The organism is Rhizobium aethiopicum, from assembly GCF_900094625.1.
GTDB classification, from domain to species: domain Bacteria; phylum Pseudomonadota; class Alphaproteobacteria; order Rhizobiales; family Rhizobiaceae; genus Rhizobium; species Rhizobium aethiopicum.
The window spans coordinates 54,144-108,870 of sequence record NZ_FMAJ01000013.1; the positions used below are offsets into that span (position 1 = coordinate 54,144).

Annotated in this window: 57 protein-coding genes and 2 pseudogenes (2 of these 59 only partly in view); 34 read left to right on the forward strand and 25 right to left on the reverse strand. The window is 61.7% G+C overall.

The annotated features are described in order from the left end of the window. On the forward strand, positions 1-621 hold the 3' portion of the coding sequence (locus GA0061105_RS23765; RefSeq protein ID WP_064692196.1) for a LysR substrate-binding domain-containing protein. It extends 276 nt beyond the left edge of the window; 621 of the gene's 897 nt are visible here — the last part of the coding sequence; its start codon lies beyond the left edge, outside the window; it ends in the stop codon at positions 619-621. Between the two features lie 3 nt (positions 622-624). Here GA0061105_RS23765 and GA0061105_RS23770 read toward each other — a convergent pair whose 3' ends face one another. Further along, on the reverse strand, positions 625-1,290 hold the full coding sequence (locus GA0061105_RS23770; protein ID WP_092753422.1) for a glutathione S-transferase family protein: 666 nt from the start codon (positions 1,288-1,290) through the stop codon (positions 625-627). 244 nt (positions 1,291-1,534) lie between these two features. Here GA0061105_RS23770 and GA0061105_RS23775 point away from each other — a divergent pair, with 244 nt between their 5' ends. Further along, positions 1,535-1,774, forward strand: a complete 240-nt coding sequence (locus tag GA0061105_RS23775; RefSeq protein ID WP_064692664.1) for a hypothetical protein — start codon at positions 1,535-1,537, stop codon at positions 1,772-1,774. A 54-nt stretch (positions 1,775-1,828) separates the two neighbouring features. Next, positions 1,829-2,293, forward strand: a complete 465-nt coding sequence (locus GA0061105_RS23780; RefSeq protein ID WP_092753282.1) for a YbhB/YbcL family Raf kinase inhibitor-like protein — start codon at positions 1,829-1,831, stop codon at positions 2,291-2,293. An 18-nt stretch (positions 2,294-2,311) separates the two neighbouring features. Here the strand turns inward: GA0061105_RS23780 and GA0061105_RS23785 are convergent, their stop codons facing one another. Next, complete coding sequence (locus GA0061105_RS23785) at positions 2,312-3,679, reverse strand: TIGR03808 family TAT-translocated repetitive protein (protein WP_092753284.1); 1,368 nt, start codon at positions 3,677-3,679, stop codon at positions 2,312-2,314. Positions 3,680-3,929: 250 nt separating this feature from the next. Here GA0061105_RS23785 and GA0061105_RS23790 point away from each other — a divergent pair, with 250 nt between their 5' ends. Next, the gene (locus GA0061105_RS23790; RefSeq protein ID WP_092753286.1) at positions 3,930-6,227 is read left to right on the forward strand and encodes a sensor domain-containing protein; all 2,298 of its coding nucleotides are present in this window, start codon (positions 3,930-3,932) and stop codon (positions 6,225-6,227) included. A gap of 36 nt (positions 6,228-6,263) precedes the next feature. On the opposite strand, the gene GA0061105_RS23795 is transcribed toward GA0061105_RS23790, so the two are convergent. Further along, complete coding sequence (locus GA0061105_RS23795) at positions 6,264-6,986, reverse strand: LuxR family transcriptional regulator (protein ID WP_092753288.1); 723 nt, start codon at positions 6,984-6,986, stop codon at positions 6,264-6,266. Positions 6,987-7,474: 488 nt separating this feature from the next. Between GA0061105_RS23795 and GA0061105_RS23800 the strand changes: the two genes are divergently transcribed. Continuing rightward, complete coding sequence (locus tag GA0061105_RS23800; RefSeq protein ID WP_092753290.1) at positions 7,475-9,265, forward strand: methyl-accepting chemotaxis protein; 1,791 nt, start codon at positions 7,475-7,477, stop codon at positions 9,263-9,265. A gap of 15 nt (positions 9,266-9,280) precedes the next feature. Here the strand turns inward: GA0061105_RS23800 and GA0061105_RS23805 are convergent. Continuing rightward, a pseudogene (locus tag GA0061105_RS23805) lies at positions 9,281-10,101 on the reverse strand (glycerophosphodiester phosphodiesterase family protein). A 118-nt stretch (positions 10,102-10,219) separates the two neighbouring features. Here GA0061105_RS23805 and GA0061105_RS23810 point away from each other — a divergent pair. From GA0061105_RS23810 to GA0061105_RS23860, 12 genes and pseudogenes are all read left to right on the forward strand, one after another. Then, positions 10,220-11,023, forward strand: coding sequence for an alpha/beta fold hydrolase (locus GA0061105_RS23810; protein WP_064692203.1), 804 nt, complete (start codon positions 10,220-10,222; stop codon positions 11,021-11,023). Between the two features lie 51 nt (positions 11,024-11,074). Then, a complete protein-coding gene (locus GA0061105_RS23815) occupies positions 11,075-12,085 on the forward strand; it encodes a ligase-associated DNA damage response exonuclease (protein ID WP_092753292.1) in 1,011 nt (336 codons plus the stop codon). 201 nt (positions 12,086-12,286) lie between these two features. Continuing rightward, positions 12,287-13,912, forward strand: coding sequence for a cisplatin damage response ATP-dependent DNA ligase (locus GA0061105_RS23820; RefSeq protein WP_092753294.1), 1,626 nt, complete (start codon positions 12,287-12,289; stop codon positions 13,910-13,912). A gap of 119 nt (positions 13,913-14,031) precedes the next feature. Further along, positions 14,032-14,955 (forward strand): alpha/beta hydrolase family protein, encoded by a 924-nt coding sequence (locus GA0061105_RS23825; protein ID WP_092753296.1) that lies wholly within the window; start codon positions 14,032-14,034, stop codon positions 14,953-14,955. An 81-nt stretch (positions 14,956-15,036) separates the two neighbouring features. Next, positions 15,037-15,262: pseudogene (locus GA0061105_RS33930) on the forward strand (nucleotidyl transferase AbiEii/AbiGii toxin family protein); the annotation flags it as partial. A gap of 102 nt (positions 15,263-15,364) precedes the next feature. After that, positions 15,365-16,171 (forward strand): L,D-transpeptidase, encoded by an 807-nt coding sequence (locus tag GA0061105_RS23835; RefSeq protein WP_064692208.1) that lies wholly within the window; start codon positions 15,365-15,367, stop codon positions 16,169-16,171. A 140-nt stretch (positions 16,172-16,311) separates the two neighbouring features. Further along, a complete protein-coding gene (locus GA0061105_RS23840; protein WP_092753297.1) occupies positions 16,312-17,046 on the forward strand; it encodes a L,D-transpeptidase family protein in 735 nt (244 codons plus the stop codon). A 249-nt stretch (positions 17,047-17,295) separates the two neighbouring features. Beyond that, entirely contained in the window at positions 17,296-17,505 is a 210-nt protein-coding gene (locus GA0061105_RS23845) for a cold-shock protein (protein WP_064692210.1), read from the forward strand. 215 nt (positions 17,506-17,720) lie between these two features. Then, complete coding sequence (locus GA0061105_RS23850; RefSeq protein ID WP_092753299.1) at positions 17,721-18,005, forward strand: cold-shock protein; 285 nt, start codon at positions 17,721-17,723, stop codon at positions 18,003-18,005. A gap of 57 nt (positions 18,006-18,062) precedes the next feature. After that, positions 18,063-18,299 (forward strand): 30S ribosomal protein S21, encoded by a 237-nt coding sequence (rpsU, locus tag GA0061105_RS23855; protein WP_009996690.1) that lies wholly within the window; start codon positions 18,063-18,065, stop codon positions 18,297-18,299. A gap of 31 nt (positions 18,300-18,330) precedes the next feature. Continuing rightward, positions 18,331-18,465 (forward strand): hypothetical protein, encoded by a 135-nt coding sequence (locus GA0061105_RS33785; protein ID WP_280949950.1) that lies wholly within the window; start codon positions 18,331-18,333, stop codon positions 18,463-18,465. A gap of 12 nt (positions 18,466-18,477) precedes the next feature. Then, complete coding sequence (locus GA0061105_RS23860; protein WP_064692212.1) at positions 18,478-18,714, forward strand: hypothetical protein; 237 nt, start codon at positions 18,478-18,480, stop codon at positions 18,712-18,714. A 38-nt stretch (positions 18,715-18,752) separates the two neighbouring features. On the opposite strand, the gene GA0061105_RS23865 is transcribed toward GA0061105_RS23860, so the two are convergent. Next, positions 18,753-19,241, reverse strand: a complete 489-nt coding sequence (locus tag GA0061105_RS23865) for a MarR family winged helix-turn-helix transcriptional regulator (protein WP_092753301.1) — start codon at positions 19,239-19,241, stop codon at positions 18,753-18,755. 125 nt (positions 19,242-19,366) lie between these two features. On the opposite strand from GA0061105_RS23865, the gene GA0061105_RS23870 reads away from it, so the two are divergent. Further along, the gene (locus GA0061105_RS23870; RefSeq protein WP_092753303.1) at positions 19,367-19,789 is read left to right on the forward strand and encodes an organic hydroperoxide resistance protein; all 423 of its coding nucleotides are present in this window, start codon (positions 19,367-19,369) and stop codon (positions 19,787-19,789) included. A 165-nt stretch (positions 19,790-19,954) separates the two neighbouring features. Here GA0061105_RS23870 and GA0061105_RS23875 read toward each other — a convergent pair whose 3' ends face one another. Then, a complete protein-coding gene (locus GA0061105_RS23875) occupies positions 19,955-20,476 on the reverse strand; it encodes a MarR family winged helix-turn-helix transcriptional regulator (protein WP_092753424.1) in 522 nt (173 codons plus the stop codon). Between the two features lie 86 nt (positions 20,477-20,562). On the opposite strand from GA0061105_RS23875, the gene GA0061105_RS23880 reads away from it, so the two are divergent. The 3 genes from GA0061105_RS23880 to GA0061105_RS23890 are packed head-to-tail and all read left to right on the forward strand — an operon-like array spanning position 20,563 to position 22,634. Continuing rightward, the gene (locus GA0061105_RS23880; RefSeq protein WP_092753305.1) at positions 20,563-21,291 is read left to right on the forward strand and encodes a DUF899 domain-containing protein; all 729 of its coding nucleotides are present in this window, start codon (positions 20,563-20,565) and stop codon (positions 21,289-21,291) included. A gap of 44 nt (positions 21,292-21,335) precedes the next feature. After that, positions 21,336-21,803 (forward strand): DUF1579 domain-containing protein, encoded by a 468-nt coding sequence (locus GA0061105_RS23885; protein WP_064692216.1) that lies wholly within the window; start codon positions 21,336-21,338, stop codon positions 21,801-21,803. A gap of 51 nt (positions 21,804-21,854) precedes the next feature. Then, positions 21,855-22,634 carry a VOC family protein gene (locus tag GA0061105_RS23890; RefSeq protein WP_092753307.1) on the forward strand — a complete coding sequence of 260 codons (780 nt, stop codon included), beginning with the start codon at positions 21,855-21,857 and terminating at the stop codon, positions 22,632-22,634. A gap of 240 nt (positions 22,635-22,874) precedes the next feature. On the opposite strand, the gene GA0061105_RS23895 is transcribed toward GA0061105_RS23890, so the two are convergent. The 3 genes from GA0061105_RS23895 to GA0061105_RS23915 all read right to left on the reverse strand — a co-directional run bounded on the left by GA0061105_RS23895 (position 22,875) and on the right by GA0061105_RS23915 (position 28,338). Continuing rightward, the gene (locus GA0061105_RS23895; protein WP_092753309.1) at positions 22,875-24,395 is read right to left on the reverse strand and encodes an ABC-F family ATP-binding cassette domain-containing protein; all 1,521 of its coding nucleotides are present in this window, start codon (positions 24,393-24,395) and stop codon (positions 22,875-22,877) included. Positions 24,396-24,813: 418 nt separating this feature from the next. Further along, positions 24,814-26,412, reverse strand: coding sequence for an ABC-F family ATP-binding cassette domain-containing protein (locus GA0061105_RS23905; RefSeq protein ID WP_092753311.1), 1,599 nt, complete (start codon positions 26,410-26,412; stop codon positions 24,814-24,816). Positions 26,413-26,778: 366 nt separating this feature from the next. Continuing rightward, positions 26,779-28,338 (reverse strand): helicase HerA-like C-terminal domain-containing protein, encoded by a 1,560-nt coding sequence (locus GA0061105_RS23915; protein ID WP_092753315.1) that lies wholly within the window; start codon positions 28,336-28,338, stop codon positions 26,779-26,781. Positions 28,339-28,539: 201 nt separating this feature from the next. On the opposite strand from GA0061105_RS23915, the gene GA0061105_RS23920 reads away from it, so the two are divergent. The 3 genes from GA0061105_RS23920 (at position 28,540) to GA0061105_RS23930 (ending at position 29,908) form a co-directional block, all read left to right on the forward strand. Then, on the forward strand, positions 28,540-28,935 hold the full coding sequence (locus tag GA0061105_RS23920; protein ID WP_092753317.1) for a DUF937 domain-containing protein: 396 nt from the start codon (positions 28,540-28,542) through the stop codon (positions 28,933-28,935). 80 nt (positions 28,936-29,015) lie between these two features. After that, positions 29,016-29,471: an NUDIX domain-containing protein gene (locus tag GA0061105_RS23925; RefSeq protein ID WP_092753319.1), complete on the forward strand. Its 456-nt coding sequence runs from the start codon at positions 29,016-29,018 to the stop codon at positions 29,469-29,471. Between the two features lie 119 nt (positions 29,472-29,590). Then, positions 29,591-29,908 carry a hypothetical protein gene (locus GA0061105_RS23930; protein WP_064692223.1) on the forward strand — a complete coding sequence of 106 codons (318 nt, stop codon included), beginning with the start codon at positions 29,591-29,593 and terminating at the stop codon, positions 29,906-29,908. A 12-nt stretch (positions 29,909-29,920) separates the two neighbouring features. On the opposite strand, the gene zwf is transcribed toward GA0061105_RS23930, so the two are convergent. Both zwf and GA0061105_RS23940 read right to left on the reverse strand, forming a co-directional pair. Continuing rightward, positions 29,921-31,438 carry a glucose-6-phosphate dehydrogenase gene (zwf, locus tag GA0061105_RS23935; RefSeq protein WP_092753321.1) on the reverse strand — a complete coding sequence of 506 codons (1,518 nt, stop codon included), beginning with the start codon at positions 31,436-31,438 and terminating at the stop codon, positions 29,921-29,923. 174 nt (positions 31,439-31,612) lie between these two features. Further along, positions 31,613-32,491 (reverse strand): LysR substrate-binding domain-containing protein, encoded by an 879-nt coding sequence (locus GA0061105_RS23940; protein WP_092753323.1) that lies wholly within the window; start codon positions 32,489-32,491, stop codon positions 31,613-31,615. Positions 32,492-32,665: 174 nt separating this feature from the next. On the opposite strand from GA0061105_RS23940, the gene speB reads away from it, so the two are divergent. From speB to GA0061105_RS23970, 6 genes are all read left to right on the forward strand, one after another. Continuing rightward, on the forward strand, positions 32,666-33,724 hold the full coding sequence (gene speB, locus GA0061105_RS23945) for an agmatinase (RefSeq protein WP_092753325.1): 1,059 nt from the start codon (positions 32,666-32,668) through the stop codon (positions 33,722-33,724). Positions 33,725-33,828: 104 nt separating this feature from the next. After that, positions 33,829-34,911: an ABC transporter substrate-binding protein gene (locus GA0061105_RS23950; RefSeq protein ID WP_092753327.1), complete on the forward strand. Its 1,083-nt coding sequence runs from the start codon at positions 33,829-33,831 to the stop codon at positions 34,909-34,911. A gap of 61 nt (positions 34,912-34,972) precedes the next feature. Then, positions 34,973-36,007 carry an ABC transporter ATP-binding protein gene (locus tag GA0061105_RS23955; protein WP_092753329.1) on the forward strand — a complete coding sequence of 345 codons (1,035 nt, stop codon included), beginning with the start codon at positions 34,973-34,975 and terminating at the stop codon, positions 36,005-36,007. Continuing rightward, complete coding sequence (locus GA0061105_RS23960; protein ID WP_092753331.1) at positions 36,004-36,861, forward strand: ABC transporter permease; 858 nt, start codon at positions 36,004-36,006, stop codon at positions 36,859-36,861. The genes GA0061105_RS23955 and GA0061105_RS23960 overlap by 4 nt, the downstream gene beginning before the upstream one ends. Then, positions 36,858-37,655: an ABC transporter permease gene (locus tag GA0061105_RS23965; protein ID WP_092753333.1), complete on the forward strand. Its 798-nt coding sequence runs from the start codon at positions 36,858-36,860 to the stop codon at positions 37,653-37,655. Before GA0061105_RS23960 ends, GA0061105_RS23965 begins: the two co-directional genes overlap by 4 nt. A gap of 224 nt (positions 37,656-37,879) precedes the next feature. Then, positions 37,880-38,899, forward strand: coding sequence for an Ldh family oxidoreductase (locus GA0061105_RS23970; RefSeq protein ID WP_425348780.1), 1,020 nt, complete (start codon positions 37,880-37,882; stop codon positions 38,897-38,899). A gap of 131 nt (positions 38,900-39,030) precedes the next feature. Here GA0061105_RS23970 and tam read toward each other — a convergent pair whose 3' ends face one another. The 4 genes from tam to GA0061105_RS23995 form a co-directional block, all read right to left on the reverse strand. After that, positions 39,031-39,801: a trans-aconitate 2-methyltransferase gene (gene tam, locus GA0061105_RS23975; RefSeq protein ID WP_092753337.1), complete on the reverse strand. Its 771-nt coding sequence runs from the start codon at positions 39,799-39,801 to the stop codon at positions 39,031-39,033. Between the two features lie 95 nt (positions 39,802-39,896). Next, positions 39,897-41,177 (reverse strand): hemolysin family protein, encoded by a 1,281-nt coding sequence (locus GA0061105_RS23980; RefSeq protein WP_092753339.1) that lies wholly within the window; start codon positions 41,175-41,177, stop codon positions 39,897-39,899. Positions 41,178-41,591: 414 nt separating this feature from the next. Beyond that, positions 41,592-42,056, reverse strand: a complete 465-nt coding sequence (locus GA0061105_RS23985) for a cupin domain-containing protein (protein WP_092753341.1) — start codon at positions 42,054-42,056, stop codon at positions 41,592-41,594. Between the two features lie 274 nt (positions 42,057-42,330). Then, positions 42,331-42,510 (reverse strand): hypothetical protein, encoded by a 180-nt coding sequence (locus GA0061105_RS23995; protein ID WP_092753344.1) that lies wholly within the window; start codon positions 42,508-42,510, stop codon positions 42,331-42,333. A gap of 258 nt (positions 42,511-42,768) precedes the next feature. On the opposite strand from GA0061105_RS23995, the gene GA0061105_RS34095 reads away from it, so the two are divergent. Both GA0061105_RS34095 and GA0061105_RS24005 read left to right on the forward strand, forming a co-directional pair. Then, positions 42,769-42,906, forward strand: a complete 138-nt coding sequence (locus tag GA0061105_RS34095; protein ID WP_425348781.1) for a YjiS-like domain-containing protein — start codon at positions 42,769-42,771, stop codon at positions 42,904-42,906. A gap of 215 nt (positions 42,907-43,121) precedes the next feature. Then, positions 43,122-43,469: a YciI family protein gene (locus tag GA0061105_RS24005; protein ID WP_064692235.1), complete on the forward strand. Its 348-nt coding sequence runs from the start codon at positions 43,122-43,124 to the stop codon at positions 43,467-43,469. A 78-nt stretch (positions 43,470-43,547) separates the two neighbouring features. Here the strand turns inward: GA0061105_RS24005 and GA0061105_RS24010 are convergent, their stop codons facing one another. The 9 genes from GA0061105_RS24010 to GA0061105_RS24050 all read right to left on the reverse strand — a co-directional run bounded on the left by GA0061105_RS24010 (position 43,548) and on the right by GA0061105_RS24050 (position 51,491). Next, entirely contained in the window at positions 43,548-44,276 is a 729-nt protein-coding gene (locus tag GA0061105_RS24010) for an SDR family oxidoreductase (protein ID WP_064692236.1), read from the reverse strand. A 23-nt stretch (positions 44,277-44,299) separates the two neighbouring features. Continuing rightward, the gene (locus GA0061105_RS24015) at positions 44,300-45,028 is read right to left on the reverse strand and encodes an SDR family oxidoreductase (RefSeq protein WP_092753348.1); all 729 of its coding nucleotides are present in this window, start codon (positions 45,026-45,028) and stop codon (positions 44,300-44,302) included. Positions 45,029-45,053: 25 nt separating this feature from the next. Next, positions 45,054-46,124 carry an ABC transporter ATP-binding protein gene (locus GA0061105_RS24020; RefSeq protein WP_092753350.1) on the reverse strand — a complete coding sequence of 357 codons (1,071 nt, stop codon included), beginning with the start codon at positions 46,122-46,124 and terminating at the stop codon, positions 45,054-45,056. 66 nt (positions 46,125-46,190) lie between these two features. After that, on the reverse strand, positions 46,191-46,961 hold the full coding sequence (locus GA0061105_RS24025) for an SDR family NAD(P)-dependent oxidoreductase (protein WP_092753352.1): 771 nt from the start codon (positions 46,959-46,961) through the stop codon (positions 46,191-46,193). 1 nt (position 46,962) lies between these two features. After that, on the reverse strand, positions 46,963-48,003 hold the full coding sequence (locus tag GA0061105_RS24030) for an NAD(P)-dependent alcohol dehydrogenase (protein WP_092753354.1): 1,041 nt from the start codon (positions 48,001-48,003) through the stop codon (positions 46,963-46,965). A gap of 4 nt (positions 48,004-48,007) precedes the next feature. Then, on the reverse strand, positions 48,008-48,211 hold the full coding sequence (locus GA0061105_RS24035; protein WP_207241065.1) for a DUF2160 family membrane protein: 204 nt from the start codon (positions 48,209-48,211) through the stop codon (positions 48,008-48,010). Positions 48,212-48,216: 5 nt separating this feature from the next. Then, entirely contained in the window at positions 48,217-49,050 is an 834-nt protein-coding gene (locus GA0061105_RS24040; protein WP_064692241.1) for a carbohydrate ABC transporter permease, read from the reverse strand. After that, positions 49,047-49,925: a carbohydrate ABC transporter permease gene (locus GA0061105_RS24045; protein ID WP_064692242.1), complete on the reverse strand. Its 879-nt coding sequence runs from the start codon at positions 49,923-49,925 to the stop codon at positions 49,047-49,049. The genes GA0061105_RS24040 and GA0061105_RS24045 overlap by 4 nt, the downstream gene beginning before the upstream one ends. A 135-nt stretch (positions 49,926-50,060) precedes the next feature. After that, on the reverse strand, positions 50,061-51,491 hold the full coding sequence (locus GA0061105_RS24050) for an extracellular solute-binding protein (RefSeq protein WP_064692243.1): 1,431 nt from the start codon (positions 51,489-51,491) through the stop codon (positions 50,061-50,063). Positions 51,492-51,735: 244 nt separating this feature from the next. Between GA0061105_RS24050 and GA0061105_RS24055 the strand changes: the two genes are divergently transcribed. Continuing rightward, positions 51,736-52,689, forward strand: coding sequence for an AraC family transcriptional regulator (locus tag GA0061105_RS24055; RefSeq protein WP_092753356.1), 954 nt, complete (start codon positions 51,736-51,738; stop codon positions 52,687-52,689). A gap of 118 nt (positions 52,690-52,807) precedes the next feature. Here GA0061105_RS24055 and GA0061105_RS24060 read toward each other — a convergent pair whose 3' ends face one another. Continuing rightward, entirely contained in the window at positions 52,808-53,851 is a 1,044-nt protein-coding gene (locus tag GA0061105_RS24060; RefSeq protein WP_092753358.1) for a zinc-dependent alcohol dehydrogenase family protein, read from the reverse strand. 242 nt (positions 53,852-54,093) lie between these two features. Between GA0061105_RS24060 and GA0061105_RS24065 the strand changes: the two genes are divergently transcribed. Next, on the forward strand, positions 54,094-54,727 hold the 5' portion of the coding sequence (locus GA0061105_RS24065; RefSeq protein WP_092753360.1) for a branched-chain amino acid aminotransferase. 254 nt of this gene lie beyond the right edge of the window; 634 of the gene's 888 nt are visible here — the first part of the coding sequence; the start codon lies at positions 54,094-54,096; its stop codon lies off the right edge, out of view.

Consider the following 54,727-nt stretch of genomic DNA (forward strand, 5'->3'; position numbering starts at 1 on the left):
GATACGATCCTGACCATCTCGGTGGCGCCGGTCTTTGCCGCCCGCTGGCTTGTCTGCCGCCTCGATCGCTTCGCTGAGCGTCATCCCGAGATCAAGCTGCGGCTCGATGCAACGACCAATCTCGTCAATCCCGCCCTCGGCGACGTCGATATCGGCATCCGCGTCGGGAATGGCCGATGGCCCGACGTGAAGGCTGAACTGCTGCTGGAACAGGAGGTCTTCCCTGTCTGCTCGCCGGAGATGGCGGCGAAATTGCGTGCACCCGTCGATATCCTGGCGCTGCCAGCGGTCATCGACGGCCGCGCCATGTTCAGCTGGGAGGTCTGGATGCGCGAGGCAGGCCTGTCAGGCGCATCGCCTTCGACGCGCCACGTCTTCAACGATGCCTCGCTCTGCCTCGATGCCGCAATCGCCGGCCAGGGCGTCATGCTCGCCTGGCAGACGCTTGCCCACTTCGCGCTTGCCGAAGGCCGGCTGGTGGCCCCCTTTGGCATTCGCGCCAAGACCGGCTTCGGCCATTATTTCATCACTGCCGATGGTGCGCGCGAGCCGAAGAAGGTCAAGGATTTCAAGGCGTGGATCCGCGAGGAAATGGCCGGCACGCTGGCGCTTTTCCAGTAGGTGTCAAACCTCGATCGGCTCCTTCGCGCGTGCCGCCTGCATTGCCTTGTAGGCCGGGCGAGCCTGGCAGCGTTCGATCCAGGCCTTGATGTTCGGATGCGCGTCGAAAAGGTCCGTCTCGGTCTGGGCATAGCGCAGCACCTCGGCGATGTTGAGATCGGCGACAGTGAAGCGGTCGCCGACGATCCACTGCCGGCCGGCGAGCTGGCTTTCGAGGGCGGCAAACGGCCGGCGCAGTCCGTAGCAGGCGGCGGCGATTGTCTGCTTGCCGTCCTCGCTGTTCTCAAGTCCGTTATCATAGGTCAGCACGATCCGCACCGAATGCGGCTCGACCTGCGAGGCCGCCCATACCGTCCACATCGTCAGCAATCCGTCTTCTTCGACGGTATTGCCGGAAAGTGGGCCGCCATGCTTGCGCGCGAGGTAAAGATTGATGGCCAGCGACTCGTGCATGACGAGCTCGCCGTCGCGGATACTGGGGATCTGCGCCATCGGGTTGAGGGCGGCGAAATCAGCCGAATGCGTGTTGAGCGGCGCTTCTTCGGCGAGCGGGTTTGCCAGCCGCCTTGCCTGCAGCACCGGCACGGAGCGGAATTCGAGCCCGAGCTCCTCCGCCATCCAGTAGACGCGTGAGGCGCGCGATCGGTAGACTCCATAGATTGTCAGCATGCCCATTCCCCTTGATGTGTCGGAAAGACCGTAATCCCCGGCTCTTTCCCGGAAAAGTCCTCGCCGCTGATGGGACGATGAAAGCTTTTGATGCGGCTAGGACCTCTCCTGATGAGTTCGAGCACAATTGCCCGGGCCGGGGAACAATGAGAGGGCCGGCGGGTTGGACCCTGAGATCGGCGTCGTCGAGGCGCCCGAAGCCATGGGCCGCGTCCGTAGCGCGCGCCGGGCAAAGGAGGAACTCATGACAGGCAAGAAGACGCATGAACAGCAACTTCGCGTCATCGAGAAACGCGAGAAAACCGCAAATGCCGGCGAGGATTTCGACGCCAAGGCAGATCTGCAACGCAATGCGCAGGCGAGGGAAGCCCATCGAAAAGGCGATGATCTGAAGCCCAACCCGGACACTGGCAACGACGATCGGGCGATCGTGCGCGGCCGCAATCAGGAGAGCGAGCATAAAAAGGGAAGTGGTCGTCCCTGACGATGGAGGACCGCCCGACCGGAAAGGAGTTCCCCGACCAGAAAGGAGAACGTTGTGACTTTGACATTGATCAGCAAGGCTTTTGCCGAGGATCAGCCGATCCCGAAGAAATATGCACGGGCGGGCGAAAATCTCTTTCCGCCGCTTGCCTGGAGCGGCGCCCCCGACCACACCCGGAGCTTTGCTCTGGTGGTCGAGGATCCAGACGCGCCGCACGGCACGTTTCGCCACTGCGGCATTGCCAATATCCCGGCTGAGTGGAGTGCACTTGCCGAAAGCGTCGACACGGCGCCGGAGCAGGCGCCCCGCTTCTACAAGAACGACTTCGGCAATGCCCGTTACGATGGCCCGCAACCGCCGCGGGGCGACCGCCCGCATCACTACATTTTCCGCCTCGCAGCTCTCGACGTGCCGAAGCTTTCTGTCCCGGATGCAGCCGGTATCAGCGCGATGTGGGCGGAGGCAAAGAAACACGCATTGGCGGAAGCGACGGTCACCGGCACCTATCAGACGCAATGACCACAGGCAGACCGCCTGTCAGGACATACGGTTTCGCTCGATAGTGAGCTGCGCATAGGGGGAGCCGCCGCCGGCCAACTCGCTTGAGACTTGTTTGTCCCATTCGAAGCCGAGGACGGCGCCTTTCTCCGTGTCCTGGAAGACATTGTCGGTGATGACGGCGGTACCGGCGCCCTCGGCGACCGAGACGGCGCATCCCACAGGCGCCCCGCGCACCACATTGCCGCTGACGACGACATTTCTGAGATAGGCGCCCCAGCCGATCTGCAGGCCCCAGCGCGGCGCGCCCTCGATCACATTGCCCGACACCAGCGTATCGGCCTCCGCCGCAATGCCGATGCCGAAGCCGACCTCGTGCTGATATGGGCCGCGCAGCGTCAGATTGCGCACGACATTGCCGGTGACGCTCGCCAGCCTGCCGCCTTCGTCGAAATTGGCGATCGAGATGCCGTTTGCAGCCCCGTCGATCATATTGGCGGATACGACGGCGCCTTCGAAGCCGAATTCGACATAAATCGCCGTCTCGCCCGAGCGCCGGCATTGATTGCTGCTGATCTGGATATCCGAGGCCGAATTGGCGCGGATGGCGGTAAAGGCGCAATCGGAAATGTGGTTATTGACAACCATCACGCCGTCGGCGCGAAAGACATTGATGCCGTTGCCGTTCTGGCCGGTGCCGCCGTCATTGGCGCGGATGTTGGAGATCCGGTTGCCGGAAAGGATCGTGCCGTCCTCCGCCTTCTTCCAGCGATGCACGAGGATGCCGCCATTGCCGCAATCCGAGACCGTATTTGCAAGGATCGAAAGATTGGCGGAATCGACGGCGTAAAGCCCGGATTGGGCGGCGCCAGAAATGCGGCTGCGTTCGATCCGGCCACCGCAGCGCTCCAGCTGCAGGCCGTGCTTGCGGCTGCCGCCGATCTCGCAATTGTCGATCAGCACCTCGTCGACGCCGGTAAATTGCACCAGCCCGCCGGCATAGTCGCCGAGCCAGCGGTTGCCGCCGTCGATGACGAGATTGGAAAGCTCGATGCGCCGGGCGCTCTCGGCCGCAAACAGATGGCCTTCGCCGGTATAGACAATGCGCGAGGCGCCGGGCACGCCCGTGATGCGGGTATTGTCGGGCAGGGTGAGATTGGACACCTTGTAGATGCCGGGCGGCAGGAAGACCGGTACGTTCTCGGCGGCCGCCTGTTTGATCATCTGCTGCAGGTTGCGGGTCTTGCGGTCGCCGCTTTCGGGAATGGCGCGATATTCCACCGCGTCGATCGCACCGCGCAGATCGGGTTGGGTGGCAGCCGTCAGCGGCGAGGCGAGCGCGCGCGAGGCTGCGCCTGCAGCCGCCGAGGCGGCGAGAAAGCGAAGCATGTCGCGGCGAAGGGGCATTGCGGGCTCTCCTGTCATGCCGCGGCTGTAGCAGGAAACATGCCAGCACGCCTGTCTCCTTTTGGCGCAGGCCTCTCAGCGCCGCGTGGAATTGTCGTTGCGGCAGAGGCCGATGGCAGGATCTCGCCGCTTATTTTGTCGTGTTGTTCATCCTTTCATTTAAGTAAGCCGAAGGAAATGCGGACTACTTTGAAGGGAAATTAATGACTGTTGCGGGACCGGCCTTCAGCCGCCGCGGGAGAATGGCGTCATGCACGAACCGAGTGCCAGGCGATGGGAATCGGCCGATTCCCTGACGGCCGAAACGCGGCGTTTCGTTGCCGCGACCGAGGCGATGATGGCGTCGACCGCCCATCACCTCTCGGATGGCGTCGAGGACCTGCGCCTGAAGGCAATCATCCACGAACTTCCGGATTTTCTTTACGTCAAGGATCGTGACAGCCGCTTCGTCTTCGCCAATGCCGTTACCGCCGGCAGCCTCGGCTTCGGGAGCGCCGACGAGATCACCGGTAAGCGCGATTTCGACCTGTTCGATTTCGAGACGGCGCGCCGCCATTTCGATATCGAGCAGCAGATCATGGCGAGCGGCGAGGCCCGCATCGACATGGAGGAAACGGTCGTCCTTCCCGGCGCCGCCAAGCCGATATGCCGGCTGACCTCGAAGATGCCGCTGCGCAACGATCGCGGCGAGATCGTCGGCCTGATCGGCGTTTCCCGCGATATCACCGAACGCAAGCTCCAGGAGGATCTACATCGCGGCCAGGCGAAACTGCTCGAAATGATCGCCCGCAACGAGCCGCTGCCGATGATCCTCGAGGCGTTGGTGCTGATGATCGAGGCGCAGCTGACGGGTATCGACGGCTCGATTCTCCTGCTCGACGGCGACGGCACCAGGCTCTATCACGGAGCCGCTCCGAACCTTCCCGGCGGCTACAGCCGGCTGATCGATGGCGTCACGATCGGCGCCAAGGTCGGCTCCTGCGGCACCGCCGCCTGGCGCGGCCACCCGGTGATCGTCGAGGACGTGATGAACGATCCGCTGTGGGAGGATTTCCGCGCGCTGATTGCCCCTTTCGGCTTTCGCTCCTGCTGGTCGACGCCGATCGCCACCTCCGAGAATAATGTGCTCGGCACCTTCGCGCTCTATTCCAGAGAGGTGCGCCGTCCCACCGAGCATGAAATGAAGCTGGTGGCGCTTGCCACGCACATCGCCGGCATCGCCATCGAACGCAAGCGCGTCGATGACCGCATCCATTTCATGGCCCATCATGACGATCTCACCGGCCTGCCGAACCGCGCCTTTCTGAAGGAAAGGCTGGCGCGCATCCTCGACCGAGCCCGGCGCAACAACCGCAAGGTCACCATCGCCTATATCGATCTCGACAATTTCAAGGACATCAATGACGGCCGCGGCCACGCCGCCGGCGACGAGGTGCTGAAGGAGATCGCCACCCGCATGGTCAACAGCATCCGCGCCTCGGATATGGTGGTGCGGCTCGGCGGCGACGAATTCCTCGTGGTGCTCGTCCACCAGTCGAGCCATGATGCCGGCATCACTCGCCGCCTTCGCGAGCTGCAGAAGGCGATCAATCGGCCGATGCGCAGTGAGAGCGGCGACATCGCCGTCACCTCGAGCATCGGCGTCGCCGCCTTTCCTTTCGACGGGGCCACCTCGGAAGAGCTGCTCGCCAATGCCGACCGCGCCATGTACCGCGCCAAGCAACTCGGCCGCAACACGCTGCAGCATCACGATGGCGACGGCGCGCCGGTCGGCATGCCCCGCGGCGAGCAGGAGGAGCTCCACCAGGCGATCACCGGCGATCAGCTGTTCCTGGAATATCAGCCGCAGGTCGATGTCGCCACCGGCCGTATCACCGGCATCGAGGCGCTGGTGCGCTGGCATCATCCGACAAAGGGCAGGGTGCCGCCGGTCCATTTCATTCCACTTGCCGAAGAGACCGGCCTCATCGTTCCCCTCGGACTCTGGGTGCTGAACGAAGCCTGCCGCCAGGCGCGCAACTGGCAGGATATGGGCCTGACGCCGCTGTCGATCGCCGTCAACGTTTCGGCCAAGCAGTTCGCCGATCCGGATTTTGCCAGCCATGTGGCCGAGGCGCTGGAGCGCAACCGCTTGCAATCCCGCTGGCTGGAGCTCGAGGTCACCGAAAGTGTGGTGATGCAGGATGCCGAGCGCGCGCTCGCCATGATGGAGCAGCTGAGGGCGCTTGGCGTGCGCCTGTCGATCGACGATTTCGGCGCCGGCTATTCCAGTCTGGCGGCACTGAAGACCTTTCCCTTCGACCGGCTGAAGATGGACCGTTCGCTGGTCGAGGCCTTGCCGGGCGATAAGACCGCCGTCGCCATCGCCTCGGCCGTCATTTCGCTGGCGCAGACGCTGAAGCTGTCGGTTCTCGCCGAAGGCGTCGAGACCGACGCCCAGATGGATTTCCTGCGGCAGGCGCACTGCGAGGAAGCGCAGGGCTACCGGTTTTCCAAGCCCGTCTCGCCGGATCAGGCGACGCTGTTGCTGCAGGCGCAGTTTCTCTGAACTTGTTCGGCAGCTTGCCGGCCGTCCGCCGGCATCCTAAACACGAATGATATTGAGACGCAGGGCGCTGACGACCGCCTGCGTTCTCGTCGTGCAGCCCAGCTTCTTGATCACGTTGCCGATTTGATTGTTGACCGCATTTTCCGACAGATCGAGAAGCTTGGCGATTTCGCTGCTCTTCCTGCCCCCCGCCGTCAGCCTCAGGCAGTCCAGCTCGCTCGGCGTAAAGGCAATCGGCTTGTGTTTCTCGTTCAATGTCAGCTGCGAGAGCCGATCATAGATGAGCGTGGCGATAAAAAGGATTTTCGCCATTTCGAGCATGCTGAGATTCCGAGGCCCTGAAATCGACAGCGCACCGCGTCCGGCCGCGGCATCATGGACGGGAAAATAGGCTCCCTTTTGCATGCCGTACCGCCTGAACAACTCGATGACCATGGACTTCTTGCCTTCACCGCGATCGGTATTGATCGCCTCGACATCATAGTTGAAGGGGCTGGTCGATCTCAGCATCCGGCGGATGACGGGACTGTCTACCATCAGGTTATGGGCGTCGTAATAATCGACCATTTCCGCAGGCCAGTTGGTGATGATCTTCGTCGCGCCTATTTCAACGAAGTCGACTGCGGGCAGCGTCATGATCAGGAAAGCGGTCATTCCCAGATCCTGAGTGAGGCCCTTCATATATTTGAAGACTTCGTAATGGGTCTCGAAGCCTGCCGCGACTTCCTCAATGCGACTGAACTCGTCCTCGAGCTTCATGTCATTCTCCGATCAACAATCGCATCCGGCGCTTGGGCGGCTGACGTGTCCAGCAGTTCGCTCGTATCGGAAGTTGATTCTGCACGCTCGAAGGACGGTAAAATATGCATCTGCAGCGGAAAAACGGAAAGGGCTTTAAGTGCCCGCCATATGCGAACATAGAGGCAGTTGATGCTTAACAAAGAGTAAATCCCTGTTCGAATTTTCCGGGCGGGCCGCTGATGGAAAAACGCTGTCTTCCCGCGGCAATTCCCGGCCGAAAGATCTTGTGGCCAACCGAACCCTTCGGGCATTTCCTTGTAACAGTATGATTCCGCGTCCTTATTTTTCCGCGTCGCCAAGACGTAGAGGCGACCTGTTTCGCTACGGCTGGGTTAAAGGATGCTTAAAGAATTTAGAGGATTCTATTTTCAGGTTGCTCGTCCAGCGCAAGCCCCGTGGTGGGTCGCGGCAGTCATATCGCTTAGACCCGAGTTAGGGGGAACAACATGAAGACACTAGGATTCGGCTTCAGTTCGGATGCCAAGGCCATACTTGCCGCGATGAGCAGGTCACAGGCCATCATCGAATTCGACCTCACCGGCAAGATTCTGACGGCCAACGCCAATTTCTGCGCGGCGCTCGGTTACGAATTGTCCGAAATTGTCGGCCAGCACCACCGGATGTTCGTCGAGCCGGCAGATGCCTCCTCCGCCGATTATCGGGAATTCTGGGCGAGGCTCGGCCGCGGCGAATTCGATCAGCGCCAATACAAGCGGATCGGCAAGGGCGGCAAGGAAATCTGGATCGAAGCCTCCTATAATCCCGTCTTCAGCGGCGGGAAACCGTACAAAGTGGTGAAGTTCGCGACCGATATCACCAAGCAGAAGCTGAAAAGCGCCGAAGATGCCGGCAAATTGAGCGCCCTGTCGCGCGCCCAGGCCGTTATCGAATTCACACCGAAGGGCGAGATCCTGACGGCGAACGAGAATTTCCTGTCAGCGCTCGGTTATCAGCTCGCCGAAATCCAGGGCCGCCACCATTCGATGTTCTGCGACAGCGCTTACGCCAACAGTGACGATTATCGGCGGTTCTGGGCGCGTCTGGCCGCTGGCGAATTCGTGGCCGATGAGTTCCTGCGCCTCGGCAAGGGCGGCAAAAAGATCTATATTCAGGCCTCCTACAATCCGATCTTCGACATGAACGGCAAGGTGTTCAAGGTCGTCAAATTCGCAACCGACGTCACCGCCCGCGTCAACAATGTCGATCAGCTCGCGGCGTCCCTGACGGCACTCTCCGGCGGTGATTTGACCCAGGAAGTCGCAACACCTTTCATCCCGACACTGGAAAAACTCCGGATTGATTTCAACGCCGCGGTCAGCAAGCTGCGCACGGCGATGCAGGTCGTCGCCCAGAACGCAACCGGCATCGCTGCCGGAGCCCAGCAGGTTCGTTCCGCCTCCGACGATTTGTCGAAGCGTACGGAACAGCAGGCCGCCTCCGTCGAGGAAACCGCAGCCGCCCTTGAACAGATCACCACAACGGTCTCCGATTCCAGCAACCGCGCCCAGGAAGCCGGCCAATTGGTGCGACGGACCCGAGAGAATGCAGAGCGCTCCGGCGCGGTGGTCCGTAGCGCAGTCGAGGCCATGGGGAAGATCGAGTCATCCTCCGCGGAGATCGGCAATATTATCGGCGTAATCGACGAAATCGCCTTCCAGACCAACCTGTTGGCGCTCAACGCAGGCGTCGAGGCGGCACGCGCGGGCGACGCCGGCAAGGGTTTTGCGGTGGTCGCGCAAGAAGTTCGCGAGCTTGCTCAGAGATCGGCCAAGGCGGCCAAGGAGATCAAGGAGCTCATCGGAGCGTCCAACGAGCATGTAAAGAGCGGTGTCACATTGGTTGGTGAAACCGGCAAGGCTCTGGAAGAGATCGTCGCCCAGGTTCAACAGGTCAACGGCAACGTTCTCGCTATCGTCGAAAGTTCGAAGGAACAGGCGACGGGATTGAAGGAAATCAACACCGCCGTAAACACCATGGACCAGGGGACGCAGCAGAATGCGGCGATGGTCGAGGAATCGACGGCCGCGGCCCACGGTCTTGCCAGGGAGGCGGACGCGTTGTTCCAGCTGCTCGGACAGTTCAACATCGGCGGCGCGACAGCACGTCAACCACGCCCCTCCGTGGCAACCGCCGCTTTCAGGCCTGTCGCATCGGCGCCGCGGGCAATGGCTGCGAAGGTGAGCGCTGCCTTCCATGGCAATGCGGCAGTTGCCGGTGGTGATTGGGAAGAGTTCTGAGGCGGCGGCGCCGCCTCATTTCATGAGATTGCCGATCGTCTCGATCTCATTCGTCCAGAGGCCTGCCGCATAATCCTGCGGCAGCCGCGCCAGCTGCGCCGCATCGTCGATGCCGGTGGAAAAATCGCCGCCGCGATAGGGGCCGAGCACGAAGACTTCCGTTCCCGCATCTTGCATCCTGTTGAGGAAGCGGTCCGGCCAGCCCCACAGCCACGACGCGATATTGATCGGCACCAGCATTATCCGATGTCTGCAGGCATCAGGCAGGAGGCCGGTCCAGCCATAGCCGATATAGCCGAAAAGGCATTCCTTCAGGCTTTTGCGTGAGGCGGTTTTGATATCGGGTGCGAGTCGGCCGAGCACGTCGATCGGCTCGTCGCCGCCATAGACGATGATGCCGGCCCGTCGTGCCGGTGGAAGCCCGTTCAGCACGGCGGCGAGCTTTTCCCCCTCGGATGAATCGCGGCTCTTGACATTGATGAGGAAGCGCCGATCCGGAAAGGTCGAAAGCACTTGCGCCAGCGTCGGCATCATGCCGATGCCCCGGCCGCGGTCGGATGCACATCGATCTCGACGATATCGGCACCTGCTGCGAAGCCCGCCTGCATCGAGGCGATGGTGTTTTCCAGATAGTCGTGTTTGGGCGGCAGCATGCGGCTCGCCGTGCAGGTGTCGTTTTTCAGATCGGTCTCATCGAACCGCTGGGCAATGCCGCGATGGGCGAGCAGCACCGGCTTTCCCGGCCGATGCTCGGCAAGCAGGCTGCTATTGTTGAGATAGATGCCGGCGGCTGCAAGCGCGATCGCTGCCGCGCAATAGAAAAGCTTCCTGCCCATTTCTGCTCTCGCCGATTGAATGAAACGAGGCAACAGCTAGAAAGCGATTCTGGTTGTTCTTGGGCTGTTTTCCGGCTTTTCTATGCGCGGGATTATTCAGCGGAGGATTGGCATCGCTATGGAACGACACGACGACGAGCTCATCCATTTCGAAGCGCAGGGAGCGGCCCCGCTGCCGCCGGCTTCTGTAGAAGGCCATGTCGGGCGCGCCGGCGCCCGCATCTGGTATGCGAGCTACGGGACAGGCCCTGCCGTCATTCTGCTGCATGGCGGCCTCGGCCATAGCGGCAACTGGGGTTATCAGGTCCCGGCGCTGCTTGCCAGCGGCCGCCGCGTCGTGCTGATCGACAGCCGCGGCCATGGCCGAAGCACCCGCGATATCAGTCCCTACAGTTATGAGCTGATGGCGGCCGACGTGCTTGCAGTGATGGACGAACTGCGGCTGGAAAAGGCGGCGTTTATCGGCTGGAGCGACGGCGCCTGCATCGCGCTGATCCTTGCCATGACGGCACCCTCGCGTGTCGAGGGCGTCTTCTTCTTCGCCTGCAACATGGATCCGAGCGGCACGTTGGAATTCGTTCCGACCCCGGTCATCGACCGATGTTTCGCCCGCCACGCAAAGGACTATGCGGCCTTGTCGGCGACGCCGGACGATTTCAATTCCTTCGTCGATGCGGTCAGCCTGATGATGCGCACGGAGCCGAACTATCAGGCCGCCGATCTCGGCCGCATCCGCGTTCCCGTCGCAATCGTGCTCGGGGAAAAAGACGAATTCATCAAAGCCGAGCATGCCGAATATCTTGCCCGCAGCATCCCGGACGCTCAGATGATCTACCTGCCCGCCGTCAGCCATTTCGCGCCGTTGCAGCGGCCGGCGGCGTTCAACGCCGCAATCATATCCTTCCTCGACGGGATAAGGTGATGACCATCGCTTGCTCTGGCCTCGCGCCCGTTTCCCGCTATCTCTTGCTTCATGAGAGCTGATGCGCTGCTTTATCCCGCCCCGCAGGGGCTCTATTGCCCGGATGGCGGCTTTTATGTCGATCCGGTGCGACCTGTCGAACGGGCGCTCGTCACCCATGGGCATTCCGACCACGCAAGGCCGGGCCATGTGAACGTGCTTGCCACCCGCCAGACGCTAGACATCATGCGTCTGCGTTACGGCGATGGCTTCTGCGCCAGCGAACAGATTGCCGGCTTTGGCGAGGAGCTGTTCGTCAACGGCGTCAAGGTCAGTTTTCATCCCGCCGGCCATGTGCTCGGCTCGGCCCAGATCGCCATCGAGAAGAACGGCACTCGCATCGTCGTCTCCGGCGATTACAAGCGCCGCCCCGACCCGACCTGCGCGCCCTATGAGCTGGTCGCCTGCGATGTCTTCATCACTGAGGCGACCTTCGGCCTGCCTGTTTTCCATCACCCCGATCCGATCGACGAAACCGGCAAGCTGCTGGCCTCGCTCCGGCAATTTCCCGAGCGCACCCATCTCGTCGGCGCCTATGCGCTGGGCAAGGCGCAGCGGGTCATCCGGCTGCTGCGCGATGCCGGTTATGCCGAGCCGATCTATATTCACGGCGCCATGGAAAAGCTCTGCGACTATTATGTCCGTCAGGGCATCGATCTCGGCGAACTGCAACCCGCCACGATCGAAAGCCGCGACAAGTCAGCCTTCCGTGGCGCCATCGTCATCGGCCCGTCATCGGCCTTTGCCGACCGCTGGGCGCGCCGCTTCAACGAGCCGCTGCCGGCCTTCGCCTCCGGCTGGATGATGGTGCGCCAGCGCGCAAAACAGCTTGGCGTCGAACTGCCGCTCGTCATCTCCGACCATTGCGACTGGCCGGAACTGACCGAAACGATCCGTGAACTGCATCCGGCCGAAGTCTGGGTGACCCACGGCCGCGAGGAGGCGCTGGTGCGTTGGTGCCAGCTGCAAGGCATCAAGGCGAAACCGCTGCATCTGGTGGGTTATGAGGATGAGGCGGATTGAGATGAGCTGCGTGCTGGATCAAAACCCCTCCCCAACCCCTCCCCACAAGGGGGAGGGGCTTAATCTGCCGCGCCGTCCCGCAGCAAAATCTCTGCTGCGAACGCTGAGGTCGAAAGAGGGCAGGGCAGCGCCACGAGTTGGTCCCTCCCCCTTGTGGGGAGGGGTTGTGGAGGAGTCTTTTCCCCAAACCCGGAGGCCGACATGAAGGCCTTCGCCGACCTCCTCGACCGCCTCGTGCTCACCCCGAGCCGCAACGGCAAGCTAAAACTGCTGACCGATTATTTCCGCGATACGCCGGATCCCGACCGCGGCTATGGGCTTGCTGCGATCGCCGGTACGCTGGAGGTGCGCAACGTCAAGCCGGCCATGCTGCGTGAGCTGGTGCTGGAGCGCATGGACGAGGTGCTGTTCCGCTATTCCTACGACTATGTCGGCGATCTCGCCGAAACCATCTCGCTGGTCTGGGACAATGACCGGGATATCGACCGCTCCGCCCTATCCCAGCCGCGCCTCGGCGAGGTCGTCACCCGCATGAACGGGCTCGGCCGCACCGAAGTGCGCGGCTATGTCCGCGACCTGCTCGACCGGCTGGATTCCTCCGGCCGCTTTGCCTTCATCAAGCTCGCCACCGGCGCGCTGCGCATCGGCGTCTCCGCCCGTCTTGCCAAGCAGGCGCTGGCCGATCTCGGCGGCAAGGACGTTACCGAGATCGAAACCCTCTGGCACGGCCTGCAGCCGCCCTACGAGACGCTGTTCCAATGGTTGGCGGGCGGCGGCGACAAACCGGCTCTGGCGACGCCGGCGATCTTCCATTCCGTCATGCTCGCTAATGCGGTGGAGGAGGGGGACCTGGCAGGTCTCGACCCGGCCGACTACGCCGCCGAGTGGAAATGGGACGGCATCCGCGTCCAGCTTTCCCGCGCAGGCGACAGGCGCAAGATCTATTCGCGCTCCGGCGACGACATATCAGGCGCCTTTCCCGATGTCCTCGACGCGATAAATTTTTCCGGCGTCGTCGACGGCGAACTGCTGGTCGGCGGCACCGCCCGCTCCAACAGCCCGACGCGCACCTTCTCCGACCTGCAGCAGCGCCTGAACCGCAAGACGGTGACGGCGAAGATGCTCGACGATTATCCCGCCTTCATCCGCGCCTATGACCTGCTCTTTGACGACGAGGAGGATATTCGCGGCCGCACCTATGTCGATCGGCGCGAGCGTCTCTCCGATATCATCGAGCGCGCCCCCCATGATCGGTTCGACCTCTCGCCGCTCGTGCCTTTCTCCTCATGGGATGAGCTCGATGCGCTGCGCGCCGCCCCGCCCGATCCGGTTATCGAGGGCGTGATGATCAAGCGGCGCGACAGCATCTACCAGGCCGGCCGCATGAAAGGCCCCTGGTTCAAGTGGAAGCGCAATCCCTATAATGTCGATGCGGTGCTGATGTACGCCCAGCGCGGCCACGGCAAGCGCTCCAGCTATTATTCCGATTTCACCTTCGGCGTCTGGGCCGATGACGAGGATGGCGAACAGCTGGTGCCGGTGGGCAAGGCCTATTTCGGTTTCACCGATGCCGAACTCGAGCTGCTCGACAAGTTCGTGCGCAACAACACCACCGAGCGTTTCGGCCCGGTGCGCGCCGTCCGCGCCGATAAGGATTTCGGCTTCGTCATCGAAGTGGCCTTCGAGGGCATCAATCGCTCGACGCGGCACAAATCCGGGGTCGCCATGCGTTTCCCCCGCATCGCCCGCCTGCGTCCCGACAAACCCTCCTACGAGGCCGACCGCCTGCGCACGCTGATCGCCATGATTGACGCCAAGCCGGGGTGATCTGCGACCGCCTGCGCAACAATGACGCAGGGCGACATTTTCAACACGATGTGTATTGGCGGCAACGCCTGTTGCGGTGCAAATCTTGTGTGCCGGGGAAATGGTTTGGATACTGTGTCATGAACTCGCATGAACGAAATTCCTTTTTCCGCCAACGCCGCGCTGTGCTGGCGGGGCTTGCCGGCGCACTCGTCCTGCCGCGCATGGCGGCCGCCTTCGATGTCCCCGACGAGCCGCGCCTTGCCAAGCACGACTATGCCGCGGTCCGCCGCCATTTCCGCACGAAACTGCTGCAGAAGGGCCCGGCGCCTGACAAATACGAACCGCTGACCGCGCCTGCCGACGCCGAGAAGATCTTCTACCGCTCCGGCTATGGCGGCGAGCTGGAGCTGGCGGCCTGGGTCTCCAGGTACAAGCGCGAGCGGACCGCCAAGCCGGCTGTGCTCTTTCTGCATGGCGGCAATGCCATGGGCCTTGGCCACTGGCAGCTGATGAAGCCCTATATGGACGCCGGTTATGTCGTGATGATGCCGTCGCTGCGTGGCGAAAACGGCCAGATGGGCAATTTCTCCGGCTTCTACGATGAGGTCGACGACGTCCTTGCCGCCACCGAGCGCCTGGCACATCTGCCCGGCGTGGATTCCCAGCGCCTGTTCATCGCCGGCCACAGCATCGGCGGCACGCTGACCATGCTGGCGGCGATGAGCACCCATAAATTCCGCGCCGCCGCGCCGATTTCGGGCAATCCCAACGCCTTCCGCTTCTTCAGCCGCTATCCCCAGGACATCCGCTTCGACGACAGCAATGCGCATGAATTCGAGGTGCGCTCGGCACTTTGCTACGCCCACAGCTTCAAATGCCCGGTCCGGGTCGTCCACGGCACCGAAGAGGCGCATTTCAACGACCGCGCCGATCTGCTTGCCCGCCGCGCCCGCGCTGCCGGCATCCATATCGAAGCCGATACCGTCGCCGGCAACCACACCTCGGCGCTGCCGGCCGAGATCGAACAGAGCATCCGCTTCTTCCACGGAGTGGCGGCCTGATCCCGCTCGTCCATTATGGAATTCAGGCGTCCTGAACATCGCACCATCGCTGCGGCCCTTCGGCTGACGCTATCGATCCGGGGGATCCTTCTCACCCGCTACGCGGAGATTCCCGCTGTCGCCGTTCTGAAGGCGACGGAAGCTTATGGCCAGGACATCGAACGCAAGATCGGCTGGGTCCTGGCGAAGCTTAACGGACGAAACGGAATTGAGGCATGCCGCAAGCGTTCTGCAGATGGACGGCGATCTCGCCGCACTGGCAATAGCCTCCCTTCGCGGTGAAGCACAACGGCTCTGGTCGATTTGATCTCCCGGCTTTTCCCGCCTCAACGCCAGCCTCGCGCCAGCCGCGAATGCCATCCTGCCGGCAGATATCGCTGTCTCGCCGATCGTTGATAAGGGTGGTTCCATGAATTTTCTGCGCCGGGTCTTTCCGATTGTCGGGCTCGTGACGGTCGTCGCGCCGCTCAGCGGCTGCAACATCCTCATTCCCGACGTCGCCGCCGATTCGCCCGCCCGCTTCGTTCAGGAAACCTCGCCGGTCTTTTACCAGCCGCCGGGCGTTGACCCGCGCCGGGTGCGGCCCATCCCCGATCAGCCGGTGCCGCAGACGCGCGAGCTCTACAAGACTCAGTTCCACCAGACCTACGGCCTGCCGGTGACCAATCCCGTGCATATGGCGATGTATGGCCAGCTTCGCGACGAGGATTTCACCCTCCCGGCGATCCCGGTCAGCCGTGTGCAGCCGCAGTTCCTGCGCCAGGAGGTCGAATACCAGACGACCGAGCGCCCCGGTACCGTCATTGTCGATACCAAGACGCGTTTCCTTTATTTCGTCGAGGGTAACGGCAAGGCGATGCGCTACGGTGTTGGCCTCGGCCGTGACGGTTACGCCTGGCAGGGCCGCGGCGTCATCCAGTGGAAGCAGAAATGGCCGCGCTGGACGCCGTCGGTCGAAATGGTCTCGCGCCAGCCGGAAGTGCGCGCCTTCGCGGCCGAAAACGGCGGCATGAATCCCGGGCTCACCAACCCGCTTGGCGCGCGCGCCATGTATATCTTCAAGGACGGCCAGGATACGCTCTACCGCATCCACGGCACGCCCGACTGGCAGTCGATCGGCAAAGCCACATCGTCTGGCTGCGTGCGCATGCTGAACCAGGACGTCGTCGATCTCTACGATCGCCTTCCCGCCAGGGCCGAGATCGTTGTGATGTAGCGCTGCAACAGCGCGACCCATATCGTCGGCTCCCGCCGGAACACGTCTGCGTGAAGCTATGGTTTATTTGGCCGAAGCCGATAGATTTCTTGGGTGTAGCCACTCCGGCGTCACGCATCAAAGGAAACCAGTCCCGCGTCATGAGCTTCGATAGACACCTTTCCCGCCGCAGCTTTCTTTCCTTTTCGGCATTGACCGCAGCCACCGCGCTCACCGGCTGCGCCTCCTCGGTCAACACGGTCACATCGGGCGGCACGTCGATCATCTACCGGTCGCCGGGCCGCCTGTTCCAGTCGCCTGGCGCCTCTAGCGTGCCGAGCGGGCCTGAGCTCGCCGTCATGTACGGCCCCGTCGAGGACGGCGGCTTCCTTATTCCCGCCGTTCCCTATGAGGAGATCGATCCGCGCTACTATCGTCAGCGCGTCCTCGATCCCACTGGCCAGCCGCCCGGCACCATCGTCGTCGATACGCCGTCGCGCTTCCTCTATCTCGTCCAGGCCGATGGCATGGCAATGCGCTATGGCGTCGGCATCGGCCGCGAGGGCTTTGCCTGGCAGGGATCGGGCGTCATCCAGTGGCGTCAGAAATGGCCGCGCTGGAAGCCGCCGAACGAGATGGTGGCCCGCCAGCCGGAACTGGTCAAATATTCGATCGAGAACGGCGGCATGGAGCCGGGGCTGACGAACCCGCTCGGCGCCCGGGCGCTCTATATCTTCTCCAACGGCGAGGATACGCTCTACCGCCTGCACGGCAATCCCGATTGGCGCTCGATCGGCAAGGCCGTCTCCTCGGGCTGCGTCAGGCTGTTGAACCAGGATATCATTGATCTCTACGATCGCGTCCCGACGAAAGCGCCGATCGTCGTCTGGCAGTAATTGCCGCCGGGGCGGCCGCGATCCGGCCGCTCCGTTTCGGGCAAAGGCTTTCTATTTCGCCACTGGCCAGCGAATTTTTTTTCGAAAATCCATTGCTTAATTCGATAAACCCCCTACATGGAGCGTATCGAATATTGCTTGTGACCTTTGTCCATGCGCTGAAAGCGCTTCGTCAGATCTCGTCTCAACATCGATATTGCCCGCGGAATCGTTCCCGGGTGCACTCAAACGGTTGAAAAGGAGATCGTTATGAATTCAGGCGTCGTCAAGTGGTTCAATGGCACCAAGGGTTTTGGCTTCATCCAGCCCGATGATGGTTCCACCGATGTTTTCGTCCATATTTCGGCAGTTGAACGTGCCGGTATGCGCGAACTCACCGAAGGTCAGAAGATCCGCTACGATCTCGTCCGCGACAAAAGGTCGGGCAAGAATTCGGCTGACAACCTTCAGGCTGCATGATTTGTCATTCGCCTGGCTGGCCATTGAAATGGCAGCGGGCTGACCATGGATGTGACAGCAACGCTGACCACGGATGTACTGGCAGCGCGCTGACCAACCGGACAGCAAAACGGCGGAGTGACGGGAAGAGGTCGGGTCCAGCCCGGCCTTTTTGTTTTGATCGTTCGGCTTCTGATTGTCCGTTTGGGCAGCCGAACAGCTGAAGGGACGCTGTAGTGGGCAGACAAAACTATAAAGTCGGCGATATGATCGTGCTGAAATCCGGCCTGACCCGTAGGCCGCTGGCCGATAAGCAGTGCCGGATCGCCAGCATACTGCCGAACGACCACGGGCATGTTCAATATCGCGTTCAGTTCGCGACAGAGAATTTCGAACGCCGCATCACCGAGGCCGATATCGACGTCGGCGAATCGTCGGTGCAGGCCTCGACCGAGGCGATTGCCAAATCCGGCGGCGCTGAACCTTGGCTGAAATTTTCCGCCCTCCGGACGGGCAAATAGTCCCGTCTTTTTTCATCATCGATAGTGCGGTTCGCCGCCGACAGGAAGGATATCATTTTGCAGGTACTCGTCAGGGATAACAATGTCGATCAGGCGCTGCGCGTGCTCAAGAAGAAGATGCAGCGCGAAGGCCTTTTCCGGGAAATGAAGGCGCGCAGCGCATTCGAAAAGCCGTCCGAGAAGCGTGCCCGCGAAAAGGCCGAGGCCATTCGCCGCCAACGCAAACTTGCACGCAAGAAGATGCAGCGCGAGGGCCTGCTGCCAGCGCCGAAGAAGGTTCTCCGCGCCCGCTGATCGGCAAAGCATTTCATGATTTCTCCCAGTCATGGAAATGCGCTATCTCTTTGTTTCACGCATTCCCGTCAAAACCGCTTCGCGATTTGCTGGGGAGCCCGCCGCGCTGTTTACCGGAATTGTTCCGGCGGCGCGGGCCATGGTTTCAAACGCCGCCATCACCTGAGAAAGGGGGCACATGACCGCCACCAAGGGAGAATTCTTCAATCCCGCCAAGCTTTCGTCTCGCGACAAGGCCGAAGCAACCGATCACACGGCGCGCGCCATTATTGCAGCCGAGGCATCGGCCCGTGACAAGAAGACGGAGAAGCTGAGGGCGCTTCGTCTGCAGCAGGCCGCCGAAGAAGCGGAAGCCTCACCGGCGCCTGCAAAGAAGCGCCGCTCGACGGCAAAGGCCGCCACCCGGCAGTCCTGATCCCGCCACGACGTCATACCGGCTCGGGGCAGGGGCGTTCAGCCGCCGGCTGCACCCGCCCGGCCGAGATTGCCGCGCAGCCGATGCAGCATGTCGCGCATTTCGGCCATTTCCTTGAGCGTGCAGCCGGCGGCATTGCCGATCGCCGTCATGATCGTGTCGACCTCCCCCTTCATCGCTTCACCCTTCGGCGTCAGCGAGACGATCACCTGCCGCTCGTCGCGCAGGTCGCGGATGCGCTTGATCAGCCCGGTCTGTTCCAGTCGCTTCAACAGCGGCGACAGCGTGCCGGAATCGAGATCCAACTGTTCGCCGATCGTCTTCACCGGCAGCGCGCTGCGTTCCCACAGCACCAGCATCACCAGATATTGCGGGTAGGTGAGGCCCACCCTGTCGAGGATGGGCTTGTAGGCGCGGGTGAACGCATGCGCCGTTGCATAGACCGCAAAGCATAGCTGCTTTTCCAGCCGCTTCTCCTCTTCAGGTATCTCCATCTTCTTCGCCGTCTGCGCTTTCATATCCATCATCCCCGAGGCTGCGATTGTCCTCTTTCCACCTGTGAAATGCAATTTGCGAAATTCACTTGCTCACAATTTAATTGTGCGATAATAAAAATCCAACCCGACAGAAGGGCCAACCAAAGGAGATCGTTATGCCTATCCTCTATACGACAAAAGCCTCTGCCACCGGCGGCCGCGCCGGCCGCGCCGTTTCCGAAAACGGCGTTCTGGACGTGACGCTGACCGTTCCGAAGGAACTCGGCGGCGACGGCGCGACCGGCACCAACCCCGAACAGCTTTTTGCCGCCGGCTATTCCGCCTGCTTCCTCGGTGCCCTGAAATTTGTCGCAGGTCAGCAGAAGGTCAAGATTTCGGAGGAGACGACCGTCTCCGCCAAGGTCGGCATCGGCCCGCGTGAAGATGGCACCGGCTTCGGTATCGAAGTGGCGCTGACGGTCAATATTCCCGGCCTCGACCGCGAGACCGCCGAAAAGCTCGCCGCCGCCGCCCACATCGTCTGCCCCTACAGCCACGCCATGCGCACCTCGACCGAAGTTCCGGTCACGGTAGCGTGATCGCAGATTCCGCAAAGCGGCAGCCCCTCACCCTAACCCTCTCCCCGCTCGCGGGGAGAGGGGACGTGTCCGACGAGACCGTGAGGGGGCGGAGAGGTCGCTGCATATCCCTTCTCCCCGCTCGCGGGGAGAAGGTGCCGGCAGGCGGATGAGGGGCAGGTCGTCCTAATCGCCCGTCGCCCGTCCACTTTGACGCCGCGGGCGCGACGCCTCAGCCGGCTTCGGCGTCCCGTCCATCATCCCCGACACTTTCTGCAGATCCTGCCGCAGCCGCGCGGAGCTTCCGTCAGGGAGCTTTTTGTCGAGCGCCGCATGGGTGTCTTTCCAGATCGGCAGCGCTCTTCCCAGCGCCGCCTTGCCTTCGCCGGTAAGGGCAAGCAGCCGGCCCCGCCGGTCCTTCGGATTCTCCATCACGCTCACCCAGCCCTTGCGCTGCAGCGGCTTCAATGCCGCCGTCAGCGTCGTTTGGTCCATGGCGAGGAGGGCTGCGACCGGCCCCATCGGCGGGGGTTCCGGCCGGTTGAGCGACATCATCAGCGAAAACTGTCCGTTGGTGAGTCCGGCGGGCCGCAGCGCGTCGTCGAACAGGCGGGCGAGCGCCCGCGCCGCCCGCTGCGCATGCAGGCAGAGGCAGGTATCGCGCACCAGCAATGTTGTAGAGAAAGGAATTTCAACCGAATTTGACATGGCCATTTTATATTGATATCAATTCTTTTAGTCAAGGAGAAGGAGATGAGCCGGCTCGCCGGCAACGCCGGAGGAGGGCGCATTTCATGCAGAACGAAGTTGTTTCCCGCGAACAATGGCTGGAGGCCCGGCGCGACCTGTTGCTGAAGGAGAAGGAGGCGACAAAGCTGCGCGACAGCATCAACGCCGCCCGCATGGCGCTGCCTTGGGTGAAGGTCGACAAGGATTACGTCTTCGAAGCGCCCGAGGGCAGGAAGTCGCTCGCCGATCTCTTCGATGGCCGCAGCCAGCTTTTGATCTATCATTTCATGCTCGGTCCGGACTGGGAGGCCGGTTGCACCGGCTGCTCCTTCCTGTCTGATCATGTCGATGGCGCCCTGCCGCATCTCAACCATCACGACGTCACCTGGGTCACCGTTTCGCGTGCGCCGCTTGACAAGATCGCCGCCTACAAAAGGCGCATGGGCTGGAAATTTCCCTGGGTCTCGTCCTTCGGAAGCGATTTCAATTTCGATTATCACGTTTCTTTCAGCCCGGAGGATCTTGCCAAAGACAAGGTCCTCTATAATTTTACTGCCATCGAGCCGGCCGAGGCCCATGACGAACTGCCTGGCCTCAGCGCCTTCTACCGCAATGACCAGGGCGAGATCTTCCATACCTATTCGAGCTATGCCCGCGGCCCGGAAGAACTGATCGGTACCCTGATGATCCTCGATCGCGCGCCGAAAGGCCGCAACGAGGACGGCATAATGAATTTCGTCCGCCGTCATGACGAATATGAGGATACCTCGAAGGCGTCATCCTGCTGTCACTGAGCAAATCAAATATCTGGAATATCGTCATTCGAAGGGAGAATAGGATGATGAAGACCGCCGAAGTGCTGAAGGAGCATTCATTTTTGGAACGACTGGTCGGCGACTGGAGCGTCACCGCGCCCGAGATGTCCGACGGCAAGGACTGGACGGAGACCGTCCGCTCGCTGCACGGCATCTGGTTCGTCGCCGAAGGGGCCGGGCCGATGCCTGATGGCAAGCAGGCCACCACGATCCTGACGCTCGGCTACAATGCCGAAAAAGGCAAGTATGTCGGCAGCTGGATCGGCAGCATGATGGATTATATGTGGGTCTATGAGGGCGAGGTGGACGCCTCGGGCAATGTGCTCGACCTTTATACGACGGGACCAGATTTCAACGGCGAGGGTCTCGCAGATTACCGCGAGCGGATCACCTTCATCGACGACCATCACCGCACTTTCACCTCCAGCGCCAAGCAGGCCGACGGCTCGTGGAAGCAGTTCATGGAAGCGCGTTACACCCGCAAAATCTGACAATCACGGCGCCCCAAGCAGCGAAAAGGCGTCAGACGAGGGAGAGTTATGATGTCCAAGACGCATGGAAAGTTCATCTGGTGCGAGCTGATGACCCCCGACACTTCAGCCGCCGCGAAATTCTACAGCTCCGTCGTCGGCTGGACCACCTCCGAAATGAAGGTGGAGGGCATGCCGCCCTATACGGTCTTCGAGGCGAACGGCATCGGTGTCGCCGGCCTGATGGAGTTTCCGGCCGAGCTTGAGGGCCAGGGCATTCCGCCGAACTGGACGGGCTATGTCGGCGTCGACGATGTCGACCAGACGGCGAGGGACTTTGCCGCCAATGGTGGCGCGGTCCGTCGGCCGCCGGACGACATCCCCACCGTCGGTCGCTTCGCCGTCGTCGCCGATCCGCATGGCGCCGTCATCTGCATCATGACGCCGGCGCCGATGGAACAGACCTGGCCGGAACTCGCCTTCGACGCGCCGGGCAATATCGGCTGGCGCGAACTCTATGCCGGCAATGGCAAAGATGCCCTGGCCTTCTATTCCAAGCTGTTCGGCTGGACGAAGGATAGCGAGATGGACATGGGGCCGATGGGCGTCTACTACCTCTTCTCCCACGACGGCCGGCAGACCGGCGGCATGATGACCAAGCCCGACGACATGCCGATGCCCTTCTGGTGCTTCTATTTCATCGTGCCGGCGCTGGATGCTGCAATCGAACGCGTCACCTCGGGCGGCGGCAAGGTCGTCAACGGCCCGATGGAAGTCCCCGGCGGCAGCTGGATCATTCAGGCCACCGACCCCCAGGGCGCCTTCTTCTGCCTGGTGGCGCCGAAGCGGTAGTGTTTTCGGTGTGTCGTTGACGGTGCACCGTGTGGCCGGCCCCTCATCCGGCTGCCGCCACCGACCGGGGTCGAGCCACTGGTCTCGACCCGTCCTTCGGACCCCCGTAAAGGGGCGAAGGGACATGCCGCGGCCTCTCCGTTCCCACCTGGCTCTCGCAGGGCACGTCCCCTCTCCCCGTTTTTACGGGGAGAGGGCTAGGGTGAGGGGCACACTTCACAGCACAGCCCCACCATCCATTCACCCCCCAACCGAAGCAAAGAACTCCTCCGGGCTCTCCACCTCCACGAGCCGCTTCCTCTCGATTAGCCAGAAGCGGTTTCCCACCGCCCGCACGAAACTGCGGTCGTGCGATACCAGCAGGCAGCTCGCCTCATGCGCCATCAGCTCGCTTTCGAGCGCTTCCTGTCCCTCGATGTCGAGGTGATTGGTGGGCTCGTCGAGCAGATAGAAGTTCGGTTCCGTCAACCGCAGCACCAACATGCCGAGCCGTGCCTTCTGGCCGCCGGAGAGCTGGCCGATCGGTTTTGTCTGCATGTCGATCGTCATGCCGGCGCCGGCCAGCAGGGCGCGCGCCCTGTGGTCGCCGACATCGAAACGGCGGATGATCGTGCCGATCGGTGTATCGCCGTCGGCAAGATCGGCGAGCGCCTGGTCGCCATAGCCGAGAACCAGCGACGGCGTCGCCTTGATCCCGCTTGGCGCCGTTTCCGGCCGTTCGATCGCCTGTCTCAGCATCGAGACCAGCCGCGACTTGCCGGCGCCGTTGAGGCCGAGAAGCACGATGCGGTCCTCCTGGCAGATGAATTGCCGGCCGGTCCTGAAGAGCAGCGTTCCATCCGGCGTCGTCACCGCCGCATCCTCAAGTGTCACCAGCACCTTGGCGTGCGTGCCGCGGTTGGTAAGCCGGATCGCGCCGGCCGAGCGCTCCAGATGCGCCGGTTTTGCCGCATCCTCCAGCTTCTCCGCCCGCTGCTTCAGTTGTTTGGTTTTGACGACGAGCAGGTCGCTGCCGGAATTGATGCCGATATTGTTGAGCTTGGCCGCCTGCTTGCGCAATTGCTCCGCCGTCCTCATGTCGCGCTCGTAGCGCCGCGCCTCGGCGGCGTCGGCCTCGTCGAGGGCGGCGCGCGCCCTGGAATAGGGGAGGGCAAAGACCGGCGATTGTTCCGGCCGCAGGAACAGCGTCCGGTTGGTCGTTGCATCGAGGAAGGCGCGGTCATGGCTGGAGAGGATCACCGGCACGTCGCGGGCCAACGCATTCAGCCAGCTTTCCAGCTGCGCGATCTTTTCGAGATCGAGATGGTTGGTCGGCTCGTCGAGCAGAAGCACGTCCGGTTCGCTCACCCAGGCGCGGCCCAGCATGGCAAGCCGCTGCCAGCCGCCGCTCAACTGCTGTAGCGGCCGCCGGCGGATGGCCTCCGGCACCTCAAGCGATTCCAGCGCGACGTCGACGCGCCAGCTCTCGTTTTCGGCCAGATCGGCCGGCAAAGCCTGCAGGACCGCATCGTAAAACGTCGTGTCGAAAAGAGTGGCGGGCACATTCTGGGCGACATGGCCGAGGGTGAGCCCGCGCGCTCTGGTGATCTCGCCCTCGCTCGGCTCCAGCGCGCCGGTAATGCAGGCAAGAAGGGTGGATTTTCCGCGGCCGTTGGCGGCGACGAGGCCGATGCGGTCTCCGGAATTGACGACGAGACTGAGGTTGGAAAACAGCGGATTGCCCAGCGTCACGCCGAGATTGCGGATATTTATGAGGGTCATGTTCGTTCTCTGGTCTGACGGGGAGCGACGCAATCGGTGGCATCAGCCATCACGGATTGCGTCTTGCGGGCCCGGAAATAAGAGGATGCGCGCAGTCAGCGGACGGCGGCGCATCGGCCACGAAGGGCAGACCAGGAAGAGATGTCGTGAAACGGTCTCTGGTCAGCCCTGCAAACGCATTTGCAGGGCGTCGACGGGACCACGCTGGCGATTAAACCGGTAATAATATTGCATGGCGTGATCCTCCTTTCTCGAAAGGGTTGCAGCATGGAATACCACTGGCGGCAAAATGAGGCAAGGGAGGCGCATGCGCCGGGGATAACGAGCCCTGCCGAGGGAGGTTGGAGGATGCCGCGCTCTCATAGGCGGTGGGGAATGCAGGGTGCCGCTGGCGGAGGGCACCGCTGCTCCCCTGAAATCACCCGGCCGGATCGCCGCCGCCCGGCAATTCCAGCCGCCGTGTTATGCCGATGTTTTGGAGAAACGTCTCGTCGTGGCTGACGACGATCAGCGCTCCGTCAAAGGCGCTGAGACCCGCCTCGACCGCTGATATCGAGTCGATGTCGAGATGGTTGGTCGGTTCGTCCAAGATCAGCAGTGGCGGCGGTGCGGCGCCGAGTGTGCAGGCAAGGCCGGCGCGCAGCAATTGGCCGCCGCTGAGGGTCGAAACCGTCTGCAATGCCGCATCGGCCCTGAACATGAAGCGGGCAAGCGCGGCCCGACAGGTGTTTTCATCGGCTTGCGGATTGATCCGGCGGAAATTGTCGCGGATCGAGGCGGACGGATCGAGAAGGCTCACCTTCTGATCAAGCATGGCGCAACCGGTCATCACGGCAACTGTGCCGGTCGAGGCCTTGAGCTCGCCGGTGATGAGCGCGAGCAGCGTCGTCTTGCCCGAGCCGTTCGGCCCGGTAATGGCGATGCGTTCCGGTCCCGTCATGTCGAAGGAGAGATCTGAGATGACGGGTTCATCAGGCTGGTAACCTGCCGTCACGCCGTCGATCTTCAGCACGATCTTGCTGGCCGGCAGCCCTGTCGGCGGCAAATTCACCGACAATGGCTGGAGGATCTCGATCTTCTCGCGCGCTGCCTTTGCCTCTTCGAGTGCCTGGGCGCGACGTCGTTCGGCAAGACGCGCATTGTCGCCGCCGGTGGTTTCGCTCCGCTCCTTCATGCCGCCGAGCATGATGCGCGGGATGCCGCCCTTGGCGGCCATCTTCCGCCCGGCGCTGTCCCTGTGTGCCTGACGCTCGACGTTTGCCTGCGCCTTCCCGGCAACTTCCGCCACGCGCCTTTCGGCATCGGCAAGATCATGCCGGGCGGCGGCAAGCTCAAGCGCCTTGCGCTCGCGGTAGTGGCTCCAGTTGCCGCCATAGCGCGTCGCGCCGAGCGAGGTCAGCTCGACGATCTGATCGACGCTTTCGAGCAGTTCCCGGTCATGGCTGACGATGACCGCGCCGGCCCGCCAGCCTGAAATCAGCGTGATCACGGCTTTGCGGCCTTCGCGGTCGAGATTGTTCGTGGGCTCGTCGAGCAGCAGGAAATCCGGCTCGCTGAAGATGAGCGCGGCAAGCGCAGCACGTGTGCGCTGCCCGCCGGAGAGCGCGGCAAGCGGCGTCCGCGGCTCCGCGTCCAGCCCCGTCCTGCTGAGCGCGGCTGCGAGGCGCGTCTCCACCGTCCAGTCTGCCGAGGTAAGCTCGTCGGCCGTTGCCTCGCCGGCTTCGGCACGCCGAAGAAGCTTGAGCGCCGCGGTCGCACCGAAGAGATCAGCGATGGTTTCATCGGCTGCGACCTGGACGCTTTGACGCAGCACCCCGAGGCTGCCGCTGATCGATATCGACCCGGAATGCGGCCTGGCATCGCCGGAGACGAGCTTCAGCAGCGTCGTCTTGCCGACGCCGTTGCGTCCGACAAGAGCGCTGCGGTCCCTGCCGAAACTCAGATCGAGACTGGAAAAAAGCGGCCGCCCGTCAGGCGTGGCCCAGGAAATTTGCGAGAGAGTGATGGATGCAGGCATGGATATGGATTTCCCCGTTGGCAAGGCGAATTGGCATTGCGATCGGGTTGAAATCCATTGCGGCACACATCCTGTTGAAATGGTTGTTAGTGGGCAATTTAGGGAAGAAAGGCCGAAGGTTCAAGGCAAAGTGGCGATTCTGCATTCTTTCAAGCAAACCGGTGCCGATGCCCCTCACCCTAACCCTCTCCCCGTTCTGACGGGGAGAGGGGACGTGCCGTGCGTGAGGCTGGTGGGGAATGGAAAGGTCGCGGTATCGTCCCTTCGTCCCGTTTAGGGGCTCCGAAGGACCGGTCGAGACCCGTGGCTCGCCCTCGGTCGGCGTCGGCGGGTGGATGAGGGCTCAGGCGCTGGCGCCCAAAACGCCTACCGCTTCAAGCTCCCCAATATCCCACGCACCAGCGCCCGGCCGACCTGGGTGGCGACCGTTCGGGCGACGCTCTTCATCGCCGCTTCCATCACCGTTTCGCGCTGGTAGCCGGAAGACCTGCCGCGTGATTGACCGCGGCCCTGGCGGTTGTCGTCATCGCCGCCGAAGCCAGGCAGGTTCCAGCCGGAGGTCGTGCCCGGCTGCTCTGCCGCTTCTTCCTGCGCGCGCTTGGCGGCCTCGGCCTCCGCTGCCTTTTTGGCGCGGGCCGTCAGCATTTCGAAAGCGGATTCGCGGTCGACGTCCTCGTCATAGACGCCGAGAACGGGGCTCTTGTCCATCACCTGCTGGCGTTCGCCATCGGTAAGCGGGCCAACGCGGCCGGACGGCGGGCGGATCAGCGTGCGCTCGACGATCGACGGCGCGCCCTTGGCCTCCAGCGTCGAGACCAGCGCCTCGCCGGTGCCGAGTGTGGTAATGACGGTGGCGCAATCGAAGGCCGGATTCGGGCGGAAGGTGTCGGCTGCCGTCTTCACCGCTTTCTGCTCACGCGGCGAATAGGCGCGCAGCGCATGCTGGACGCGGTTGCCGAGCTGTGCGAGCACTGTTTCCGGCACGTCGAGCGGGTTCTGTGTGACGAAATAGACGCCGACGCCCTTGGAGCGGATTAGTCGCACCACCTGCTCGACGCGTTCGATCAGCACCTTCGGCGCGTCGTTGAAGAGCAGATGCGCCTCGTCGAAGAAGAAGACCAGCTTCGGCTTTTCCGGATCGCCGACCTCCGGCAATTCCTCGAACAGCTCTGACAGCAGCCAGAGCAGAAAGGTCGCGTAAAGGCGCGGGTTCATCATCAGCTTATCGGCGGCAAGCACCGAGATCTGGCCGTAGCCATTGTTGCTGGTGCGCATGATATCGGAGATCTTCAGCGCCGGCTCACCGAAGAAATGCTCGGCGCCCTGCTGTTCGAGAACGAGCAGCGCCCGCTGGATCGAGCCGACCGAGGCCTTGGAGATCAGGCCGTACTGGCTGGAAAGCTCGGAGGCGTTCTCGCCCATATAGTTCAGCAGCGAGGTGAAATCCTTGAGGTCGAGTAGCGGCAGCCCGGCCTCATCGGCGATCTTGAAGGCGATGTTGATGACGCCTTCCTGCGGCTCGGAAGCATCCATCAGCCGGGCGAGCAGCAGCGGCCCCATCTCGGCGACGGTGGTGCGCACCCGGTGGCCCTTCTCACCGAACAGATCCCAGAAAATCACCGGGAACTGGTCGAATTCATAATCGGCAAAACCGATTTGCTCCGCGCGCTTGGTGAGGAAATCCTTCGGCTCTCCCCTGGCGCCGATGCCGGAAAGATCGCCCTTGATATCGGCCGCAAAGACCGGGACGCCGGCCCGGGAAAAGCCTTCCGCCAGCACCTGCAGCGTCACCGTCTTGCCGGTGCCGGTGGCGCCGGTGACGAGACCGTGGCGGTTGCCGAATTTCAGGTCGAGATATTCCGGCTTATTGATGCTGTCGTCGGGATTGCGGCTCGCGCCGATGAAAATCCTGCCGTCCTCGATCATCCCCAAATGCTCCCTTCGGCTCTGCCGTCATTCGTTGAGAAAGTCCGGCTTCCGCCGCCTTCATCGAACCATCGTTTCCCTGTTATAAGCAGGCAGGCAGATGCGGACAACTGTTTGCATGGGCAACGAAACCGCTGGCTTGAGTTGCCCTCGAATCTCGATTAACGTTGACGTTAACGTCAAAAAAACAGGAGGCTGACGATGAATGAAATTGTGACACAGATTGCCGATCGCGTGGGTATTGCCCCGGAGCAGGCGGAGAAGGCGCTCGGCATGATGCTCGGCTTCCTGCAGCGCGAGGCCGCTGACGGCCCGGTCGCGCGGATGATCGAAGCAATTCCCGGCGGCGCCGATCTCGTCGCCCAGTTCAATGGCGCCGGTGCGGGCGGCGGCGGCGGCCTGCTTGGCGGGCTGATGAGCTCGCTCGGCGGCGGCGGCATCATGGGGCTCGGCCAGCAGCTGATGGGCGAGGGTCTCGGCATGGGCGAGATCACCTCGCTTGCCAAGGAAACCATTGCCATTGCCAAGCAGTATGCCGGCGAAGAGGTCGTCGACGAGGTAGTCGCTTCCGTCCCCGGTCTCAGCCAGTTCGTCTGAGCGACGGCGGAACAGCAGAGCCTCGCGGTATTCGCTGCGAGGCTTTTTTTCTGTTTGTCCGTGTCCCGAAGGAGAGCAGCATGACCATCTGGCGCCCGCCGCAGCAGATCAGGGTGAAGGTGATCGGCCTTGCCTGGCAGCAAGACCGGTTGCTTGCCGCGGAAGTCGAGGATGACAGCGGCCGCATCAAGGGCGTTCGCCCGCTTGGCGGCTCGATCGAATTCGGCGAAACGCGGGAACAGGCCTTGCACCGCGAAATCCGTGAGGAGATCGAGACGGAAATCCGCATCGTCGGCCCCTGGTATCTTCTCGAAAACATCTTCGAACACCATGGCGCAATCGGCCACGAATTCATCTTCGCCGCCGATATCGAGCTGGCAGACAAAAGCCTCTACGAGCGTGACGCGATCCGCTATTCCGAGCTCGACGAGACGGCGGCGACGGCGCGCTGGTTCGGCCGCGACATGCTGCGTGGTGCCGGCCTCGATCTCTATCCGACAGGCCTCGAGAGGGTGCTGTCGCGCTGGGGCGATTAAGTCCCAGGGACGTTTTAATCTGCTCGCCAAACTTTGATCGTCGCCGCCTGCCGGATAGGGAACAAGGGGCGCAGAATGGCTGTTTCTGTCGCATCGCTGACACCAGAAGGAACAGCATCATGCGCAGGTTCATTGCAGCAACGTCGATCGCTCTCCTCAGCCTCTCCGCCCCGGTTCTTGCCCAGTCGAACATGGGCATGGATGCCAGCGGCCGGATCGACGGCACCCCGCCGCTCGGCACCGCGCCGGGCGCCGAGACGCAAAACGGGCTGATCATTCCGCTGGATTCGATCGAAACCGGCAGCATCGACAACGGCGCCCCGACCGGCCGCGTCGATTGGGCGCGCTGTCCGCCGCGCAAGGCCCGCGGCGCGCTCGCCACGCAGGGCGGCAATAGCGGTGCCTCAGTCAGCCCCGCATGCCGCGAGGGCCAATGATACTGGCAGGCTCTATTGGCCGTTCTTGCCCTCGCGGTGCAGGATGACGCCGAGTTCATGCCATTTGCGCCCGTCGCGCTCGATAAGCTCGTCGGCGCAGGCCGGTCCCATTGTGCCCGGCGCATAGGCATCGGGCGTGCTCGCATCCCCAGCCCAGATGTCGAGGAAAGGCTGCACCGCCGCCCAGCCGGCCTCGATGCCGTCGGCGCGCTGGAACAGCGTCTGGTCGCCGATGAAGAGATCGTAGAGCAGCGACTCGTAGCCGGTGGTCTTGCCGATGTCGAATTTGTCGGCATAGCGGAAGTCCAGCGAAACGGGTGTCGTATCGACCGAAAGCCCCGGCGACTTGATCGAGATTTCCATGCTCATGCCCTCGTCCGGCTGCACCTGGATCACCAGCCGGTTCGGCGGCAGGCGTCGGTTGACCTCGGTCTCGCGAAACTGGGCGAAGGGTACCGGCTGAAAGGTGATGACGATCTCGGTGTCGCGCGCCGTCAGCGCCTTGCCGGTTCTGAGGTAAAAGGGCACGCCGGCCCAGCGCCAGGTATCGGCATAGAGCTTCAGCGCCACATAGGTCTCGGTCCGGCTGTCGGGCGAGACGTCCTTGCTGTCGCGGTAGGCGGGAAGATCGACGCCGTTGAGCGGACCGGCCGTATAGGCGCCGCGCACACCATGCGTCTTCGCCTCCTCGGGCGTATAGATGCGCAGCGCCTTCAGCACCTTGCTCTTCTCGTTGCGGATCGCTTCGGCATCGAAGCTGTTCGGCGGTTCCATGGCGATCATCGCCAGGAGCTGGAAGAGATGGTTCGGCACCATGTCGCGCAGCGCGCCTGTGGCGTCGTAGAACTTGCCGCGGCTGCCGACATCGACGACCTCGGCGGCGGTGATCTGCACGTGGTCGATATAGCGGCTGTTCCACAGGGATTCGATGATCATATTGGCGAAACGCGCCGTCATCAGGTTCTGCACCGTCTCCTTGCCGAGGAAATGGTCGAGCCTGTAGACTTGGCTTTCCCCGATCTGGGCGAGGATTTGCGCATTGAGCGCCCGCGCCGATGCAAGATCGGTGCCGAACGGTTTCTCGATGGCGACGCGGCGGAAGGTGCCGTCCTTTTCATCGGTCAGCCCATGGGCGGCAAGCTTTTCGACGATCGTGCCGAATAAGGACGGCGGCACCGCGAGGTAGAAGGCGGCATTGGCGTTCGGCCCCAGCCGCTTGCCGACCTCGACGAAAATATCGTCCTTGGTGAAATCTCCCGGCATATAGGAAATGCGCCGGCGCAGGCTCTCCCAGGCCTCGTCCTTGACCGTCTGTTCCTCGCCGTTCAGATGATTGAGAAATGCATCGAGCCGCCCGCGCAGGAATTCGTCGTCGCCTGCTTCGATGCCGATCCCGAGAATGCTGAGATCTTCGCCGACGAGGCGCTGTCGCGTCAGGTTGATTATCGCCGGCACCAGGAGCCGACGCGTCAGATCGCCGGTGGCGCCGAAGATGACAAGTGTGACCGGCGGGGTAGGGGCAGCGTGCATGTGTCTCATCTCCGAGATTGTGCGGCCGACTATAATGCCTGCCGGTTTCGCCGCAACATAGGCGGCGAGGGGTAACAGGCATTTGACGGCGGCGCGGATGCCGCGGCTAGGTAGGTTTCCAAGGAGTGCGGCGATGTCCCGGTTGGCGCTCAGCCTAGCTCCCCTCGACCATACTCAGTTGCGGACGAGCGAAGCATAGAACCAGTCGATGAAGACCCGAACGATGGGTGTAGCATGAGCCTCGGTTCGGCAAGCCACATAGACCGCGTCGTTGGCCGGAACCCTAAGTTCGAATGGCGCGATCAGCTCGCCACGCGCAATCATGTGCGCGGTGGTGATGTTGTCTCCGAGCGCAACGCCATGACCGTGCATGGCGGCCTCGATCGACAGGCGCGCGTCGCTCATCATGTGCTGGCGCGCCGGCAGCGCAATGCCGGCGGCGGTCAGCCAGGTGTTCCACTCATTGCCGCGATCGGCGTGCAGCAGCATGTGGTCGCGCAGGTCGCGCGGGGAGCGCAGTGGACGCCTGTTCATGAGCGCCGGGCTGACGACAGGGAAGAGCTCCATCCGGCTCCACAGGCGCGACCAATAATTGGGCCAGTTGCCGCCGCCGTAGAGAATGCACAGGTCGACATTCGTGGAGCTCAGATTGTTCGGGTCGTTCGAGGCGCGCAGGTCGAGCTGGACGTCGGGATATTGATCGGTGAATTCCTGCAGCCGCGGGATAAGCCACAGCGACAATACTGCAGCAACACAGGTCACGCGCAGCGTGCCGCCGGTCGCGGGCCGGGTCATCGCGGCTTTCGCTGCTGCGATGTCCGAAAATGCGTTGGAGACGACCGGCATCAGCAACGCGCCCTGGCTTGTAAGCTTCAGCCATTTGCCGCCGCGTTCGAACAGGCGCACGCCTAGCGATTCCTCCAATGTGCGTATCTGATGGCTGATCGCGCCGTGGGTAACATTCAACTCGCGGCCCGCCGCGGACACCGATCCATGGCGGGCGGTTGCCTCAAACGCGCGTAGCGGGTTGAGGGGCGGCAGACGGCTGGACATAAGGCAATGACCTGTGAGAAAATCTCGCACGAAGCTGTATATTAATATCAATTGATTTTCCAGCAAGCTTGCCGTTCAATCACTGAAAGAAGCCATCGGCCTCTGCGGCAAAGCTGCAGCCGAGGACCGATTTGCCATCCTGATCGCAACATCGTCACCCTCAAGAAGGCCGTCATGTCCTGGAATGAAACCAAGCTTTCCGAACTCCGAGCCAGATATGGCGACAGCCACGGCGGTGAGCTGCACCATCCTGAGTTCCGCAAGGTCGCGGAAAAGATCTTCAACAAGAGCGGCACCCGGCTCGCGCCCTATTCGGGAATCCCGACATTCCTCTCCGCCCCGCTGATGCAGGTCGATAACGAGAACCCGGATTTCGGTGATCTGCAGGTCGCGATCCTCGGCGTGCCGATGGATCTGGGCGTGACGAACCGCCCGGGCTCGCGCTTCGGACCGCGTGCGTTGCGCGCCATAGAGCGGATCGGGCCTTACAATCATGTGCTCGGCTGCGCGCCGGTTCAGGAACTGCGCGTGGCAGACATTGGCGATGTGGCGTTTCAGAGCCGTTACCGGCTGGAATTGTCGCATGAGGATATCGAAAAACGCGTAGCGCAGATCGTTGCCGCAGGTGTGCTGCCGCTCTCGGTAGGCGGTGACCACTCGATCACCCATCCGATTCTGCGGACCGTTGGCAAGGAGCGGCCAGTCGGCATGATCCATATCGACGCCCATTGCGACACCGGCGGTGCTTACGACCTCACCAAGTTCCACCACGGCGGGCCGTTCCGCAACGCGGTGCTCGACGGTGTGCTCGACCCGACGCGCGTGGTTCAGATCGGAATTCGCGGGTCGGCGGAATATCTCTGGGAGTTTTCTTATGCCTCGGGCATGACGGTGATGCATGCCGAGGAGATCTCGGCAATGGGCATTCCTGCAATTATCGAAAAGACGAAGGCCATCATCGGTGACGGGCCGACCTATCTTTCCTTCGACATCGACAGCCTCGATCCGTCTTTCGCGCCGGGCACCGGCACGCCGGAGATTGGCGGCTTCACCACCCGCGAGGCGCTGGAGCTCATCCGCGGCTTCAAGGGCGTGAACCTGGTCGGCGGCGATGTCGTCGAGGTCGCGCCCCAGTATGACGCTACCACCAACACAGCCCATGCCGGCGCGCAGATGCTGTTCGAAATATTGAGCCTGATGGCGTTCAGCCCGGCAATCCGCCGTGCCGCCTGACGGCCCTGGCCGCAACTCAAAGCCAGGAACGAAAAGAAGGCTGCAAAGGCCTCGAATACATTGAAAGAGGGAAGCGGCGTGCCGCATCGGTTAGGAGAAAGACGATGACGAAATTGACAATGAACCGCCGCACTGTGCTCGGCGTCGGAATAGGTGCGGGTGTAGCCATGTTGGCAATGCCCAATGTGCTGCGCGCTCAGGACAAGTCGCTGAAGGTCGGTGTTTATGGCGGCTACTTCAAGGACTCGTTCGACAAGAACATCTTTCCGGAGTTCACCAAGGCGACCGGCATCGCGGTCGAATCCGTCGCAGAGCCGACCGGCGAGGCTTGGCTGGTGCAGATGCAGCAGGCAGCCAAGGCAGGCCAGGCGCCGGCTGACGTTTCGATGATGTCGCAGGTGTCGATGCGCAAGGGTCAGGCCACAGAGCTCTGGGCTCCGCTCGACCTCGCCAAGATCAAGAACTCCAGCAACCTGCTTGAGCGGTTCGTCAACAAATACCAGGATGGCCGCGTCGCCGGCATCGGCGCGGTCTCATGGTTCATCACCCTGGTCACCAACACCGATGCTTACAAGGAAGCGCCGACCAGCTGGACGGCGCTGTGGGATCCGGCCAATGCCGACAAGCTCGGTCTGCTGGCGCTCGTCTCCAACTCCTTCCTGCTCGACGTGACGGCAAAGACCTATTTCGGCGGCGCCCAGGCGCTCGACACCGAGGAGAACATCCTCAAGGTCTTCGCCAAGCTGGCCGAGCTGAAGCCGAATGTCCGCCTGTGGTATCGCGACGAGGCGCAGTTCGAACAGGCGCTAAAGTCGGGTGAAATCCCGATGGGACAGTATTATCACGACGTGACCGGCCTCGCCGCCGCGGACGGTCAACCCGTTCGCTCGACCTTCCCCAAGGAGGGCGGCATCCAGGACGCGGGCTCGTGGGCGCTGTCGAAGGCGTCGCAGAAGACGGAAGAGGCGCATATCTTCATCGACTATATGTGTCAGCCGTCCATCCAGGCCGTGCTGTCACGCAAGGTAGGCACGTCGCCAACGGTCAAGCGCGAAACGACCGACCTGAACGAGAAGGAATTTGCGGCGGTTTCCTCCGACATCGAACCGATCATTCCTCACTACGACATGTACATCTCCAAGGCCGACTGGCTGAACGAGAAGTGGACGGAAATGATCGCCAGCTGACACTAATCGTGCTTTCGCAGGACCCTGTTCAGGGGCCTGCCTTTCGGTTGGGAAGAGGCATATGTCGGGACTCACGCTTCAGAATATCGTCAAGGACTTCAGCGTCATTCGCGCCGTCGACAATGTCGACCTGACGGTGCCGCACGGCGCATTCGTCTGTCTGCTCGGCCCCTCCGGCTGCGGCAAGACCACCTTGCTGCGGATGATTGCAGGTCTCGATCTGCCGACATCGGGCCGCATCACGCTCAACGGGAAAGACATCACCAGGACACCGACGCACCAGCGCGAGCTTGGCATGGTGTTCCAGTCGCTGGCGCTGTTCCCGCACCTGACGGTAGGCGAGAATATCGCCTATCCACTGCGCATTCGCGGCCGGCCGAAGGACGAGCAGGCAAAGCGCGTCCAAGAGCTGCTGGCGATGATTTATTTGCCGGGCTACGCTGATCGAGCCGTGTCGAAACTTTCGGGCGGCCAGAGGCAGCGCGTCGCAATCGCTAGGGCACTGGCGATTTCGCCAAAACTCTTTCTGCTCGACGAGCCGCTGTCGGCGCTCGACGCCAAGCTGCGCGAAGCCATGCAGGTGGAGCTTCGCCAGCTTCATCAGCGGCTCGGCATCACCACGATCGCCGTCACGCACGACCAGCGCGAGGCGATGACTATGGCCGATACGGTCGTGGTGATGAACGGCGGTCAGATACGCCAGGCGGCGTCCCCGACCGAGATTTATCGCAGACCGGCAGACAGCTTCGTCGCGGATTTCATTGGCCAGACAAATCTGGTCGAGGCCAGGCGGGAGGGCGGCGCGGTCAGCATATTGGGGCAGCCGGTCGCCGACCTGTCGCTGTCGGCAGGGATCGAGCGCGCCACGCTCTCGATCCGGCCGGAAGACGTGCGCCTGGGCCCGCCGAGGGCCGGTGCACTGACGGGCGAGGTCACCTTCGTGCGCGATCTCGGCGGCGTCGTCGAAACCTTTGTCAATGTCGGCGGTCAGCAGTTCATTGCAGTCTCGACGCCGCGCGAGCGCCCTGACGTCGCGGTTGGCCAGACGGTGGGCATTGCGCTCACCAACAAGGACTGCGTGGTGCTCGAGCAATGAGACGCGAAGCCCCCCAGACGCTTGGCGACTATGCCCCGCTAGCCTTTCCGGCGATCATGCTGATCGTCTTCTTCGTCGTGCCTTTCGGCACCATGATTTCCGTCAGCTTCTTCAAGCGCCAGCAAGGCGCCTTCTACACACCTGATTTTGTCTTCGACAATTATTTCCGCTTCCTCTCTGCCTTTTTTGGCGGAGTGCTCAGCTTCTCGCTGATCCTCGCGATTGCGGTGGCCGTCATGTGTGTCGTTCTGGCCCTGCCTTTCACATATCTGCTGATCCGTATGAAGCGGAGCACCCAGGTGGTCTGGCTGGTCGCACTCCTCTCGATCCTGTCCCTTTCAGAGGTAATCATCGGTTTCGCCTGGTCGACGCTGTTTTCTCGCACGGCCGGCATCACCAACCTGTTCGTGTGGCTCGGCCTCATGCAGCAGGCAGTCGCCCTGACGCCAAGCATCGGGGCCGTTGTCACGGGCATGGTCTATCAGGCCTTCCCCTATACAGTCCTGGTCCTCTATCCCGCGTTGGTGCGGCTTGATCCGACGCTTTCGGAGGCCGCGCGTACGCTCGGCGCTTCGCCGGTCAAGGCCTTCTTCACCGTCGTCGTGCCTGCGCTGCGCGATACGATCGTCGCCACGCTGATCATGGTCTTCATCTTCGCGCTCGGGTCCTATCTGTTGCCGCAACTGCTCGGCCGCCCGCAGCACTGGACGTTTTCCGTGCACATTACCGACCAGGCGATCTATCAATCGAACATGCCCTTCGCGGCTGCCATGGCGGTTTTCCTTGTGTTGGTCACACTAGCCCTTGTAGCGCTGACCCTGCTCGGTGGCCGCCGAGGAGGGGCGATCAAATGACCATTCTCCGCAACGTTCTTTTCGGGGTCGTCGGACTGTTTCTCGCTCTGCCGCTGATCGTCGTCGCCGGCGTGTCGGTCAACGCCAGGCAGAGCCTCACCTTCCCGCCGCAAGGCTTCTCGCTCGGCTGGTACGGTCAAATATTTCTCGATATGGAATGGCGCAACGCGCTGATTGCGTCACTTGTGCTCGCGCTCTCGTCGGCGGCGCTGGCAGTGCTGATCGCCTTGCCGCTAGCCTGGTTCCTATGGCGCCGCTACGCGCCCTGGGCCAATATCTTCCAGTTGCTCGGAGTGGCGCCCTTTACCTTGCCCCCGGTTATCACTGCGCTCGGCCTGCTGACTTTCTGGGCCACGACCGGATTTTACGGGCAGTCGTGGACGGCGGTGATCGGCCACGCCATCTTCTTCGTCACGTTGCCGCTGGTGACCATTTCGCTCGGCTTTTCGGCTATCGACCGCTCGCTGGTAGAGGCCGCCTCGACCTTGGGCGGCGACGACCGCACCGTGTTCCGAACCATCGTTCTCCCCCTGATTTCGCCGTACATCGTGTCAGGCTACGCTTTTGCCTTTGTTCTGTCGCTCAACGAATACATCGTTGCCTACATGACGGTCGGTTTCACGATGGAAACGCTGCCGATCAAGATCTTCAATTCGCTGCGTTACGGCTACACGCCGACCATGGCGGCGGTGACGGTCCTGTTCGTGGCGACGGCAGCGATCGTCTTCAGCCTCGTCGCGCGCTTCGGTGACCTGCCGAAACTGCTTGGCGCGATGACGTCAAACGAACCGTGATCGCAGCAACCCATCCCGCCACGGAACGCCAGTGCGTTCCGCGGTGCTTTTCTACGCGGCGGCGATCATTTGATGAACGTTCTGAAAGCCGAACTGATAGCAACGATGGCGCAACTGGGTTGCAGGACGGTCGAAGACTTGCCAGCGCGTCGGTGGCCGAAAGGCAGGACGGCGAAAGCCAAATTTGATCTCGGATGGAGAATTGCGTGACTGAAGCCGTTACGATGAGCGTCGAAGCCCTGCAAAATCGAGTCGTTGCCATCTTAGAGCGCGCAGGGTTGAACAAGATCCAGGCGGCGGCTTTGGCCCATGTCATCGTGGCCGGAGAACGCGATGCCTGCAAGTCGCACGGAATTTACCGCATCGAGGGTGCGCTGCGCACGGTAAAGGCGGGCAAGGTGAAGCCCGATGCCGCTCCTGTCCTTGAGCCGAATGACGGCAGCGCCATCGTCAGGGTCGACGCGCAGGGCGGTTTCGCCAGCGCGGCGTTTGAACTGGGCGTACCCGCACTGGCGGAACGCGCCAAGCGGCTTGGCATCGCCGCCATGGTTATCAATGATTGCTCGCATTTTTCAGCCCTGTGGCCGGAGGTGGAGGCACTGACCGCGCACGGCCTGGCAGCATTGATGATGTGCCCGAGCTATGCGACGGTTGCCCCATCCGGAGGCAGCAAGCCTCTGCTCGGCACCAATCCATTTGCCTTCGGCTGGCCTCGCAAGGACCAGCCGCCCTATGTGTTCGATTTTGCCACGTCGGTGGCCGCGCGCGGCGAGATCGAACTGCACCGTCGCGCTGGCAAGCAACTGCCGGACGGTTGGGCGATCGATGCTGAAGGCAATCCCACCACTGACCCGGTTGCTGCGCTCGAAGGCGCAATGATGCCCTTCGGCGGCCACAAGGGGTCCGCCATCGCCACCATGATAGAGCTGCTCGCCGGAATCATGATCGGCGATCTCACCAGCCCCGAGGTTCTAGACTACCTCGGAACGACGACCTTGGCGCCGTTTCATGGCGAATTGATCATTGCAATGTCACCCCAGACCTTCGCCAGGGGCCGCCCCGGCGATCCGTTCGCGCGCGCCGAAATCCTCTTCGAAACGATCGTCGGACAAGGCGCGCGGCTGCCATCGCAGCGCCGCTTCGCCGCGCGCATCAAATCGGACGCCGAAGGCATCAGCTTGACTGCAGCGGAGATCGCCCAACTGGATACGCTGTTGGCCGGCGGACTGACCGCCGTTAACTGATGCATGTCGCCCGGAATGTCAGCGGTTTCCGGCCAACGACAGACCGATCGACATCGAGGTCCTCAAAGTGCAGGCCATGTAAAACCATTGTCGCATGGGTGCGAAGCGCGAGCATGCCGGCCGCAGCCGGGTCATTTCTTCACCGCCACCATGAAAATCCGCGGGAATCGCAGCAGCACCCGCCCGTCCGACAGCTTCGGATAGGCCTTTTCCACCCGTTCGAGGTAATCGGCCAGGAAGGCCTCGCGATGGCTGTCGCCGGCATGGGCGAGATAGGGCATCAGCCCGGTTCCCTTGACCCATTCGACGATATCAGCCGCATCGGCCATCGGATGATTGTAGATGCTGTGCCAGATATCGACGCGCGCGGCCTTGGCGATCAGCCTGTCGTAATAGGCGGACGGCGGGGGCAGGGGTTTGCGGCGCACGCTTTTTGCCTCGAAGGCCGCCTTCCAGGGTCCGGCATGGGCGGTCTCTTCCATCGCCAGGTGCGAGGGTTCGCCGAGATTGTCGGGCATCTGCACGGCAAGAACGCCGCCTTCGCAAAGCCCGTCCATCAGTCGTTCGAAGACGTCGAGGTGATTGGGCAGCCATTGGAAGACCGCATTGGCAAACAGCAGATCGGCCGGTTCGGCCGGGTGCCAGCTGGCGAGATCAGCCTCGACGAAGGCTGTGCCGGGCAGCCGCTTGCGCGCCGACTCCAGCATGTTGATGTCGCTGTCGAGGCCGGAGATGCCGGCAGCCCCATAACGCTCGATGATGAGTTCGGTGGAATTGCCCGGCCCGCAGCCGAGATCTATGGCGCGACGGAGACTCTGCAGCGGCACCTGCGCCAGAAGATCGTGCGCCGGCCGGGTGCGCTCGTCCTCGAACTTCACATATTGGCTGGCGGACCATGCCATGGCGGTACCTCCTGCTGTCGGGCCACATCTTCCAGGTGGCGATGCGGATATTGTCGATGTTGCGGCCCTCAAGCTTCACGACACCGGCAAAGCCGTCATCCGCGATCCTCGGTCACAAGTATTTTGTCCACGCGCCTTCCGTCGAGATCGATGACCTCGAAGCGCCACCCATCTCTCGTGAAGCTCTCCCCCAATTCCGGCAGATGTTTCAGCTCCTCCAGCACCAGGCCGGCTACAGTCTGATATTCGAGATCGTCGTCGAGCTTGAGATTCAGGAACTCGGCGAATTCGTCGATCGGCGTCCAGCCGGATACGAGATAGGAACCGTCGTCTCGACGCGCGATGGCCTGCTCGTCGACCGGACCCTCCTGGAGCGCGCCCATGATCGCTTCTAGAATGTCGCCAGACGAAACAATCCCCTCGAAATGGCCGTACTCATCAAACACCAGCACCATGTGAACAGGCGATTTCCTGATCGCTTCGATCACGCTGGTGGCGGTTGCAAGGTCCGAAACGACCGGAACGTCCTGCGTCAGAGCCTTGATGTCGGCGCTGCCGTGTTCGGACATCGAGTCGTAAAAATCCTTGACCGGAAGGATGCCGATCACCTCGTCGGAACTGCCTTTGCGAACCGGCAACCGAGACCGTTTTGTCCGGTGCAGCTGCGCCCGGATTTCATCGAGGCTGTCGTCGATATCGATAATTTCAACATCCCGCCGCGGCGTCATCAGCGCCCGGGCGGTGCGGTCCGCCAGCCGCATGACGCCTGAGATCATCGCGGACTCCTCGCTTTCGATGACACCCGCCGACTGCGCCTCGGCCAGAACGGTCTTGATCTCTTCGTCGGAGACGTTGTCGCCAACTTTTCCTGTTTGGCCGAGCAGCTTGAGCACAAGATTTCCCGAGGCGTTCAGAAGCCAGACGAGCGGCAACGCAATTTTTGAAAGGACTGCCATTGCGGGTGCGACCCTCGCCGCAACCGCTTCGGGTTCGCGCAATGCGATCTGCTTTGGAACAAGTTCGCCGACGATCAGGGAAAGATAGGTGATTGCAACGACGACGGAACCGACGCCAATGGCGTCGGCGGCAGTCGACGACACGCCCTGAGCTTCCAGCCATCCGGCCAGGCGGCCCCCGAGCGTGGCGCCTGAGAAAGCACCGGAGAGAACGCCGACCAGCGTGATGCCGATCTGAACGGTGGAGAGAAAGCGACCGGGCGTTTCGGCAAGTTTGATTGCTTGAGCTGCACCCTTGCTCCCATTGTCGGAGAGAACCTTCAGGCGGGCCGTTCGAGAAGACACGACGGCGAGCTCAGACATGGCGAGCACACCATTCAGGATGGTGAGAAACGCCACAATTCCAATTTCCAGAAACACAGGGACCCTATTCGTTGAGGTTTTGATACCGCATAAGGTGAGGCGGCGGGGCTTTCGCAGAGACGCTATATATGCGCATCACCCATCGGCAAAGCTTTCTGTGAGCCCGGCTGGGTGCGAGGCGAGGCAGACATCGTCACACCGTTTACAACAGGCGCCGGTATCTTCTGCGGCGGCTTTCCGGTTTGACCGGGCGGAGCTTGTACTGGATGGGTCGCTATCAGGCATGGCGCAATTTTGGCGGTGAAATAGGCCCGGCGCAAGAGGCGCTGGGCGAATTCCTTATAGCGCCTTGATGTGACAGTTTCGAAAAATGGCGGCAAACATGCCTTCCGGCGGGGAATTTCAGGGGAATTCGCATTCATGCGTGATGCCGAAGACGCAAGAACGTTCCGGCATCACGCTCTCAAAATGTCAGGCCGCCAGAATGGTGATCCCATAAGCATTGGCAGCGGCCGTCATTCGGGCGATGGTCTCAGGCGAGGGGGCTTTCAGCGGCTCGCTCGTGCCTTCGGCTTCGATGAATTCGGCCATGTCGCGATCGACGATCGCCGAGAACACCGCCGGAACGGGCCCAGGATTGGCATAGCCGTGCACCATGAACGGTGGGATGGTGACGATGTCACCGGCGCCGGCCTCGATTTCTTCGAGGCCGCTGTCGGTCAGCCGCCAGATCGTCAGACGGCCCTCGAGGATGCGGAACACCTCCGGGCTTGCATGCGCATGTTTCGGCGTCCGGCTGCCTGGCGGCACGGTGACGTCGAAGATGTTGAGCCAGGTTCCGCGTATACGGACTTGTCGTTCGATGCGGTCGCCGAGCACGAAAAAGCGCTTTGCTTCTTCTCCGGCAGGCTTTGTCACAAATGAGTTGGACATCATGTCTCTTTCTTCTTCTTAGCGAGGCTTTTCTTGTAGGCGCCTTCTTGCCGGCGCAGCCGTTAGACCTTTGCGCCGCCTTTGGCAACCGCCCCGTTGCCGGGGACAAGATCGGCGGATGGCTTCGGCGCCGGATATGGCTGATGGAGCCGTCGCGGCGGATATCGGTGCGGCGGGCCGTTTCCGCAAGGTCCCTGATCCAGGGCGGCCTGCGTGAAAATGACACGGCCTGCCGCCGCCTTGATGATCCTGCGGCCGGCTCGCCGCGATGGGCGCGTCACACATACCATTCGAGCGCGTGCAACGGCTCATCACGTAATTGGGCCAAACCAGCAAATGTCATTGCTTCAAACGCAGCGCCCTCAATGGTCAGGCCTGCCGGAACATCGTTTGGTGTGAAGTTCGATAAAACCCACGTGGGTAAGCCCGCTGCCTTCATGATGAAAAGCACCTTCACGAAGTCCTGCGGGTCGGCGGGCGCTATTCCCTCAAGATCGTGTCACTCATCAAACCACGGCCATGGTCCGCGCACCGTCTTGTCATCCGCTCGGATCAAGCACCAGAAACCAGCGTGTCGATTTCGGCCGATCCTGTCCGATTAAGACGGAGCGCCGTGAGCCAGGTCAAAGGAGAGACAAGTATGGCTGCCACTATGCATTCCGAACAAGTCGAACTACGGTCGCCGCGTGTCGTGCGCACTTTACAGGCCGTTTGGATGCTGCTGAAACATCAGCGAAGGTACCGCCGAAGCTTGAGCGAGCTCTCGCGGTTTAATTCTCGCCTGCTCCGTGACATCGGCTTGGCGCCCCCAGAGTCTCCACTGGAAAGATCGGAGAATGACCTCTCCACCTAGACGATCAGAGTGCTGGAACGAGAATCCGTCCACGATTGCTGACCCGCCGGTATGAGTGCGTTTGCCTTTAGCTGCGCCGTTTCATGTCGCCCCTCTTCCTCTAGTCGCCGCATCCCGGCGAGAGGGAATGCAGTCGTTCTCATGCATTATTTTGCTCTTTGTCGATTCGCGGTGTTCAACTGCGACTAATATCGGCAGCACCATGGAGGAACCGGATGCGCTACCTTTGTCTCTTCTACATCGATCAAACACTTGCCGATGCCGCCAGCAAGGAGGAATGGGCCGAGATCGACCGGCAGTCCTTGGCTTCCAATGAAGAACTCCAACGATCAGGCCACTATCTCGCCTCCAACGCTCTTGCCGACCCAAAGACCGCAAAGACATTGCGCGTTCGGGCCGGCAAGGCAAGTTGGACCGACGGGCCCTTCGCAGAGACCAAGGAGCATCTGGGTGGCTTCCTGCTCATCGAAGCGAAGAACCTTGCGGAGGCAATGGAGATCGCGGTGCGGGACCCGCTCGCTCGGATGGGGGCGATCGAGGTGCGCGAGACCGCCGGCTTTTAGAGTCGAGGTGTCCGGGCAAGATCAATGAGGTAGGGGAGAGCAACAGGTCGCCCGCGGAGGAAAACACTGGGGCTATACCTACACGTCGAAATTTGTCGGCAAGACAATCATGTCCCGGATCGTGACGTTTCGCGGGCGGGTCAGCATGAAGATGATAGCATCGGAGACCTCTGAGGGTTCGATCAGACTGCCATTGGCTTTTGCCTTTTCAAGGTTTTCTGCGGGCCAATCGGCAAGCAGAGCGGAAACGACCGGGCCGGGCGACACCTGGCTGACCCTGATGCCGTGATTTTTCAACTGCCGGCGCATGATCTGGACGAAACTGGTAATCGCCCATTTGGAGCTGGAATAGACCGGCTCCCATTGGATCGGCGCATGGCCGGCTACTGAGCAAGTGACCAAAATGTCCCCGGTCCCGCGTTCGATCATATGCGGAGCGATGTCGCGGACGTTCTTCATGACGGCGTTCACGTTGAGATTCAGCATCCGATCGATTGCCGCGGTATCGGTATCGATAAGATCCCCGCCAATGTAGGACCCTGCATTGCAGTGCAGGATGTCGAGGTGATCGACCTTTGCCAGGATTTCCGGCACCATGGCCGCACAACTTGCGGCGTCCAGAAGATCGGTGACCTGCATGACTACGGCGTCGCCGAACTCGGCAGCGTACGTTTCCAGCGCCTGTCTGTTATAGTCGACCATCACGACCTTGGCGCCGGCATCGACCAGGGCACGGGTCGTCGCCAGCCCGATACCGGAAGCTGCGCCGGTTACCGCAGCGATCTTTCCTTCGAGTAGTTTAGTCATCGTCTTGTCTCACCTTTTGATTTTCAGACAGCAAGGAAGCCGCCATCGACTGGCAGTACTGCACCAGTGATCATCGGGGCGTCCTCTGAAATAAGCAGTGCGATCGAGCGCGCGACATCGTCGACCGCAGCGAAACGCGCCATCGGGTGGCGAACGATCATCGGGTCACGTTTGGAAGGCTCGGACCACGCCTTCGCGGCAAGCTCCGTCATAGTAACCGTAGGCGCCACTGCATTGACCCGGATTCCGTAGGCGCCGAGCTCCTTGGCCATGACACGTGTCGCGCCTTCCAATCCCGCCTTCGATGCGGCGTAAGCCACGTGATCCACGAAACCCCGATGTCCGGCGATCGAGGTCACATTCACGATCGTACCGCCGCCGCCGTCTGCAATGCGAGCCCGCGCGAACTCCTGCGCACAAATCAGCGCAGCCCGCAGGTTGATGCCGAGGACCTGCTCATAGCCCTCCTCTGTCATATCGATGACGCTTTCAAGCACGTTGGTTCCCGCGCAATTGATCAGCGCGTCTGCCAGTCCCGCCTTCTTCATGGCGGCGCGTGCTGCTGCATTGTCGGCGAGATTGACTGATATTACCGTCGCGCCGAACTTTGCCGCAAGATCATCCAGATCGGCCTGCGTACGCGATAAGGCTACGATTCGTGCGCCACGGTGGGTGAGCAGTTCAACGCAGGCCCGACCGATACCCTTGCCAGCACCGGTGATGATTACCGTTTTTCCTGTAAAGTCCGACATGGTTGATCCTTCCGATGCCTGTTGCTCAGAACGGGAGTCTTTGCTCGGTTTGCTTGTCGAACACATGAGCCGCGGCAGGATCGACATCGAGCCGTATCCTGTCGCCCGGCTTCAGCGCGTGGCGCTCGCGAAAGGCGCACAAGACCCGCTTACCCGCCAATTGGACCGCCAGCAGAATTTCGGCCCCCGTCGGCTCGATCAACTCGACAGTTGCCGGTACACCCGCATCGCCGTTCGACAGTATCCACTGGTCAGGACGTACCCCGTATATCACCTCCTGGCCGTTGCTCGCCCGCGTGCCTTGTGGAAGGGGAAGGGCCGAGCCTTCAGCGAGCCGCGCTGAGTTCAAAGAGAGATCGATTGTGGCCGGTAGCATGTTCATCGCCGGCGATCCGATGAAGCCGGCGACGAAGGTATTTGCCGGCCTGTCGTAAAGCTCCAGTGGCGCACCGATCTGCTCCACCTTGCCGTCGCGAAGCACGACAATGCGGTCCGCCATTGTCATGGCTTCAATCTGGTCATGCGTGACATACACGGAAGTAGCGCCGAGGCGCTGGTGAAGAGCTTTGATCTCCGAACGCATATCTACGCGCAACGCGGCGTCCAGGTTTGACAGCGGCTCGTCGAAAAAGAACGCCTTCGGGCGGCGAACCATCGCGCGCCCCATGGCAACACGCTGCCGCTGGCCTCCGGAGAGCGCCTTCGGATATCGGTCGAGATAGGGCGTAAGCCGCAACATCTCGGCAGCCTTGTCGACCTTGGCGTTGCGATCCGCAAGATTCTCGCCGCGCAATTTAAGTGCGAAGGCCATGTTCTCCCGAACGGTCATATGCGGATAGAGCGCGTAGTTCTGGAACACCATCGCCACGTCACGGTCCTTGGCGGCGATGTTGTCGATGCGATTTCCGCCAAGGTTGATCGTGCCGCCGGTGATCTCCTCAAGGCCGGCAAGCGACCGCAGCAGCGTGGATTTGCCGCAACCGGAGGGACCGACCAGTACGACGAACTCACCGTCGGCTATATCGAACGAGATGTTGCGCAGTGCGTGATAGGGGCCGTAATGCTTGTCGACCTTGTCGAGCTCAATCGTCGCCATGTGTCAATCCTTAGTCAGTTGTGGCGGCATGGCCGCCGATCATTCGGGACGGGTCCACGGGCAGCTTCACCATGAGGTGTATCCTGCATCGGCAACGACGATGCTGCCGGTCATCAGGCTGGCGGCATCGGAGGCCAGGAACAGGACGACAGACGCAATTTCCTCGACTTCGCCCATGCGCTTCATCGGCGTCATGTACATCCAGTCCTTGTCCCACCCGGTGCTCTCGACCGCGCTCTTCGTCATGTCCGTCGCGATATAGGTCGGCGCGACGGCGTTGACGCGCACGCCCCGCTCGGCCCATTCGGCGGCAAGCGACTTCGTCACCATGTGAACGGCACCCTTGGAGGCGTTATAACCAGCTTGCGGCTGCGGCCGGTTGGCGATGATGCCGGACATGGAACCGATATTGACGATAGAGCCCTTGCCCGCCTTCAGCATCAGGTTTCCGAAAGCGCGATTGCTCCAGAACACGCCGTTGAGGTTCACGTTCAGGACTCTGAGCCAATCCGCATCTGACATCTCCTCCGCCGGGCTGTGCGAAGCGATGCCGGCATTAGCGACCAGAATGTCCACGCGACCAAGCTTGGTCGCGATCGCCGCCGCGACACGGTCGGTTTCGGCGGAATCGGTCACGTCCAGACGAATGAATTCGGCCTTTCGCCCCATCGCGGCGAGCTTCGAGACGGCCGACTGACCAAGTTCTTCATCAAGATCAGTCAGCACGACATGCGCGCCCGCTTCCGATAGGGCATCAGCGCAGGCATAGCCGATGTTGCGCCCCGCGCCGGTGACGACCGCCACTCTTCCACTGAGATCCAGCTTCCGCAGGTACATGCTAGCTCCCAAGCTCGATCTGGATCTTCACGGAGGACGGCTTCGGTCGCACGGCGTAATCGAACGCTTCGACAGAATCCTCGAAGGCGTAGGTATCGGTGATCAGCGCATCGACATTGATCTGGTTCGATCCCAATAGCGCGACGATGCGCGGGTAGACATGGGCGTAGCGGAACACGTGTTCGATGCGCAGTTCCTTGGTCTGGGCTGTGACGACGTCGAGCGGGACCGGCTTCAGGGGCATGCCGACAAGGACGATGGCGCCGCCGGGGCAACCATGGTGCGCCGTGTCTGCGATCACTTCGGCCGCGCCGGAACATTCGAAAACGACATCGACGCCCCAGCCGTCGGTTTCGCGGGCTATGACACTCTTCAGATCCTGCGAGCGTACGTTGACGGTCATGACGGCAGGGCCGAGCCTGCGCGCCACGGCGAGCTTTTCGTCGACGACGTCGGTAACGATAACTCTGGCGCAGCCAGCCGACAGCGCCGCTATCGCTGTCACCATGCCGATCGGCCCGGCACCCGTGACCAGCGCGATCGCACCGGGCGTCAGCCTCGCCTTGGAGACTGCTTGAAAGCCTACGGCCAGCGGCTCGACCATAGCGCCAGCGGCGTAGGAAACGTTGTCCGGAAGCTTAAAGGTAAAGGCCGCCGGGTGGACCACGCTGGGTCTCAGTACGCCGTGGACCGGCGGCGTCGCCCAGAAGCGCACCGCGGGATCGAGGTTGTAGAGACCCAGCCGCGACGCGCGACTTTGAGGGTCGGGAATGCCGGGCTCCATGCAAACGCGGTCGCCCACTTTCAGGTTCTGGACCGCGCTGCCGACCTCTTCGATGATGCCGGCGGCTTCGTGGCCGAGGATCATCGGCTCGCGCACAACGAAAGGGCCGATCGCGCCGTGAGTGTAATAGTGAACGTCTGATCCGCAGACGCCAACGGTTTTGATGGCGATGCGCACGTCGGTGGGACCGAGCGCCTCCTTCGGGTCCAGGTCGCGCATGCGCAGTTCGTCTTTGCGTTCGAGGACGAGTGATCTCATGTTTTCAGCCCTTTCGGATAATGAACACGGCGAGCGCCAGGCAGAGCACCGTCGCCACCCATAGGGGCAACACGCCCTCCAGGAAGCGCATCCATAGAAGATGCACCAGGATCAGGATCACGACCGAGATGAAGCCCCTGTCGAAGCCGTTGGTTCGAATAGGCAGGAATCCGTCGCGTTGGGTTTTCTGGGGTTGAACGCCAGCCATCATCTTTACCCTTTCAATGCGCCGAACGTGAGGCCGGTCACGATGTGCTTCTGGACGAAGCCGAGCACGATTAGGGCCGGGAGCGTGGTCAGGAACGCCATCGCCGCCATCTCGCCCCAGTTCGTTCCGGTGACCGAGACATATTCAGCAAGCGCTGTCGTCACGGTCCTGGCGTCAGCCGACGACGTTAGGGTCGCTGCGAACAGGTACTCGTTCCACGCGAAAATCCAGGTCAGGATGAAGGTGACGGCCAACCCCGGCCGCGCCAGCGGCAGGATGACGTTGGACAGCACCTGGCCGGTTGTCGCACCATCGACCCGCGCCGCTTCGTCAAGTTCCTGCGGAATCCCGTCGAGCATGCCCTTCAAGAGCCAGATGGCGAAGGGCAGGTTGAAGACGCAATAGAGCAGGATTAGGCCAATCTTCGTGTCGAACAGCATGAAATCACCGAACACGAACCACTTGGTGAACAGCAGGAAGAGCGGCAGCAGAAACACGGCTGGCGGCGCCATGCGGTTGGTGATCAACCAGAAAAACACGTTGTCACCGCCGCCGATTTTGTAACGCGACAGCCCGAACGCCGCGAGCAGGCCGAGCGCGCACACCAGCGCTGCGTTCGATGTCGCCACGATCAGCGAATTCCAGAGATACTGCAGGAAGGTCGAGCTGTTCAGCACCGCCAGGAAATTGTTCCAATAAAGATCGTCTATGAGGAACGACTTCGAATAAAGCTTCACGCGGGGGCGCATGGAAACTACCAGCATCCACCAGACGGGAAGCAGTGTCAGAATGGTCAGACATACCCAAAGGACGAAGGAGGCTATACCGGAGCGTTTCATTGTGCACCTCCCTTGCGGCCGGTCATGGCGACGAACAGCAGCCAGCTCAGAACGATCGTGACGTAAAGCGTCAGCAGCGACATGGCCGCGCCATAGCCGTAATCGGTCTTCGGAAAGACGTTGATCCAGATATGAAGGCCGATGAACCGGGTCGCCTCAGCCGGACCACCCTTGGTCAGCATCCAGATTTCGTCGACCGAGCGTAATGCGTCCATCAGCCGGATGAAGACGGTTGTCAGCAGCACCGGCTTCAACATCGGAACGATCACGTACCAGAAAATCTGCAGCTTGTTGCCGCCGTCGATCTGCGCCTGTTCGAGCGGTTCTTTCGGCAAGGCGGTCAGTCCCGCCATGAGCGACAGCGTGACGAACGGCGTCCAATGCCACAGGTCCATGATGATCGCCGTGGCGAAGGCGTGATAGGCATTGGTCGAGATGTTGTAGTCGATGCCGAACCACAGTTTCAGGTAATAAGGCACGATGCCGAGGCCCGGAACGCAAAGCAGCCGCCAGGTAGCGCCGACTGCAATGGGCGCGACAACGATCGGCAGTGTGTGGATCGTGCGAAAGAACTGCCGGCCCCACAGGCGGTCTGCCATCAGTGCCCGGGCCAGGACATAGCCTAACAACAGTTCGCTCACAACGACGAAGAATGCGAAAACCAGCGTGCGCGCAAGAGAGTTCAGGAATGTCGTGTCAAAAACGAGGCTGCGATAATTCTGGAGGCCTGCCCAGCGCAGGGTGGGGTCGACTGCGTTGGTGTTCCAGTCGAAGAAGCCAACATAGAGAATGTAGATGAAGGGAACGAACCCGACAACGAACAGGATTAGCGTGGCTGGGGTTAGAAACAGCCATCCGATATTGGATTGTCTCATCCTGCGCTCCGTCAGATCGTGCTTGACTCTTGTTCGCCTGACTACCAGCGCCGCGGGCAGGCCCGCAAACCGCAGTCAGGATAGGGGCGGCCACCTTGCTGAAGGCGACCGCCAACCGCTTGGGAGGTGCGGTCTTTACTTGCGGTAGCCGAGCTTCACGAGTTCAGCTTCGGCTGCGGTGGCGGCCTGGTCCAGCGCATCGTCCGGCTTGATCTCACCGACGATCGCTTTGTAGATGAACGGTGCGACTACCTGCAGAACTTGCGAGTGGAACGGGAACGGCGGAGCTCCGGCGAACAGCTTTCCGTCCTCACGCATCAGCGTGTAATAGCCGTTCATCTTCTTGTCCTGATCGACGATCTTGGGATCGTCGTAGGTCGAGTTCATGACGATGCGGGAGCCGGCCAGCGCCCAGTCGGTCTGCACTGAAGCCTGACCGATATACTGCAGGAATAGCAGCGACGCGTCTTTGTTCTTGGACGAATGCGGGATGCCGAACGCGCCACCATCGTAATAGCCGATATATCCCTTGCCGGATTCGGCTGCTTCCATGACACCCGCCTCGACCGGAGGCAATGACACTCCCACCTTGCCGACGACCGTCGATTTGCTTTCGTCGGTAGCGATCCAGGCAGCGTTTTCACCGTAGACGAGACCCTGGGCTGCGCGGCCGGCGGCAAATGTCCCGGCAACCTCGTCCCAAGTGGACGACGTCGATTCCGGCGGCGCGTATTTCAGCAGGCCGACCCAGTAGTTGAGCGCCTTCTTCGCGGCGGCGGAGTTCATCTGGCCGCCGTTAGCCTCGGTGGCTGCGAAGGTCGTGCCATCGATGCCCCAGTTGTACACGCCAAAGGTCGGCGCGACCGACTCGAAGAATTCGTAGAAGGCGGCGGGGTGGCTCGACGAGGCCTGTACGGTGGTTCCCCAGAGCTCCTTGTCTGCGCCGTATTCGGTGAAGAACTTGGCGATCTGGGTATACTCGTCATGCGTCGTCGCGGGCTTCAGATCCGCACCGGTGGAATCCTTGTAGGCTTTCTGGATTGCCGGATCATCGAAAAGATCCTTGCGGTAGAGGTAAGGCTTGATGAATGCTTCCATGGGGACGCCCATGACATTGCCCGACTTCGGATCCTTGAAATAGTTCAAGAAAGTGGTGAAATTTTCCGGCTTGAAGTCCGGCGAAGCGATCTTCGCATTATCGGCGAGCGACTTGGTGATATCGACCAGGAAGTTGCGGGCCAGATACGTATATACGATGTCCTGCTCGATATAGACGAAGTCATAGATGCCGGTATTGGCCTCCATGTCCTTGATCGCCTTGTCGTACATCTGGTCCCAGGATGTGGCCTCGAATTCGACCTTGATGCCGGTCTCCTCGGTGAACTTGGGACCGAGCACCTGCTCGACATATTTCGATGCTGGGGTCGATTCCGAGATGCCCCGGATGGTCGCGCCCTGATAGGGCTGGGCGGCAGTCTTCCACCAGGAATCCTGAGCAAGAGCTGTCGAGCTCCAAAGGCCAAGCGAAATGAAGCCGACGCCCACGGCTTTGACGAAACTGTTCATTGTTCTCCTCCATTTGGATCGCAAAATCGGTCCGGTTGTGCGTTCTAAACTCTCCTCCGACACGCTCAACGGACCTCAATACTTGTAGAAAGAAGGGGTGGACACAAGCGCGGCCGTTGCGCAATACTGATACTCTCATGCGCGAAATACCGAATATATTCGTGAATTTTTGTGTGCGTTGCACAATCGAATATTGATTGTCAGTGCAACCAGCATGGCGGAGAAGCACTGGAGGATGTCCGCAATGTCAGTTATTTCGCCGACGGTCGCGAGATTTGAATATGTCTTGACCGGCGCGGACGAGTCGTTTCTATGGCGCCGCGACGACTATCCGTGGGAACGCAACGTCTGGAATTTCCACCCGGAGGTGGAGATCCACTACATTCCCAACGCCAGCGGCGTCCTGCTTGCAGGCGATCATGTCGGCGCGTTCACGCCGGGCCATATTTCCGTCATCGGCAGCAACCTGCCGCACGACTGGGTGACGCCGCTCGGACCGAATGAGCGCATTCCAGGACGTGACATCGTCATCCAGTTTCCGCCGGCCAAGCTGGAACAGGCTTCGGCCTTCCTGCCGGAACTGGCGGGGCTGCGTGACTTTCTCGCCCGCGCACAGCGGGGCCTCTCCTTCAAGGGCCGGGCGCGGGAACAGGCGGAGGCGCTGATACTCGACATGGAGTTCCAGACCGGCTCGGTGCGGCTTTCGACCTTCCTGTCATTGCTCTCGCTGCTGCGGGACACTGACGAGTTCGATACGCTGTCTTCAGAGGCTTATGTGCCGGACCTGAGCTATGGTTCGCTGGAAGCCCTGCAACAGGTCTTCGCGTATGTCTTTGCCAATCTGTCGGAGGACATCCGGTTGCCTGATATGGCTCGCATGGTTGGCATGAGTGACAGCGCTTTCTCGCGATTCTTCAAGAAAAACAGCGGCCACACCTTCACCGACCATGTCAACAAGCTTCGTATCTGGAAGGCGGGTCAGCTATTGACCGATACCTCTCTGCCAATAACGGACATCTGCTTCGAGGTGGGCTATCGCAATCTGTCAAACTTCAACCGCGTGTTTCTACGTCACCACAACTTAACACCGACGAAATACCGGAAACTGTCCACCAACCGAAGAACGGTTCCGTTACCTCAGATAGCGACAGATCATATGCCTGTGCAGTCAGTCCAGCGATCAATCGATGCTACTTAGAGGAGGGAAGATGTATTCTCTCCTTGCGACTTCATTATGCCCTTACTCCTTTCAGACGCGACGGAGGAAGTTATTGCTTCCTCTCGTGTTCGTCTCAGCAGGAAGGGGAAAACGCTCCCTATGAAAAGCGCGTAATCACGCTGATCCCTGTCGCCTCCGCCTTGTCGAGCGCCATCAGCGCCGGCACGGCCTCCTCGAGGCTGACGCGCCGCCCGATCAGTTTCTGCGGCGCGATCTTGCCGGCCGCCAGCATCGACAGCATGGCGTCGTAGCGCCAGGCCTGCATGCCGTGGCTGCCGTAGATTTCGAGCTCGTGGCTGATCACCTCAGCCATCGGAATCTGCGGTCTGGCGTATTCGCCGAGCATCAGCCCCACCTGCACATGCCGGCCGCGCCGGCGCAGGTTCTTGATCGAGTTGAAGCAGGTGGCGGGATGGCCGAGCGCGTCGATCGAGACATGCGCGCCGCCCTTGGTGATCTCGCGCACTGCCTCGGCCACGTCGGCGACACCAGATGCATTGACCGTCGCCACCGCTCCGCATTCGCGCGCGAAGGCGAGTTTCTCCTCCGATATGTCGATGCCGATCGGATTGGCGCCGAGCGCGGTGGCGATCATGATGGCCGACAGGCCGACGCCGCCGCAGCCATGCACGGCGATCCATTCGCCGGGACGGGTGCGCGCCTGGTCGGCAACGGCGCGAAACGAGGTGGCGAAGCGGCAGCCGAGGCTTGCCGCCGTCGCATCGTCGATCGTGTCCGGCAGGTGCACCAGATTGGTGTCGGCATAGTCGATCGCCACATATTCGGCGAAGGAACCCCAATGGGTGAAGCCCGGCTGGAACTGGTTCGGGCAGACCTGCTGGTTGCCGGAATGGCACTCGGCGCAATGGCCGCAGCCGGAAACGAAGGGCACGGTTACCCGGTCGCCCACCTTGAAGCGCATCACGCCGCGGCCGGTGGCGACGATCTTTCCGGCAAGTTCGTGACCCGGCACATGCGGCAGGCGGATATCGGGATCGTGCCCCATCCAGCCGTGCCAGTCGCTGCGGCAGAGCCCGCTGGCGCCGACTGCGATGACGACACCGTCCTCGGAAGGCGTCGGATCGGGCAGGGTGCGGATGTCGGGCGCCTGCTCGAAGGCTTCGTAGAACATGGCTTTCATTGGCGTTCTCCCTTATTCGCGCTTGCGTTCATGATCGCATGCGGCGGGCCGCCGTTCCAACAATCATTCCATCATTTTTGCTGATACACCCATCGCCGGCGTCGCCGGTATCGCGCACGAATATTGCGGCCTTTCGCCGTCCTCCGGCATTTTCTTGCTTCCGCCTTTGCCGCCCGGATTTCTCCTTGACCCGGCCTGTCGCCGCGGCTTTTGCTTTCCCGCGACTGGATAGGGAGGGTAGCATGGCCGTCGACACATCACCGCGTTCAACCACCTGGACTCACGTCGAGGGGGAATGGCTTCCCGGCAATCCGCCGCTGATCGGGCCGACCTCGCATGCCATGTGGCTCGGCTCCACCGTCTTCGACGGCGCCCGCTGGTTCGACGGCATCGCCCCGGATCTCGACCTGCACTGCCAGCGCGTCAACCGCTCAGCGCTCGCCATGGGCCTGAAGCCGGTGAAGTCGGCCGAGGAGATCGCCGCACTCGCCTGGGAAGGCATTGCCAAATTCGGTGGCGCGACGGCGATCTACATCAAGCCGATGTATTGGGGCGAGCATGGTGCACCGGGCAGCATCGTCTCGGTCGATGCCGAATCGACTCGCTTCGCGCTCTGCCTGTTCGAGGCGCCGATGGGCGGCCATGGCGGCACCAGTCTCACCGTCTCGCCCTACCGGCGTCCTTCGCCGGAAACGGCGATGACCGAGGCCAAGACCGGCTCGCTCTATCCGAACAGCGGCCGCATGATCGCCGAGGCCCGCAGCCGCGGCTTCGACAATGCGCTGGTGCGCGACCTGAATGGCAATGTCGTCGAAACCGCATCGTCGAACGTCTTCCTGGTGCGCGACGGCGTGGTGATGACGCCGGCCGCCAACC

What these genes read in the sequence shown, in the direction of transcription:
- GA0061105_RS23770 (WP_092753422.1), bottom strand. Translation starts at nt 1,290, where the DNA reads ATGCTGACAATCTATGGAGTCTACCGATCGCGCGCCTCACGCGTCTAC.
- GA0061105_RS23775 (WP_064692664.1), top strand. Translation starts at nt 1,535, where the DNA reads ATGACAGGCAAGAAGACGCATGAACAGCAACTTCGCGTCATCGAGAAA.
- GA0061105_RS23785 (WP_092753284.1), bottom strand. Translation starts at nt 3,679, where the DNA reads ATGCCCCTTCGCCGCGACATGCTTCGCTTTCTCGCCGCCTCGGCGGCT.
- GA0061105_RS23790 (WP_092753286.1), top strand. Translation starts at nt 3,930, where the DNA reads ATGCACGAACCGAGTGCCAGGCGATGGGAATCGGCCGATTCCCTGACG.
- GA0061105_RS23795 (WP_092753288.1), bottom strand. Translation starts at nt 6,986, where the DNA reads ATGAAGCTCGAGGACGAGTTCAGTCGCATTGAGGAAGTCGCGGCAGGC.
- GA0061105_RS23800 (WP_092753290.1), top strand. Translation starts at nt 7,475, where the DNA reads ATGAAGACACTAGGATTCGGCTTCAGTTCGGATGCCAAGGCCATACTT.
- GA0061105_RS23810 (WP_064692203.1), top strand. Translation starts at nt 10,220, where the DNA reads ATGGAACGACACGACGACGAGCTCATCCATTTCGAAGCGCAGGGAGCG.
- GA0061105_RS23815 (WP_092753292.1), top strand. Translation starts at nt 11,075, where the DNA reads ATGAGAGCTGATGCGCTGCTTTATCCCGCCCCGCAGGGGCTCTATTGC.
- GA0061105_RS23820 (WP_092753294.1), top strand. Translation starts at nt 12,287, where the DNA reads ATGAAGGCCTTCGCCGACCTCCTCGACCGCCTCGTGCTCACCCCGAGC.
- GA0061105_RS23825 (WP_092753296.1), top strand. Translation starts at nt 14,032, where the DNA reads ATGAACTCGCATGAACGAAATTCCTTTTTCCGCCAACGCCGCGCTGTG.
- GA0061105_RS23835 (WP_064692208.1), top strand. Translation starts at nt 15,365, where the DNA reads ATGAATTTTCTGCGCCGGGTCTTTCCGATTGTCGGGCTCGTGACGGTC.
- GA0061105_RS23840 (WP_092753297.1), top strand. Translation starts at nt 16,312, where the DNA reads ATGAGCTTCGATAGACACCTTTCCCGCCGCAGCTTTCTTTCCTTTTCG.
- GA0061105_RS23845 (WP_064692210.1), top strand. Translation starts at nt 17,296, where the DNA reads ATGAATTCAGGCGTCGTCAAGTGGTTCAATGGCACCAAGGGTTTTGGC.
- GA0061105_RS33785 (WP_280949950.1), top strand. Translation starts at nt 18,331, where the DNA reads ATGGAAATGCGCTATCTCTTTGTTTCACGCATTCCCGTCAAAACCGCT.
- GA0061105_RS23860 (WP_064692212.1), top strand. Translation starts at nt 18,478, where the DNA reads ATGACCGCCACCAAGGGAGAATTCTTCAATCCCGCCAAGCTTTCGTCT.
- GA0061105_RS23865 (WP_092753301.1), bottom strand. Translation starts at nt 19,241, where the DNA reads ATGATGGATATGAAAGCGCAGACGGCGAAGAAGATGGAGATACCTGAA.
- GA0061105_RS23870 (WP_092753303.1), top strand. Translation starts at nt 19,367, where the DNA reads ATGCCTATCCTCTATACGACAAAAGCCTCTGCCACCGGCGGCCGCGCC.
- GA0061105_RS23875 (WP_092753424.1), bottom strand. Translation starts at nt 20,476, where the DNA reads ATGTCAAATTCGGTTGAAATTCCTTTCTCTACAACATTGCTGGTGCGC.
- GA0061105_RS23880 (WP_092753305.1), top strand. Translation starts at nt 20,563, where the DNA reads ATGCAGAACGAAGTTGTTTCCCGCGAACAATGGCTGGAGGCCCGGCGC.
- GA0061105_RS23885 (WP_064692216.1), top strand. Translation starts at nt 21,336, where the DNA reads ATGATGAAGACCGCCGAAGTGCTGAAGGAGCATTCATTTTTGGAACGA.
- GA0061105_RS23890 (WP_092753307.1), top strand. Translation starts at nt 21,855, where the DNA reads ATGTCCAAGACGCATGGAAAGTTCATCTGGTGCGAGCTGATGACCCCC.
- GA0061105_RS23895 (WP_092753309.1), bottom strand. Translation starts at nt 24,395, where the DNA reads ATGACCCTCATAAATATCCGCAATCTCGGCGTGACGCTGGGCAATCCG.
- GA0061105_RS23905 (WP_092753311.1), bottom strand. Translation starts at nt 26,412, where the DNA reads ATGCCTGCATCCATCACTCTCTCGCAAATTTCCTGGGCCACGCCTGAC.
- GA0061105_RS23915 (WP_092753315.1), bottom strand. Translation starts at nt 28,338, where the DNA reads ATGATCGAGGACGGCAGGATTTTCATCGGCGCGAGCCGCAATCCCGAC.
- GA0061105_RS23920 (WP_092753317.1), top strand. Translation starts at nt 28,540, where the DNA reads ATGAATGAAATTGTGACACAGATTGCCGATCGCGTGGGTATTGCCCCG.
- GA0061105_RS23925 (WP_092753319.1), top strand. Translation starts at nt 29,016, where the DNA reads ATGACCATCTGGCGCCCGCCGCAGCAGATCAGGGTGAAGGTGATCGGC.
- GA0061105_RS23930 (WP_064692223.1), top strand. Translation starts at nt 29,591, where the DNA reads ATGCGCAGGTTCATTGCAGCAACGTCGATCGCTCTCCTCAGCCTCTCC.
- zwf (WP_092753321.1), bottom strand. Translation starts at nt 31,438, where the DNA reads ATGCACGCTGCCCCTACCCCGCCGGTCACACTTGTCATCTTCGGCGCC.
- GA0061105_RS23940 (WP_092753323.1), bottom strand. Translation starts at nt 32,491, where the DNA reads ATGTCCAGCCGTCTGCCGCCCCTCAACCCGCTACGCGCGTTTGAGGCA.
- speB (WP_092753325.1), top strand. Translation starts at nt 32,666, where the DNA reads ATGTCCTGGAATGAAACCAAGCTTTCCGAACTCCGAGCCAGATATGGC.
- GA0061105_RS23950 (WP_092753327.1), top strand. Translation starts at nt 33,829, where the DNA reads ATGACGAAATTGACAATGAACCGCCGCACTGTGCTCGGCGTCGGAATA.
- GA0061105_RS23955 (WP_092753329.1), top strand. Translation starts at nt 34,973, where the DNA reads ATGTCGGGACTCACGCTTCAGAATATCGTCAAGGACTTCAGCGTCATT.
- GA0061105_RS23960 (WP_092753331.1), top strand. Translation starts at nt 36,004, where the DNA reads ATGAGACGCGAAGCCCCCCAGACGCTTGGCGACTATGCCCCGCTAGCC.
- GA0061105_RS23965 (WP_092753333.1), top strand. Translation starts at nt 36,858, where the DNA reads ATGACCATTCTCCGCAACGTTCTTTTCGGGGTCGTCGGACTGTTTCTC.
- GA0061105_RS23970 (WP_425348780.1), top strand. Translation starts at nt 37,880, where the DNA reads ATGAGCGTCGAAGCCCTGCAAAATCGAGTCGTTGCCATCTTAGAGCGC.
- tam (WP_092753337.1), bottom strand. Translation starts at nt 39,801, where the DNA reads ATGGCATGGTCCGCCAGCCAATATGTGAAGTTCGAGGACGAGCGCACC.
- GA0061105_RS23985 (WP_092753341.1), bottom strand. Translation starts at nt 42,056, where the DNA reads ATGATGTCCAACTCATTTGTGACAAAGCCTGCCGGAGAAGAAGCAAAG.
- GA0061105_RS34095 (WP_425348781.1), top strand. Translation starts at nt 42,769, where the DNA reads ATGCTGCTGAAACATCAGCGAAGGTACCGCCGAAGCTTGAGCGAGCTC.
- GA0061105_RS24005 (WP_064692235.1), top strand. Translation starts at nt 43,122, where the DNA reads ATGCGCTACCTTTGTCTCTTCTACATCGATCAAACACTTGCCGATGCC.
- GA0061105_RS24010 (WP_064692236.1), bottom strand. Translation starts at nt 44,276, where the DNA reads ATGACTAAACTACTCGAAGGAAAGATCGCTGCGGTAACCGGCGCAGCT.
- GA0061105_RS24015 (WP_092753348.1), bottom strand. Translation starts at nt 45,028, where the DNA reads ATGTCGGACTTTACAGGAAAAACGGTAATCATCACCGGTGCTGGCAAG.
- GA0061105_RS24020 (WP_092753350.1), bottom strand. Translation starts at nt 46,124, where the DNA reads ATGGCGACGATTGAGCTCGACAAGGTCGACAAGCATTACGGCCCCTAT.
- GA0061105_RS24025 (WP_092753352.1), bottom strand. Translation starts at nt 46,961, where the DNA reads ATGTACCTGCGGAAGCTGGATCTCAGTGGAAGAGTGGCGGTCGTCACC.
- GA0061105_RS24030 (WP_092753354.1), bottom strand. Translation starts at nt 48,003, where the DNA reads ATGAGATCACTCGTCCTCGAACGCAAAGACGAACTGCGCATGCGCGAC.
- GA0061105_RS24035 (WP_207241065.1), bottom strand. Translation starts at nt 48,211, where the DNA reads ATGGCTGGCGTTCAACCCCAGAAAACCCAACGCGACGGATTCCTGCCT.
- GA0061105_RS24040 (WP_064692241.1), bottom strand. Translation starts at nt 49,050, where the DNA reads ATGAAACGCTCCGGTATAGCCTCCTTCGTCCTTTGGGTATGTCTGACC.
- GA0061105_RS24045 (WP_064692242.1), bottom strand. Translation starts at nt 49,925, where the DNA reads ATGAGACAATCCAATATCGGATGGCTGTTTCTAACCCCAGCCACGCTA.
- GA0061105_RS24050 (WP_064692243.1), bottom strand. Translation starts at nt 51,491, where the DNA reads ATGAACAGTTTCGTCAAAGCCGTGGGCGTCGGCTTCATTTCGCTTGGC.
- GA0061105_RS24055 (WP_092753356.1), top strand. Translation starts at nt 51,736, where the DNA reads ATGTCAGTTATTTCGCCGACGGTCGCGAGATTTGAATATGTCTTGACC.
- GA0061105_RS24060 (WP_092753358.1), bottom strand. Translation starts at nt 53,851, where the DNA reads ATGAAAGCCATGTTCTACGAAGCCTTCGAGCAGGCGCCCGACATCCGC.